37 protein-coding genes and 1 pseudogene (1 of these 38 running past the window's edge) are annotated in these 57671 nt (G+C 47.2%); 11 read left to right on the forward strand and 27 right to left on the reverse strand.

What is annotated here, in order from left to right; translation table 11 throughout:
* Positions 1-588, forward strand: a pseudogene (locus J2Z66_RS08075) (collagen-like protein); the annotation flags it as partial.
* Between the two features lie 359 nt (positions 589-947).
* Here J2Z66_RS08075 and J2Z66_RS08080 read toward each other — a convergent pair.
* The 17 genes from J2Z66_RS08080 to J2Z66_RS08160 form a co-directional block, all read right to left on the reverse strand.
* Positions 948-2084, reverse strand: a complete 1137-nt coding sequence (locus tag J2Z66_RS08080) for an ROK family protein (protein WP_209970885.1) — start codon at positions 2082-2084, stop codon at positions 948-950.
* A gap of 344 nt (positions 2085-2428) precedes the next feature.
* The gene (locus tag J2Z66_RS08085; protein ID WP_209970886.1) at positions 2429-6853 is read right to left on the reverse strand and encodes a DUF4838 domain-containing protein; all 4425 of its coding nucleotides are present in this window, start codon (positions 6851-6853) and stop codon (positions 2429-2431) included.
* Between the two features lie 514 nt (positions 6854-7367).
* Positions 7368-7736 carry a DoxX family protein gene (locus tag J2Z66_RS08090; protein WP_209970887.1) on the reverse strand — a complete coding sequence of 123 codons (369 nt, stop codon included), beginning with the start codon at positions 7734-7736 and terminating at the stop codon, positions 7368-7370.
* A 998-nt stretch (positions 7737-8734) separates the two neighbouring features.
* Positions 8735-9697 carry a GNAT family N-acetyltransferase gene (locus J2Z66_RS08095; RefSeq protein WP_209970888.1) on the reverse strand — a complete coding sequence of 321 codons (963 nt, stop codon included), beginning with the start codon at positions 9695-9697 and terminating at the stop codon, positions 8735-8737.
* Positions 9698-9740: 43 nt separating this feature from the next.
* Positions 9741-11042, reverse strand: coding sequence for a neutral/alkaline non-lysosomal ceramidase N-terminal domain-containing protein (locus J2Z66_RS08100; protein WP_281068810.1), 1302 nt, complete (start codon positions 11040-11042; stop codon positions 9741-9743).
* A gap of 176 nt (positions 11043-11218) precedes the next feature.
* Positions 11219-11974, reverse strand: coding sequence for an SDR family NAD(P)-dependent oxidoreductase (locus tag J2Z66_RS08105; protein WP_209970890.1), 756 nt, complete (start codon positions 11972-11974; stop codon positions 11219-11221).
* Positions 11974-13167: a glycine C-acetyltransferase gene (locus J2Z66_RS08110; protein WP_209970891.1), complete on the reverse strand. Its 1194-nt coding sequence runs from the start codon at positions 13165-13167 to the stop codon at positions 11974-11976. Before J2Z66_RS08110 ends, J2Z66_RS08105 begins: the two co-directional genes overlap by 1 nt.
* A gap of 54 nt (positions 13168-13221) precedes the next feature.
* Positions 13222-15303, reverse strand: a complete 2082-nt coding sequence (locus J2Z66_RS08115) for a right-handed parallel beta-helix repeat-containing protein (protein WP_209970892.1) — start codon at positions 15301-15303, stop codon at positions 13222-13224.
* Positions 15304-15353: 50 nt separating this feature from the next.
* Positions 15354-16238 carry a carbohydrate ABC transporter permease gene (locus tag J2Z66_RS08120; RefSeq protein WP_209970893.1) on the reverse strand — a complete coding sequence of 295 codons (885 nt, stop codon included), beginning with the start codon at positions 16236-16238 and terminating at the stop codon, positions 15354-15356.
* A 17-nt stretch (positions 16239-16255) separates the two neighbouring features.
* Positions 16256-17200 (reverse strand): ABC transporter permease, encoded by a 945-nt coding sequence (locus J2Z66_RS08125; RefSeq protein WP_376774369.1) that lies wholly within the window; start codon positions 17198-17200, stop codon positions 16256-16258.
* Positions 17176-18849 carry an extracellular solute-binding protein gene (locus J2Z66_RS08130; RefSeq protein ID WP_209970894.1) on the reverse strand — a complete coding sequence of 558 codons (1674 nt, stop codon included), beginning with the start codon at positions 18847-18849 and terminating at the stop codon, positions 17176-17178. Before J2Z66_RS08130 ends, J2Z66_RS08125 begins: the two co-directional genes overlap by 25 nt.
* Positions 18850-18945: 96 nt before the next feature.
* A complete protein-coding gene (locus J2Z66_RS08135) occupies positions 18946-19782 on the reverse strand; it encodes a response regulator transcription factor (protein WP_209970895.1) in 837 nt (278 codons plus the stop codon).
* Positions 19783-19785: 3 nt separating this feature from the next.
* A complete protein-coding gene (locus J2Z66_RS08140) occupies positions 19786-21558 on the reverse strand; it encodes a sensor histidine kinase (RefSeq protein ID WP_209970896.1) in 1773 nt (590 codons plus the stop codon).
* Between the two features lie 298 nt (positions 21559-21856).
* Positions 21857-22315 (reverse strand): RrF2 family transcriptional regulator, encoded by a 459-nt coding sequence (locus tag J2Z66_RS08145; RefSeq protein WP_209970897.1) that lies wholly within the window; start codon positions 22313-22315, stop codon positions 21857-21859.
* A gap of 98 nt (positions 22316-22413) precedes the next feature.
* On the reverse strand, positions 22414-22824 hold the full coding sequence (locus tag J2Z66_RS08150; RefSeq protein WP_209970898.1) for an SMI1/KNR4 family protein: 411 nt from the start codon (positions 22822-22824) through the stop codon (positions 22414-22416).
* Positions 22825-22906: 82 nt separating this feature from the next.
* Complete coding sequence (locus tag J2Z66_RS08155; RefSeq protein WP_209970899.1) at positions 22907-23221, reverse strand: hypothetical protein; 315 nt, start codon at positions 23219-23221, stop codon at positions 22907-22909.
* Between the two features lie 75 nt (positions 23222-23296).
* Entirely contained in the window at positions 23297-23599 is a 303-nt protein-coding gene (locus J2Z66_RS08160) for a Dabb family protein (RefSeq protein ID WP_245375392.1), read from the reverse strand.
* Between the two features lie 371 nt (positions 23600-23970).
* Here J2Z66_RS08160 and J2Z66_RS08165 point away from each other — a divergent pair, with 371 nt between their 5' ends.
* The 3 genes from J2Z66_RS08165 (at position 23971) to tnpC (ending at position 29495) form a co-directional block, all read left to right on the forward strand.
* Positions 23971-25092 (forward strand): hypothetical protein, encoded by a 1122-nt coding sequence (locus J2Z66_RS08165; RefSeq protein ID WP_209970900.1) that lies wholly within the window; start codon positions 23971-23973, stop codon positions 25090-25092.
* A gap of 348 nt (positions 25093-25440) precedes the next feature.
* Positions 25441-27087 carry a LamG domain-containing protein gene (locus tag J2Z66_RS08170; RefSeq protein ID WP_209970901.1) on the forward strand — a complete coding sequence of 549 codons (1647 nt, stop codon included), beginning with the start codon at positions 25441-25443 and terminating at the stop codon, positions 27085-27087.
* 908 nt (positions 27088-27995) lie between these two features.
* Positions 27996-29495: an IS66 family transposase gene (gene tnpC, locus J2Z66_RS08175; RefSeq protein ID WP_209970902.1), complete on the forward strand. Its 1500-nt coding sequence runs from the start codon at positions 27996-27998 to the stop codon at positions 29493-29495.
* A gap of 327 nt (positions 29496-29822) precedes the next feature.
* Here the strand turns inward: tnpC and fabF are convergent, their stop codons facing one another.
* Entirely contained in the window at positions 29823-31097 is a 1275-nt protein-coding gene (fabF, locus tag J2Z66_RS08180) for a beta-ketoacyl-ACP synthase II (RefSeq protein WP_209970903.1), read from the reverse strand.
* 127 nt (positions 31098-31224) lie between these two features.
* On the opposite strand from fabF, the gene J2Z66_RS08185 reads away from it, so the two are divergent.
* The 7 genes from J2Z66_RS08185 (at position 31225) to J2Z66_RS08215 (ending at position 40612) form a co-directional block, all read left to right on the forward strand.
* Positions 31225-32070: a helix-turn-helix transcriptional regulator gene (locus J2Z66_RS08185; RefSeq protein ID WP_209970904.1), complete on the forward strand. Its 846-nt coding sequence runs from the start codon at positions 31225-31227 to the stop codon at positions 32068-32070.
* Positions 32071-32327: 257 nt separating this feature from the next.
* Positions 32328-33923: an extracellular solute-binding protein gene (locus J2Z66_RS08190; protein ID WP_209970905.1), complete on the forward strand. Its 1596-nt coding sequence runs from the start codon at positions 32328-32330 to the stop codon at positions 33921-33923.
* Between the two features lie 30 nt (positions 33924-33953).
* Entirely contained in the window at positions 33954-34886 is a 933-nt protein-coding gene (locus J2Z66_RS08195) for an ABC transporter permease (RefSeq protein WP_245375393.1), read from the forward strand.
* Positions 34887-34901: 15 nt separating this feature from the next.
* Positions 34902-35792: a carbohydrate ABC transporter permease gene (locus tag J2Z66_RS08200; RefSeq protein WP_209970906.1), complete on the forward strand. Its 891-nt coding sequence runs from the start codon at positions 34902-34904 to the stop codon at positions 35790-35792.
* Positions 35793-35860: 68 nt separating this feature from the next.
* Complete coding sequence (locus J2Z66_RS08205; RefSeq protein WP_209970907.1) at positions 35861-36961, forward strand: sialidase family protein; 1101 nt, start codon at positions 35861-35863, stop codon at positions 36959-36961.
* Complete coding sequence (locus J2Z66_RS08210; RefSeq protein WP_209970908.1) at positions 36954-38000, forward strand: amidohydrolase family protein; 1047 nt, start codon at positions 36954-36956, stop codon at positions 37998-38000. The genes J2Z66_RS08205 and J2Z66_RS08210 overlap by 8 nt, the downstream gene beginning before the upstream one ends.
* 239 nt (positions 38001-38239) lie before the next feature.
* Positions 38240-40612: a helix-turn-helix domain-containing protein gene (locus tag J2Z66_RS08215; RefSeq protein WP_209970909.1), complete on the forward strand. Its 2373-nt coding sequence runs from the start codon at positions 38240-38242 to the stop codon at positions 40610-40612.
* Positions 40613-40690: 78 nt separating this feature from the next.
* Here J2Z66_RS08215 and J2Z66_RS08220 read toward each other — a convergent pair whose 3' ends face one another.
* The 9 genes from J2Z66_RS08220 to J2Z66_RS08260 all read right to left on the reverse strand — a co-directional run.
* Entirely contained in the window at positions 40691-46279 is a 5589-nt protein-coding gene (locus J2Z66_RS08220) for a LamG-like jellyroll fold domain-containing protein (RefSeq protein ID WP_209970910.1), read from the reverse strand.
* Between the two features lie 28 nt (positions 46280-46307).
* Positions 46308-47522: a sialidase family protein gene (locus tag J2Z66_RS08225; RefSeq protein ID WP_209970911.1), complete on the reverse strand. Its 1215-nt coding sequence runs from the start codon at positions 47520-47522 to the stop codon at positions 46308-46310.
* A gap of 33 nt (positions 47523-47555) precedes the next feature.
* Positions 47556-49094, reverse strand: a complete 1539-nt coding sequence (locus J2Z66_RS08230) for a glycoside hydrolase family protein (RefSeq protein ID WP_209970912.1) — start codon at positions 49092-49094, stop codon at positions 47556-47558.
* Between the two features lie 58 nt (positions 49095-49152).
* Positions 49153-50742 (reverse strand): hypothetical protein, encoded by a 1590-nt coding sequence (locus tag J2Z66_RS08235; protein WP_209970913.1) that lies wholly within the window; start codon positions 50740-50742, stop codon positions 49153-49155.
* An 89-nt stretch (positions 50743-50831) separates the two neighbouring features.
* A complete protein-coding gene (locus tag J2Z66_RS08240; protein ID WP_209970914.1) occupies positions 50832-52397 on the reverse strand; it encodes a type 2 periplasmic-binding domain-containing protein in 1566 nt (521 codons plus the stop codon).
* An 812-nt stretch (positions 52398-53209) separates the two neighbouring features.
* Positions 53210-54673 carry a hypothetical protein gene (locus J2Z66_RS08245; RefSeq protein WP_209970915.1) on the reverse strand — a complete coding sequence of 488 codons (1464 nt, stop codon included), beginning with the start codon at positions 54671-54673 and terminating at the stop codon, positions 53210-53212.
* A gap of 20 nt (positions 54674-54693) precedes the next feature.
* On the reverse strand, positions 54694-55149 hold the full coding sequence (locus J2Z66_RS08250; RefSeq protein ID WP_209970916.1) for a NanQ anomerase/TabA/YiaL family protein: 456 nt from the start codon (positions 55147-55149) through the stop codon (positions 54694-54696).
* Positions 55146-56849: an SGNH/GDSL hydrolase family protein gene (locus J2Z66_RS08255; protein WP_209970917.1), complete on the reverse strand. Its 1704-nt coding sequence runs from the start codon at positions 56847-56849 to the stop codon at positions 55146-55148. The genes J2Z66_RS08250 and J2Z66_RS08255 overlap by 4 nt, the downstream gene beginning before the upstream one ends.
* A gap of 61 nt (positions 56850-56910) precedes the next feature.
* Positions 56911-57671 carry the 3' portion of a D-2-hydroxyacid dehydrogenase gene (locus tag J2Z66_RS08260; protein ID WP_209970918.1) on the reverse strand. The gene runs 250 nt beyond the window's last position, so only the last 761 of its 1011 coding nucleotides appear in the window; its start codon lies beyond the right edge, outside the window; the stop codon is at positions 56911-56913.

Genomic DNA, 57671 nt, shown 5'->3' on the forward strand with positions numbered 1-57671 from the left:
GGCGCTGTTGGACCGGCGGGGCCAGCAGGAGCAACGGGCGCAACCGGCGGGGCCGGCGCTGTTGGACCGGCGGGACCGGCAGGAGCAACGGGCGCTACGGGCGTAGCTGGGGCTGTTGGACCGGCGGGTTCGACCGGCGCGACTGGAGCAACTGGAGGAGTATTAAGCTTTGCTGATTTTTTTGCGTTGATGCCTCCCGATAATGCAGCAACAGTTGGTGACGGTACTGACGTAAGTTTTCCACAAGACGGACCTATTGGCGGAACTGCTATTTTCCGTTCCGGTGCCAGTCCCACTACTTTTAATTTGTCTGTAATTGGCACTTATCAAGTCTTGTTCCAGGTGAGTGTAACTGAACCTGGCCAACTGATTTTGACCCTCAATGGTAATGACTTACCCTATACGGTGGCCGGGCGGGCAACAGGTACTTCTCAGATTATAGGAATGGCTCTAGTACAAACGACTTCCATCAATTCATTACTCACCGTACGAAATCCTGCGGGCAATACCCCTGCACTAACCATCACTCCTAGTGCTGGAGGAGAAAGAGCTGTTTCTGCACACCTAGTTATCATGCAAATCGCTTAGAGGTTACTAGAAAAGCATTCGATTCAGTATCCTTGCAGCGCCCGCCGCATTTTATGTAGTTCGTCCACTAGAAACGATTGCACAAGGCACAGCTATTCCAGATCAGCTACATTTCGGGCGCGGAAAACCATGTAGGGTATGAGTTAAGTATATACGACTATCCTCAACCTTGCAGCCGGACAAACTGATTTCTTGTCAGTTTGTCCGGAACAAAAGGATTTGGGACTGTATATCTCTTTAACACTGCGCCGCTTTAATAAGCTCACATATTTTGCGATATGATAACAAAAAAACTCCCCAAATCATTGATTTCGAGGAGTATTGACCAAGGGACAATATACTGTAAGTATTTAACAACATCAACCTTCTAAACTAAAAGAATTCCTGGCAAGCTCGAGAGCCCCCATAATGCCCTGCTTGTCGCCAAATGAATTGTACTCCAGCTGTAGCTTGACCGTTGCATAACGATTTGCCCTAAGCAAAATGGTGCGCTTTGTTTCCTCAAAAATAATCGGCAACTCATATACCGGACCGCCCACATAAATTGCCCTCGGGTTAAATAAATTGATAATGTTGCTCAAGGCAATTCCAATCGCCTTACCAACATCTATGCAGATATCCATGGCAATTTTATCATTGTGAAGCAGTGCCTCAGCAATGGATGGGAAAGTGCCGTCTCTTAACCTATAGCTCCCTTCAATTAACGGATAGTTGGCCTGGTTTTCCAAGCATCCGTAATTGCCGCAGAAGCATCTAATTCCCCCTTCATCTGCCGTCGTATGCCCCAACAAACCACCCACATTGTCTGCGCCTCTGACCAACTGGTCATTAATCACAATACCGGAAACGATACCAAAGCCGATGTGTATCACCATAAAATTGCCAATGTGCCTCGCCTTGCCCATCGATTTCTCAATCAGCGCCATGGTACGTCCGCTCTCATCCAAAAAAATCGGACAGCTGAACTGATTCTGAAGCCTGTTGATGATATCCAGTTCACCCCATTGACTGAGATTGGGTATATTTAATATCCTCTTCATTTCCTCATCAACAATGCCTGTAACACCAATGCCCACTGCATCTATGTCCGTGGATTGAACCCCGGATTCAGTCAAAAACAGCTCCATTTTTTCTATCAAGAGCTTCATGATATCCAGTTCAGGATCCAACTCACTCGTAAGATACTCCGTATAGTGTGTAATACTCAGGCCGTGATCTGCCAAGGCTAACCGGACTTTATGCCCCCCGATATCCATGCCCAAATACCTGAACTTCTGCGGGTTCAAATAGAGCAGCACTTCTTTCCTGCCCATCCCGCTCCCAATATGTTCTCCCTCAACCACATATTGCTGATCGATGAGTACTTTAGTTACTTTGGTGATGGTCGCCTGAGAGGCATCCGCCATTTCCGACAACATTTTCCTGGATACACCATCACTTTTCTGGATACATTTCATCACTTTTAGTTCCATGGGGTCCAACTTGTCCAGCTTCATCCTGACAGTTTCCTCTCAAATATAGAATGGAATAACGCACCCATATAAATTGAACTAAAGTTTGGCATAGCGAATAATGGATATCCCCTTTTTCAGATGAAGTCTGGCCAAGGTTCGCCCTACATTTCTTAGTTCAATTTACATAGTATAACAAAATAGCTTCATTAATTATATAATGAAGCTGGACATGAGATTTACACAATCACATGGAAAAAATGACCGGCAGCAACACTAGCAACACCCCATACACTACTCTACCTCGCATACACTAGGCAAAAAAATAGGAGCATGGCCAGTATCGCCGCCAATCATTCTTAGGGTCATCTGCTTATTATTAAGTGCTATTAATCTAACTTGTATAAAGCAATATCATCTATATAAATCACATCTTGTTCCCCTTGATTCCACACAGCTATTCCAAACATTATATTTCCTGGCAATCCGCCATTGTAGTTCTCAGTCAGTTCAAAAACAAACTCAATGCTTGCCCATCTGCCTTTCGTCTCGGAGAGCAGCTTCTTCTCGGAAATGACGCCCCCAAGTGTACCGCCGTCAGCATTGTACAGATTATGATAGAATTGGATCTCCCCGCGCGCTTCGGTATCTTCAGGCACATAATAGTAAGCAAGTGCGGCATATTTCCCAGGAGATATCGGCCTCATCTGATAAATACCGCCATTGGGCTTCACACTTTGTACCGCAATGCTGTTCGCGCCTGTACGGCTCACATCTTGAGAAAGAATAACTTGACTGCCTGCCCCTTCTCTCCAATATTCCCAGTTTGTCATACCATTCTCGAAAGAGGGATTATCGATTAAATTATGTTTGACACCAACAGCTAGCAAAATGGAGAATAAATCACGAACAAGCGATGTTTCCGTTGTTGCTACAATTTCTGCTATACGTTGTCTAACCGCTCCATCCTCCGGTTCATTCATCATCCAATTCTGTATAGCCGCAAATGCACCATTGGCGAGCCCGGTCCATACGGTTAAGCTAACAGGCTGTCTTAATACTGGATCCGTACTGAATTCAGTCAACAATTTTTGCCTAAGATCTGCCTTTTCCATCCTTAATACACTGCTCTCTACCAAAGCCAGTGCCTCGGCTTCATTTTGAGGCGTGACTACCACTCCCTCAGAAGGAAAGCTCAGGACGGAGGCTTCGTAATAATCAAAAGCGCGAAGCAAATACTGTGCCCGTTTTTTTTGCTGAGCCGTTTGGGCCTTGTTAACCACACTTTCAAGCAAGCTTTTCGTATACGTCAAATCCTCACTAGTGACATTTCTTAAATAACTGCTATCCAAGAAATCCATAAATGTATGTCTGCTTTCTTGCTCCGCCCAATTCTTGTACCAGGACGTATCGAAGATCCGCTCTGTCCAAAACTGTTCCCAAAAATCGTAGTACAGCTTCAAATCGCCTGCCGCTTCTTCACCAACAGCCCTTACGTACCATTCGTCCACCAGCTCGTCAACATCCAAATCCGGGTTCCACTGCAGCTTCGTCGAAACCCATGGTTTTGGACCTTCGCCAAAGTTTGGATATAATTCGGCTACATGAGCAACGACGCCATGCTCCTGCGCATACTTATAGTTCTCCGCCATTTTGTGGTTGTATATACGGGGTACTGCGTACACCGAGCCATATAAATATTCATACCAGCCTAATTGTCCCGCTGCCTGTTCCCACTCTAATGTATGCGAAGTTCCCGCATCACCCATAACCTCATCTATCCAGGTCATTCTATCATCGGTGATATATGGAATGATTCGCGGATTCAACTCCACATTTTCAGGCAGATCGTACACCCAGGCATAGGCAAGCAAACCAAAATACTTGTCCGGATATTCCGCCAGAACGCCCTCAACCACTTCATTCACCCATGGATAATATACATTGGACAAGTTAGGCAGCCCAAGTGAGTTTACTGCGCCTCCTATATAGTTAGGAGAACTCGGATTCATTTCACAAAAATTAACGCTATCATTGATTCCCAAAGAATAGGAAACTTCATCCGGATTATTCGCAAAGTAATTCTTAATGGTCGCGATCGCTGCCGCCGCCGTAGTGGAATTAAAACAAGGCTGCCAGTTGTAGGCATGAGTAGGCACGACATTACCCGGATAGTACTCCGGATGATCTTTAAATTTTTTCGTATCAAAAAGATTGCTCATATTGTGATGAAATTTGATTTTTTCGTGCATTCTGTTGTTCTTTGCCCACTGAACCCATTCTAGAGGACTTTCCATTCCAAAAAATTGTCTCGAAATCGTGGCGGGCTCTTCCTGTAGTGTTCCAAACGGAATCGATATATCCTCCAGGTGTGGTACATCTTCCCCGTCAGGTCCCGGCATGAGCCACCGGATACCCACATAACGTTCCAGAAACTCTGATACACCAAACTCTGTTCCCCAGCTTGTTGGTCCCACGATGGTCATGTTCCGTTCATCTTGGATGTCAATCACGTATCCATCGCCATCATTCATTCCTTGCAGAAGACCTTCTATCCTGACCTTATCCCCGGCTGAATAGGTTCCGACATAAATACGTACTTCTGCATCCGTTTGTTCCTTGGTCTGAATAGGCAGTGCAGCTCCAGTAGACTTCCGTACATATTCACTAAGCTTATTTGCAGCTTCTAATGTTTGTTGATTGGCGTCTCCAGTCACGATGATCGCTGCTGAGGTATGTCCCTTATCAACGATTACCAGCTTTGCAGCAACAACAACTGGAGCTGCTGTGACCGGCGCCATTTCCCTGTATGCAACGTGATAGACAACACTTTGTTCCAGCTCGGAAATGATGGGTACAATTCCAATGGAGAGCGTTGCTTTCTTAGATGCTGCATCCCATTGTACAAGAGTTGGCGTAACAGTTACAGCTGCACCGCCATTAATAAACCTCTGTACTGTGAAATCACCGATATTAGGGACGTCATTCGGGATCCCATTCATCGTCACCGTAATTTTCCCGTTCACAGCGGTTGCCGTTACAATGTTAATCGGCTCGGCAGCTACAACCAGCGGAGGCGCATCAACCATTACTTTATATGCTACCCGGTATACTACACTTTGCTCCTGCCCTGCAACTAAGGGCACAGGCACAACGGAAATTGTAGCCTTAAGGGCTGAAGCATCCCACAGTACGGAGACAAGAGATATCTTAACTGCAGGTCCGCCATTAATGGATTGTTCGATTTCAAAATCTTTGATTGTCGGAACTGCATTCGGAGCCTTGCTTAATATGACGGTGATTTCACCGTTAATGGCCGATGCTAAAACAATGTATGGCGGTCCTGTCGGGCTAGGAGTGCTTGGAGTGCTATTCCCGCCTGTTCCCGAGCCACTCCAGCCTTGAGTTCCCGTATTAGCCCCCTCTAACGAAAGCGGCTGCTTCTCGAACGTAGATCCTTTGGCCTGCTCTTTCAAAGAAGCCTTTTCGATCGTGCCTTGACCCAGCACCTTCGCAATGGACTCAAGCACCAGCAGGACGATCTTCGTGTCTTTCTCGATTTTCAGCCCTGTTCCTTTGGCCTGCGCGTGAATATTTAGCTTATCTATCATCCCTTGCAGCAGCTCGAGGGCTGTATTCGAAGCTTCCACATCTACTTGAGTAAAATTCCCTTTGAACTGCACCTTACTGCCAGTTGGCAATGTTCCCTCAATTTTAACACTCGTAAACCCTTTGGCAGACGGCACTGCTTCCTCAAGAATGACAGAAGAACGGACCGTCACAGCCCCAGTCGCCGTGCTTCCTTCCAGCACGATGCGTACTGTCCCCGTTTTCTTATCAATGATTACAGCTGCCAGCACAGAGTTGAGGATATGAATGCTATTGGCTCCTCCGCCTTGTACGGTCGTTGCACCTTGAACCGTCACATTGTCAAGCGAAGCATCCCCTTCACCGATACCTTCGCCTAGCAGTAAATCTCCGGTAATGATCATATTGCGCAGCGTAACCCCCGGCGCCGTAATGACCACATTTCCAGCTATAGTTTCTTGTTCCTTAGCATCAGCAGATCCATACACACCCGCTTTATCGAAGCTTTTGGATGCAGTCTTACTTCCCTTGACCCGTTCAAGTGCCCTGCCCAGAATCGTTACCGCTTCTGCACGTGTCATTGAGCCTAGCGGTTTGAAGCTTCCGTCCTCATATCCGCTTATAATATTATGCTCTGCAAGCTGCTGAACGGCAGCTTTACTCCATGAAGCAATCGCTGCTGCATCTGTAAAAGCCTTCACAGCATTAGCTGCTTGGACTGCTTGATCCGCGTTATCTGCGTGATCCTCAAAATAAACTGCCAGAACTTTACCGAGCATGACTGCAGCTTCCTGCCTGCTAATCTCGTTATGTACACGGATAGTTTGATTCTCATACCCACTGAGGTAGCCAGCTTTTACCGCAATGGACACATCCTCGTACTGCCAATCGGCTGCCGTCAAATCCGTAAAAGCAATCTCTGTTTTCTCCGTAAATCCGAAGGAGCGGTTCATTAAAGCAACCAGCTCGCCTCTGGCAATTTTCCGGTCAGGCTCAACCTGCCCGTTGGCATAGCCCTGCAGCAATCCTGCTTGCAGCCATTTGTTTAGCTCAGCCGCTGCCCAGTGCCCCTGAATATCTGAAGCTGTCTGACCCTCAGGCTTGGCGGCCTGCTGAACGGAATAATCTGAGGCAGCTCTACCGGTTGTTAAACCAAAGGAAGAGAAAATCACGCTAAAAATCAAAACAATCGTTAAGAATTTCGAAGGAAAAGAATTAAACTTCACGGCTTCATCCTCATTTCTTAATTTCATTTGTACAACTATAAGGCTTAAATGATAGCGCTTTCTTCATGGCTATTGGCATCCCTCCACAACCGTCTTATTTAAGTAGAAACATGTTGGTGTTAACCATACTGCCTCTTTTACAGCGTCCATGTACTTCTTGCAAATCACATTTAGAGCTATTCACTCATTTATATAATTTACAAATTTAATTATATATACAGAAAAATCATTTGTAAAGCTGTTATTTTTATAAATAAAATAAATAGTTCTAATTAAATGACTGAATATCGTGTTTTTTAGGTTATTTAATTCAATATAATTTATTGAATGAATTATATTGAAGGTTTTTGTTACTATTCCACAATTTCTAACATGAATTTTCTCAAATTAGACAATTCTTTCATCCTATACACTCCAATCAAAATAAAAAAAAGATCCACTGCGTTTTTCAACGGCAGTAGATCTTTTGTGTTAGCTCTAAAATTATTGTTCCTAATGTTCATTCATTATATTGTTAATTCGGAAATTGAGCCAGATCAGACCATCTGAGCAGCAGTACAACTACTGATAAAACAAAAAGTAAAATCGCCGGAAACGTATCCTTAAGCGAATCTTTAATCCGTACATGAACAAGAATAGCAACAAACATCGTTATAGCCAGGACAAGAGCAGCTGCTGCAGCCCAACTGTTCGTCCAAATCCCCACAATCATCCCGACAGCGGCAATTAGTTCAACCAGACCTGTAACAACTCGGAACCATTGGGGAAGACCCCATTTTTTGAACCCTTCAACATGCATCTTCGAACCAGTAATTTTCCCAAAGCCACCCATTATAAAAGCCAGACCCAGAAGAACTTGTAAAACTATAGATACAATATTCAATTCTCTTTCCCCTTTCCATGTAAATAATAACTGAGTCTAACAAAGTTACAGTATTCCTCGAAAAAATAATTGCAGTCCATCCAAGCATCGGTTTAACTGCAATCATCACAAGCACATTATATAATTGTTTAATTAGTTTGGCAAGAACAATTTCTTCAGTGTCTTCAGTTTTCCAATTCTTAATTTCTTAATTTTTTAATTTTTTAATTTCTTAATGACTCAACCTAATAATCAGTGCTTACAGTCAAGCTAACATTCGATGGAGGCTAAATGCTACGAAAATGCCAGTTTTATAGCGGCCCGGTACTTGTCATAGCTATTTTCATATCGCGAGGGTAACACGTGCACTAATGGTCACCGCAGTCCGTTAGAAGCGGAAATGCAGCGAAATGAGATTGTAACGGTCACGGATATCCCTTACAGGCTGAAAAGGGGCAATTGTGGGGAAGACCGCCCTTCTAATGGTCGCGGGTGTCCATTAGAATCGTGAATATGTAAAAATCAGTCTCTAAAGGTCAGCGGTGACCGTTAGAGACAGGTCCTTTCCGTATCTGGAAGATATCTTCCGTCGTTGTGATATACGGATTCTGCATCGGTCTATTCCTCTTTTGTTGTTGGGTAGGACTTTCAACCGTACAGGATTGGCAGACGTTTTTCCAGTTTTAGCTATCCATTCATTTGTCAAGCACTGATTGTGGTGTTGAGCCTTCTTAATTTCCATATTTCCATATTTCCATATTTCCATATTTCCATATTTCCATATTTCCAGAGGGATTGTATTATAAATATTCATTTATCAAGAGAATATAACCTACGCACTTCATTTTGGAGCAGTCTGGGTTATACCTGATTTACTTTTCTTAGTCCCAGTCGAACTGGGGTTTTCATATACAATAAAACAAAGCTGCCGGCCGGCAGCTTTAGATGATGGATCAAAGTTTGTATACGTCTTGAACTTACAAATTACAAATTATAAATTATAAATTACAAATTACAGATTATTCCGGCTGCTTTTCTTCCTTCTCCAGCAGCATTACATATTGTTCGTAGTTCAGCGTAAAGCCCGCTTCCTCCAGAGCCCGGATCACTTCGGGATTCGCCATGGATAAATTCTCTATTGTACGGATACAAGGCACATCGTATGGTCCGAACAAATCCGATAGCAGCAAACGGAATAATGCATCCCGGTCGTTTCGTTCGGGACTTACCTCGCATTGGCAGATCATAACAGACTGCAGCTGCCCGTCTGCTTTGCGGGAGCGTTGGAACAAGGCGTACGCAATAGCTTTGTCCTGAGCGTCATATACGATCAGCGATTCTCCACTCTTCAAATAATGCCACATGCATCCCCAAGCGACTTTATCGCGATAGAACGGCAATCGGGCGACATCCTCTGGAATGCCGTATTGAAGTCGAATTCCTTCGGGCTCATTCCCTCTTGAAAAAGTTAAGAAAGGCGCCGTCAGAGCTTCTTCGCGGGTCATACCGACTATACGGTCCGCGATGCGGAATCCGCCTTTCTCGTAAGCGGTAATAGCAGGCTTGTTTTTGGCCACGACTTCCAATACCGCTCGATCGACTTCCTCCTCCAAGATGACGCGCTGCGCTTCCTGCATCATCAGCTTGGCCAGACCGTAGCCGCGATATTCAGGGAATACACCGGTTCCTCCGTTCCATGCCAGCTTCTTGCCGTCGACCGTTTTGATCGCAATAAAGACAAACCCTACCGGCTTATCGTTCACATAGCCGACGATCGACAGTTCGGGATGAATCCCTTCCGTACCGAAGCCATCCAGCAGCCGATTAAGTGCTCCCGGTGCCGGAGTAGCCGCTGGCAGAAAGTTCGGATAATGCTTCCTCATCTCGTCATGATAACCTTCGAAACCCCGCTGCTTCAGCTCCAATGCCTGCTCGAACGTACACTGGTGCAACCTTCCCAACCGGATAACTGGATTGTCCATATGACCGTAACCCCCTTTTTCCATTTTAAGATTACAGTATGTATTAACGTCCAGCGTCGTAACGTCCGTTGTCGGCCTTCATTTCGCCAAGATGCTGCAGCGCACGCTCCACGAACAGATCACCGGTTTCCTCCTGCAGACGGTTGCTGGCTGTAATTCTCGGCTCGTAGCCGCCCAACCGGTACGATTCGCCTGTGCATACATAGGTTCCGACAATACCGTTGCACAACTCATTGATCAAGGTCAGCCCGTAAGGCGAGTCCCCCTTGATTTGCAGCCCGAATTCGACGAACATCTCAGCCGGCAGGCCGACGATGGCAAGATCCCCCATCGCAATCGTCTGAATTTCCGCCTCCGTTGTACCTTCCCCAAGTCTCACTGCTTCGAGCAGTTCGCGAGCAAACTCACTCTCCACGTGGCCTTCCGGCAAAAGAGTGAGATTGGCACGAGCCGTATCGATCTGCTCCTGCGTAGGTTGACGATAGCTGAGCGTAACGAACGAACTCCGTTCACCCACCTTCGCTTCGTCCGAAGTACGTATTTTTTCCCTCGTCTTCAGCACTTCCCCTGCCAAAATCCGCCCCATCTTCAAATAGTGGTGAGCGTAATCCTCGAACCATTCGCCGGTCACATCCCAATGGTTGATGTTTCCGCTCGCTCCCATCATGAAAAGGCTGACTACCTGCTCGCCAAGCGTTTTCTTCAGCACAGCGGACAGCTCTCCGGGAAAGTCGGCGCAATATTCCGTTCCCCCGACCGTATCCGTATGTACCGCATAGTTGGTAACAACGCCCATCGGGCGGCCTTCGGCATCGTCGATCCGGACAACGCCGACCTGAGGATCGATCGGTCCCGCAGGCCGGTCGATATCCGGATTGTGCAGCCCCGGATTCGTCAACAGCGTGCCGTCCTTCATAAAGAAACGCCTATGAAAAGCGATGTCCGCTTCATGCCCGGCCCCGAAGCCGATACGAGCTGCCCGGCGCGACCGGTATGCCAGGGTAACGGCGTCGGCCGCCCGGGTGGCAAGCCATTGCAGGTACACCTCGTCAGCTTTCAGAAATGTCGTAGTCGACACGGGAGGCCCGGTATGGGTATGCGTCGCGGACACCATAACCCGCTTGGGCGGGATGCCCGTCTGCCATCCGACCCTTTCCCGGATGCTTTCAACGACTTCTCTCGGCACAAGAATCGTGTCCAACACGACAAACGCGACAGTGCTTCCATCTTGATCGACGACAAGCGCCTTTGCATACAACCGGTCGATCACTCCCGTCGACTTTCGATCGATGAAATAACCGGGCATCGAGCTGTCCAATGACGGCGTAATGTCCAATTCGCTCATTCCACATAATAGCACAGGCTATTCACTCCTTATTATTAAGCTTCGATTCCCTTTAACGAGAAGTCATGACCGATCCTCTTGCTCATTCCGGTCAAAGCCCTCTTCAGTTTCCTTATCTATGTCTGTGATCTGTGTCTGTGATCTGTGTCTGTAATCTGTGTCTGAGAGCTTCCTGCCTAAATCATTAAATCGCCACCGTTTATATCGATCGATGCTCCCGTTATATAAGAGGAATCATCGCTTGCCAGAAACAAAACCAAGGAGGCAACTTCCTTGGTCGTTCCCAATCTTTGAATAGGGAAACTGTTTTCATAATAGGTGATCTGCTCGGGCTTGCATGTATTTCTTACCATCTCCGTATCGATCAATCCGGGGCATACTGCATTTACATGAATGTTGTATGGCGCCATTTCTTTGGCTGCATGACGGGTCAACCCGAGAACAGCGGCCTTGGATGTTGTATAATGCGCGCCTCCGAGCGTACTGACGCTTCTCCCTGCTGATGAAGATATATTGACGATTTTGCCCCCCTTCTTTTCCATCATAATAGGGAGTACAGCTTTTGTACATAAAAAAACGCTTCGTACATTGGCTTCCATCACAAGGTCCCATTCCTGCTCTTCGATATCAATAAAAGAGGTCGGACGCAAAACGCCGGCGTTATTAACCAGAATATCAACCGTCGAATAAGCGTTGCAAGCTTCATCGATCAGGGATGCAACATGCTCGCTCCTGCTTACGTCCGCCATCACCCAAACGGCTTTGCCTCCAGCCGCCGTAATTTCTGCTGCCGTTTCCTTCAATCTGTCTGCGTTCAGATCGTTCAATACGATGTTTGCGCCATGCTGTGCGAAAAATTTGGCTATTTCCTTCCCCATGCCCTGACCTGCCCCAGTAATGACGGCCGATTTGCCTTGCAGTTTTCTTTCCATTAATTTACCAACATCCCCATTTCTTTGGCTGTTTCCCGGAATGCATGGATGGCAAGGTCCAAATCGGCTATCGAATGTGAAGCCGAAACCTGGACCCTTATCCTGGCTTCTCCATTAGGAACGACCGGGTAGCAAAATCCGATCACATAAACCCCCTTCTCGAGCATCCGGCTAGCCATTTCCTGAGCAACTGACGCATCACCCAGCAAGATAGGAACAATAGGATGATTGCCATCCTTTATCTGAAAACCCGCTTTTACCATGCCGTCCCTGAAATACAAGGTATTGTTCATCAATCTGTCTCTGAAATCTGTGGAATCAGACAGAAGCTCCAAAACCTTAAGTGACGTACAAGCAATAGTCGGCGCAAGTGTATTGGAAAAGAGATAAGGCCTTGATCGCTGTCTTAGAAGAGCGATGATCTCTTTTCCTCCACTGGTGAATCCACCGCTAGCCCCGCCCAATGCTTTGCCAAGCGTTCCCGTTATCACATCAATTCTGCCGGAAACGCCGCAGTATTCGGGGGTTCCGCGTCCCGTACTGCCGATGAAGCCAACAGCATGGCTGTCATCCACCATCACCATGGCGTCATACTTGTCTGCAAGACCGCAGATGTCTTTCAAATTGGCTAACGTACCGTCCATAGAAAATACTCCATCTGTAGCAATCAACCTGAACCGTGCATGCCGGGCAGCTTTCAGCTTTTCCTCCAAATCGCGCATGTCATTGTGTTTATAGCGATATCGGCCTGCTTTGCACAAACGTATGCCGTCTATGATGCTTGCATGGTTCAGTTCGTCGCTAATAATCGCATCCTGCCCGGAAAGCAGCGTTTCAAATAGACCGCAATTGGCGTCGAAGCAAGAGGAGTAAAGAAGGGTGTCCTCTGTCCCGAGAAACGCCGTCAATTGATTTTCCAACTGTTTGTGAATGCTTTGGGTGCCACAAATAAAACGCACGGACGAAAGTCCGAAGCCCCAGGCTTCCAGGCTTGCCTTTGCGGCTAAGATCACTTCCGGATGATTGGAGAGTCCCAAATAGTTGTTCGCACACATATTAATAACACTTTCTTGCCCCCGTACGCTTATTCTTGCATCCTGTGGTCCAGTAATCACGCGTTCTTCTTTCCATAAACCACTCCTTTTCGTATGTTCAAGCTCGGTTCGAAAATATTCTCTTGCACTTTCCATCATCGTTCATTGCACCTTTCCAAAATGAAAATCGCGGACAGCCCAACCCATATGGGATTATTTACATTTTCCACCCTTGTCAGGACGATGCTGAGATGAGTTCCCGTGACCCGCTCCCGAATCATTCGGTTTACATGCACAGTTGCCTTTAAATGGCTTGCCATTAGGCAATTTATCCTTGCAACCAGCTGTAATCCCGACTAAATCCAGTAACGGTTGTTCGCCGTATGCAGGCAAAAATCCTTGGCTCACCCAATTCGTATCCAAATCGGTATAACCGTAAGTTATCGTATTGGCCAATCCGCTTAAGGCAGTCCTGTCCACGCTAATTTCCCTTACCGTTCTGCTGCCGTTAACAGCCGTGGAAACATGTACCGACCCCAGTAAAGTCCAATTCCAATCTGCGTTATTGCCGACATGCGCAAAGAGTGTTCCGTTCTCTATTAAATAATCATTCCCGGTTACCGACCAAATGGATGTACTAGTAAACCCTGTCGCAGCATTATGGTCACTATTGATCAGCAAATCAAAGTAGTCTCCCAGGTTAGTCCCTTCAATAAGAAAATAAATCTTTTCAGAATCCGATGCCGCCTTGATGCTTGTCGGGTTCTGGCCGACTGCAACCACCGATGCCGGGATGCTGCTCCAATCGGATGCATCTCCGTCAACTACAATGCTGACAGGTCCGGTTGGCGGGGTGGCCTGCTTTTCGTAAGCGCCTATATCGATCGTCCCAACTTTTCTCGTGTTCCCCACAATATCGACCGTACCCGCTTGAGCATTCGTTGTGCCCGAGTCACCGGCATTGATTGCGGGCGATCCCGTCATCAGCGAGAAATCATGATTGGCTGCATTCGTGAAGTTCGGATTTGCAGTCGATACGGAACCGGGACCCGGAGCATCTCCGCCGTACCACAAGTTATTGCCCGTAACCCCTACATCCCAACTTGTCGTATTGGCGCTGTTGATCGTGTTGGAAGCAAAAAGGTTATTTTTCCAAACGACAGTAGAGGAAACCATCGGACGAATGATGACGCCATAATCATTGTGATAGAACGTATTGTTGAAGGCGCTAATGTTGGAAACCGTGCTGCCGTCGGTGTTACTGTACCAGGTGCCCAGTGTCATGCCTACATTAGAATTTTCCACCACATTATTCCGGAACATGATGTCGTGAACATTTGGAAGTCCAGGTTCGCTTAGAGCTGATAAGCCTGTTCCGGCCTTGTTGATATGGTTGCGTTCAACAAGGTTGTTGTTGCCCCCATCGTTGTATATCGCAATCGCCGGGCTGTTGTACCAGTAACTCCCATCGGATCTTTTGACTGAAATGTACTCTAAATGATTGTTGCGTACCGTAACGTTGTTTGCTCCCCAGGCCATATCAATGGCAATGGCGTCCGTATCGTGAATATAGTTGTTCTCAATCGTGATATCTGTGGTTGTGGTATTAGCTATGGTTAGGGTCTCACCATAATTGGAATGGATGTCACCTATTTCATTACCGTACAATAGAACGTCATGGGAACCTTGGTCGATCCAGAAATTGAGCAGCGCGTTTGTGCCGTCCCACGCCCCATTATTTTGGATTTTCAGAATCTTGTTATATTTGAATTCAATATGATGCGAAGCGCCCGTGATATGCGCACCACGCTGCATGGCACCAAGAGAGTAATAATTTTGGAAGGCTAGTCCCTGGATACGAACATAGCTTTTGTTATTGATATTCAGATACGGCACTCCGTCAGTAATGGTGCCTAGCGACGTATAGTCAAGGATGACAGTCTCTCCGGTGTCACGGCCATTGCTGAAGCCATAATTCTGAAAAGTGATATAGCTGCCAGCGGTGCCCGACACGCCCAGATTCAATCTCTCGGTGTACGTTCCACCTCTGATATTGACCGTATCTCCGGCTGCAGCCGTGTTCATTGCTTTTTGTATCGTACGCCAAGGAGTCGACAAGGACATGCCATCATGGCTGTCATCCCCGTCCGTTGCCACATAGTAAGTAGTTCCACTAGAGAAATTTGAATGAGCATCTGCAGCAGGCAGGCCTTGATGAGTTAAGAGAAGCACGAGGAATACTGCCAGAATCATCTTTAAAGAAAATTTCTGACCTAACCATTTGTTAGTAAGCATAAATGATACCTCCAAATTTAGTATAGTAGTAACTCTGCACCCGTGATGGGTTACTCTTTGACGCTGCCAAGCACAATCCCGCTGACAAAATAGCGCTGCAAGAAAGGATACACGAACAGGATCGGGATGGTGGCGACGAAAATTTGCGCAGCTTTATTTGTTCTCGAAGAAACATCGCTCAATGCTTCAATCTGCCGATGGTCAAGTTTGCTCAAATCCTGCTTGATCACGATCGTCTGTAAAAAGCTTTGAAGCGGATAACGGTCAGGACTATTCATATAAATCAAACCATCAAACCAGCTGTTCCAATGGCCTACGACTGTAAAAACCGTAAGTGTGGCAAGGGAAGCCAAGGAAAGCGGTATATAGATGCGAAACAGAGATGCGAGATGTCCGGCTCCGTCGATTTTGGCGGCATCATCCAGTTCCTTCGGCAGACTGCGAAAGAAATTAAGCAGCAAAATAATATTGAAAACATTGACGGCTCCAGGGATCACCAGCGCCCAAATCGTATCAAGCAGGTGGGTCGATTTGACAATCATAAATAACGGAATCAACCCGCCGCTAAACATCGTCGATAGTACAAAAAACCAGGCATATACCGTTCTCGGCTTGAATTGCACCTGATCCCGCGACAACGGATAGGCAGCCAGCACCGCAAGGAGCATACTGATTGAGGTACCTAGAATAACGCGTTTTACGGAAATCCAGAAAGAAACAAAAAATGCTTTCTGCGATAGTACCATTTTATAGGAGGAAAGCGTGGAATCGACAGGGATAAGCCACACTTTCCCAGCGGTCACCGCATGTGAAGAACTCAGAGAAACGGCAAACACATGCAGCAGCGGAAACATACAAGCAAAGGCAAGCAGCGTCAGGAACACATAATTGCTTACAAGAAACAGCTTTCTGCCAGCAGACAAACGATAGTTCATGGTGGTCTCCTATGCAACTAAAAGATTCGATAATTAGCCAGCCGATAAGCCAGCACATATGAAACGGAAATTAAAATGAAAGATACGATTGAACGCATAAATCCAATGGCGGTTGCCAAACTATACTGTGCGTCAATAAGGCCGATCCGATAAACAAGCGTATCGATAATATCTCCGGTTTCATACACTTGCGGACTGTACAGATTGAAGATTTGGTCAAAGCCCGCATTCAGCACATTCCCCAAACTGAGCGTGACCATAAGCACGATAATAGGCGTAATGGCGGGCAGCGTAATCGACCAGGTTTGACGCCAACGTCCCGCGCCATCAACCTCCGCAGCCTCATACAGGTTCGGATTAATCCCTGCCAGAGACGCCAGGTATACAATCGTGCTAAATCCGAATTCCTTCCAGGTGTCCGAGATGACTATGACATAAGGGAACCAATTGTTGCTGCCAAGGAAAAAGATTGGCTTGATACCGAACAGCCCAAGAAATTGATTGACAACGCCCGAGGAAGGAGACAAAATATCGATCAGTATGCCGCCAAGAATAACCCAGGACAAAAAGTGCGGCAAATAAACCAGGGTCTGAAAAATGCGCTTGAACATGATCTTGCGCACTTCATTTAACAGAAGCGCCATAGTGACCGGGGCGATCAGTCCCAAAACAATTTTCATGGAAGCGATAAATATCGTATTATAGAGCACACGGCTGATATCGGGAAAGCTCAGCACATACTCGAAATTTTTCCAACCAACGAAAGGGGACCCGAGAATCCCTTTCGCCAGATTGTACTTTTGAAAAGCCATAATCAATCCGAACAATGTACCGTAATTATAAATAAGAACCAATACGACCGACGGGAGCAGCATCGCATGTAGAGTCCAGTTCTGATTCCACTTGCTTCGCTTGCTTTTCACCGCGTAATGCATCTTTATTTCTTGTTCGCTGTGTACCATTCATTCACTTCCCGCGTCATTTGGTCGCCGCCAAGCGATTCCCATTGCTTCACAAATTTATCGAACTCCTCAATCGGTGCCTCATTCATAATAATCTTTGAGTAAACCTCGAGCATCTTCGCTTCCAGCGTCCCCAGCTTCTCAACCATCGTTTCCGTTGGCGCGTCAGTATATTTATTGTATTGAAGCCGATTATCCCTAACGTATTGGTTCAGGATCGAGAGCGTGCCGTCTTCGGAGAACTCCATATGAGCCGATCCCCAGAATTCAGCATTGCCTTCCAAATATTTCTTTTCGTTCTGATACAGATTTAATTCAGAGTCATTCAGCTTGGACGTATCGCCTGTTTTCAACGCTTCCGGAATTTTCGTTCCCCAATCGGACAACATCGTCTGCGACGACGATAAGAACGGGTTTAACATCCAATAGTCAACTGTATCTTCATGATTGAAGCCAAAGTAATCTTTGCCGACCCCTTTCTGATCCTCCTGCATCAACACATATTGATTGAGCAGCTCGATAATTTCTTCCGGGTGCTTGGCCTTTTTAGAGATGACAAAGTAGCTGGCGACTGTCGCTTCCAATTGTGTCTTCGCAGGCTGATCATCCGCAGAAACGATTGGATAAACGCGCCAATTCTGCACAAGTTTATCCCCCTTAACAGCTGCCACTTTCAGCGGAAACGCTCCTGCATAGAACGGGCCATACATAATCCCCAGCTTATTGGCTGCCGCCGTTTCGGTCGTTTTCTCAAAATCCTTCACGCCGAACTCGGGATCGATTTCTCCGTTTTTGAACATCGTCTGCAATTGCTGCAGTCCTTGCCTCATTTCAGGCTGAATATTGCCGTATACGAGTTTACCGGAGCCGTCTTCAATCCACTGTCCCGGATAAGCATGATAAGCGTTGAAAAATGCTTTTAAGCCGAAGCTGAGCGAGAACAACGAATTGTCAACCCCGATACCGTAAGTATCCTTTACCCCGTTGTTGTCAGGATCGCCGTGTGCAAACGCTTCCGATATTTTCAAAACATCCTGATGTGTTTTGGGTTCCGGCAATCCAACCTTATCCAGCCAGTCTTTACGAACCCACAAATATTGGGCCGGAATTCTGGGGTCGGACGTTTGGGGAATCGCCATTAGCTTGCCAGCGAATTTGGCTGTATCCAGCTGATGACCGCCATCCGCTGTCAGGAACGCTTTCGTTTTGGCTGTCGCATGCTTCTCGAACAAATCTGTAATATTCATGACCAGATCGGCCTCAACCAGCTTGGACAGATCCTGAATACCTACGGCAAACAAATCGGGAATTTCCCCGGAAGCGATCGCCAGCTTTACTTTTTGATCATACTGCTGCCCATCCGCAACAAAAGCATTTTTCAAGGTAATGCCAAGATCTCTTTCATAAGCTTTATACACGGAGTTGTTGTCATAATTCTCTCCGTCGGCAAATTTGATCGAAGATTGCGAGGTTTTCGCAGTCGTGATCACGACTGGCCCTGATGAAGCTCCAGGCGACGGCTGAGAGGAGCCGGACGGACTTGATTTGGAGCCTGGCGAATCTTCATTTCCCTTTCCGCCTGAACATCCGGTAATGCCAAATACTGTTGCAAGTAATAGAATAGAAAGCTGTCTGCGAACTATCTTCAAATTCATTCCCCCTAATATCGATTTGCTTACAATATCAGTTTAGATCACTATGGACGCACTCTCAATATTCATCGATTTACGTTTATATGCAATGGTTTACATTGATCGATTGATCTGCTCGCGATACTCCTGAGGCGATAAGCCCGTTTGCGTTTTAAAAAAACGAATAAACGACATGGCCGATAAATAGCCCAGGGAAGAAGCGACCTCCTGGACTTTCATATTCGTATGCAGCAGCTTCGCTTTAGCCTGTTCCAGCTTGGCGCGGTTGATATATTCGTACACACCTTCGCCAGTCAGCTGTTTGTAAAGCCTTGACAAATAGGTACGATTCAAATTCACATAATCCGCAATTTCCGATAAGGAGAAATATCGATTCATATTGGCTTCAACATATTTGTGCACTAGCTGGACAACATGATTACCCGGCTCCCCCGGATCGCTAACGATATCCGAGATGCCGCTGCCGGTAATGAATTCGTCAGCGCCTTTGCCAGATACCATTAGCATCCGCAATTGTTCTTTCGTCCGTTCAAGTATGTTACGCTCATCATCTTCTCTCTCCAGAACGGACACGGCACGCTCCGCTGCGGCGAATACTTTTTCGTTGCCGTCAGCTTTAAGCACGTAGTCAAATGCGCCGAGCGTCAACGCTTTTTGCACATACTCAAACTCGTCATATCCAGAGAGAAATATCACTTTGCATCGCGGCCACTGCGGGCGAATGGCCTCCAGCATCTGGATGCCGTCCATGCCCGGCATTTTGATGTCCGATATCACGATATCCGTTTTCCCGCTCAGCGCTTGCAGCGCTTCCTCGCCTGAGTATGCCTTGCGCACATCGAATTGAACAGGCTTATACCGTTCCATCAATTGTGCCAAGCTGTCTACAATGATCGGCAAATCGTCCACAATCAGTACTTGCCAAGCCATTTTTCAGCACTCCTTCTCTCTTTGGATAATAATCTCGACACATAAACCGCCCCACCCGCTGCGCGAGAAACGCAAGCCGCAAGGCTCGCCGTAACGAATCCTCAAGCGCCGATGCACATTGATAAGTCCGCTTAATTCCATCGGATCCGCGTAGTCGTCGCTTGTTTCTTTCTGTAATCGCTGCAGCAGACGGTCGTCCAGCTTTTCTCCATTATCCTGAACTACAATGACACATAGATCGCCGTCAACCTTGAACTGCACGGACAGCTTGCCTCCAGTTACTTTATGTTCAAAGGCATATTTGAACGCGTTCTCGATTACTGGCTGTATGATGATTCGCGGAACAACGGGATTGCCTGCTTGCTCGAGCAGTTCACCGAATTCCACTTGCAGACGGTGCCCGTAACAAATTTTTTGAATCTCTGTATATGCCTTCGCTTGCTCGAGCTCTCTGGACAGAACGACTTCTTCCTTCGAATCACGGGTAATATACCGAAAAAATTCGCCCAAATATTTGGCAAAACGCAGCGCGTTTGCATTATCGTTCAACTCGATTAATTGATACAGCACGAAGAGACTGTTATACAGAAAATGAGGATTAATTTGCGATTGAAGCCGTTTGAGCTCGGATTGCTGGCTGCGGATTCTTTGTTCATACACTTCCTCAATCAGATTGCGAAGTTCGTTCACCATTAAATTAAAACGATTGTATAAATAGCCGAATTCATTATTCACTGAATGATTCACGTCTATAACCGCATGGATTTCCCCTCTTTCCACCTGGCGAAAAGCAGATACCAGTTTAAGCAGCGGCCGATGAATAAACCGGTAGATCGACAAAGAGAACAGCAAAACAATGACGAACGAAAGAGCCAAGATGGACCAGAACCAGAGAAGGTATACCTTTGTTGGTCCCAGCACTTGTTCATTCGGAACGTAGGTGATGAGCATGACCCCAAGCTCATCCGATTTCGCAGCGGAAACAAAGTATGTATTTGAGCCCACTTCCCAGTTACCATTGATGACATCCGCTTCCTCTGCTAGCCTTAACTTGCGTTGCAGCGCGAGCTTGCTGTCAGCATCGGACATTTGCCAGACCGCTTCATTCCCCGACAGGACCAACCCTGTTTCAAGACTAATAAGCAGCGACTGGCTGTCCGGATATATGTGCAAATCGGAGATCATCTTTTCAATTGTCGGTTTATTCATCTTGACCACCAGCAAAAAAGACGGCTCCTTGTTCGATCCGAGGCTGATTCGCGGATGCGTAAGCGTCAAATATAGCCCGTTGTCCCAATAGTTGAACGGACCGACCATTTGCCCCTCCGACCGAAGCCCTTTCCACAAAGCCATATCGACTCGCAGTTCGAAGGTTTTAGACACGACACTTCCTTTAATCGAGGGAATCATAGCGATTGTTTCAGCAATAAATGGACTGGATTCCTTTAATAAATAAAGCCTTCTTTGCAAATCCAAGACGGCCTGACTGCGTTGGAAGGGCGTCAAGCCCTCCGAGATTGTACTTAACTGCAGCAAATCTTCGTCAACGGCATACTCCATTTGAAACCGCATAATCCGGTTCACTTCTGTTTCGAATGCTTGCATCTGCTGGGAAATTCTATTTTCCAATGATGATGTTAAATACCCCCTTAATCTGTCCTCTTCCTGTACGACAAAAATTAATGTTATGCAGTAGAGCGGCACCAGTAAAATCAGGAACGTAATAAAAATCTTACGGAAAATGGATGAACTCCCTACCCGGATATTTACCTTCAAATCCTTCTATCCTCCCATCCGTTGATGACAACCTGCACACTGGTCCCTACGCTTCCCTCACTACCAACCGAAAGCGCATTCAATTTTTACAGGCTATCATGATCAATGCAATATATGGTAATTATTGGAAATTACACACAAAATAGGGGCACCTGGACATTCGCTAAATTGTAATTCGCGAAAATTCGGTTCCTGAAGCGTTTTCATTGTAAATCACCTATAATTTTGAAGAAACACCTCGGGTAAGGTGTCCTCCACTATCATTAGGCTGATTTTCTTGATTTTCTTGGTTTTCCTGTTACTCGGTTTCCTGATTCATCTTCCCCAGTAAATAGGCGATTGTATATTGTTTAAGCGATTCGGTCACCTTCTGGTCCGCCTCGTCCATAATGTCTAGCAAAGCTTGGTCGAGAATTTCCGCTCCGTCTCCGTCTCCCGCTTCTGCTCCACAGTCCAATTTATCTCCTGTATCCGCAGCATCCGATTTAACAGCCACATACACATCGGCCAGCGTTATTTCTTCAGCTTTGAGTCTTAATGTGTATCCTCCGTCCCGCCCTTCACGTGCCTCCACAATTCCAGCATTCGCGAGCAAGGCTAGTACCCTTCTAAGAAAAGTAGCATGCGAATTTACTTGGCAGGCAATATTCGAGCTGGATAACAGGCTGTCGCCGCTTTTGGCCAGCCATACGAGCGCATGAACGGCGATGCTGAATTTAGGGGGGCCAATTTGCTGGTTCCGATTGGATGCACTCATGTTTGTTTCCTCCTTGAAATATCTGTACCTCTAATGTACCTCAAAGGTTACGGATGAACAAGTTTGCTGCAGCATTTGAGGCTCCTCACACTTCCCGGTTAATCCGTTAGCAAAGCTTCAAAACTCTCCGCAACAATATGGGTCCCGCCAAAATCATGATCAAAGGTTACGACCTTGCCGTCCGGCTTGATCATAATCGGATTACCAGCTAAATCGATCGAAATCACATAGCTATCCTCCGTGCCCGGCCATCCCCCATTTCTGAACTCTAGAGTCAGATCAGTAACCGTTCGTGCTTCCAGCATCGTACTGTTTTTGAACGCATATATGCTAAGTTTATAATACGAACCGCCAAATCGTTTGATAAAATCAACATAGACCGAATCAAATGTTACCTGCAGGGTTTGCTCTGCCTGGGCAATTTCCTCATCCGTAGCAGGCTCCCCCCTAAAAATCCCGTCAAGCTCGGATAATTCCCTCTCGATTTTCTCGATTATTTCTAGTTTCATGATGGGCTGCTCCTGAATACATAATATTTAAAAAACTCTTTTTCCTTCGGCCGCAAGAACGAACTTCCCTACTTCAACTTCCCTACTTCATGGCAAAGTACATGGCCTGATTAATCGTGCGAGATACACGTTCTTCTGTCAATACCGGAAAAGCACTAAGCAACTTCGCCGAAAAATGTTCAAAAGAAGCCTCCTCACTAGTCTCGCAGACGATCCGATAAGCCGCTTTCTCTATTTGTTCACAGACGGAAAGCCACTTCTTTATCTCTGCGTCTGACATGGCAGGAAACCGGGAACGGATTCTAGTCTCCTCCGGTATTTTTCTCTCTGGTCCGAACTGCTGCACAATTTCCAATATGGCGTTTATATCTGCGGACGATTCTTCATTTTTGCTCATGCCATTAGGAACCTCCCGTGCCTAACTTCCACCAACTATAATTCAAACGGATACTTACTCGATAACCTATCCTGATCACACGAATGGATAATCGACTACAATGACGTCTTCCAATAAACCATCCAGTGACCGGACGAATTCCTGATGCACAGGATGCGGACCATATTGATCCAAAGCTGCTTTATCCGCGAAAGTCACCCGAAGCCCCAAGGTGTAGCCCTTATCCTGGCCAATCTCCTCAGTAACATTGATGCCTGCTGTCAAGTCAATAATGCCGGGAATAGCCCCCTTGAATGCCTTCATTTTCTGTAAAAGCTCGTTCGTCTTCTCGGACGTTATGCTGTCATTGAACTTGAAACAAACCAGATGTTCAACCATTATGATCATTCCTTTTCATTGGGGTACTTTGGACTATCCATCTTCAGTCAGTTTATCCCATTATAAGTCATCCGTACAGCAGCTAATTCGCGGCGGTTAAAGTTATTTTAAAGTCATAAAACTGTATTGACTTCCCGTTTGCGTTTGCTATATGATTTGGGTGAAATACCGTAAAACAAGCATGGTCAGTAATGATGAAGGAGGGTACGTAGATGAGAATTGATCTAACTTCCTATGCCCGACTGCATGCGGGATTCTGCTCTTGTTCATGGGTGTGAGCCGATAACTTGAATCGTTCACTATCATGAATGCGTTTAACTATGCCTTCTAATAGAAGAGGGCCAAAACGAAAAAAGAGGAGCCAGATACCGATGAAAACGAAAAAGCGCGTAGCCGCAATTATTACCGAATATTGGGACATTTCTCATGCTGATGTTATTATCACAAAAATGCTTGAGGGCTTTAACTTAGATGGATATACGTATACTTCGACCTTGGAAATTGCCTCTATGTATATTGACAAGTTTCCAGATAACGATATTGGCAGAGAACTAGCGGCCAAGCACCAGGTTCCGCTCTATGCGGCCATCGCCGAGGCTCTGAAATGCGGAGGCGACACCTTCGAACTGGATGGCATCATTCTGATCGGAGAGCATGGCGATTATCCAGAAAATGAGCGCAGACAAATCTTGTATCCGCGGCGGGCGTTTTTTGAGGCTTGTCTGAACGTTATGATCGAGGCAGGGCGCTTTGTGCCTGTATACACCGATAAAGGCTACGCCATTTTGGAAGAAGATATTAAATGGATGTACGAGCAAATCAAGAAATACAATATTCCTTTTATGTCCAGCTCCGTGATCCCCTACTGCAAGCAGACCTTTGACGTTCAGCCTCAGCCTGCAGGGGCCCCGATCACTAAAATGTTTGGCTTTTCCTACGACGGACCGGGTGAAGCACCAGAGCGTTATATGTACCATTCGCTGGAGATGCTGCAGTCGGTAGCCGAGTACCGTGCCGGGGGAGAGAGCGGCATTGCCCGTGTAAGAGCTATCGAAGGCAAGGAAGCCGTTAAGCAGGCGCTTGAAACGAAATGGCACCCTTTATATATGAAGCTGGGCAGCTTCTTGAACTTCCCGGATATGGATCAGCTCGCCGACAAGCAAATTCACCCTTACCTGTTGGAGATTGATTATTCGGACGGCTTGGAGGCGGGCATCTTTTTTGCCGATCAAATTGTCTGGGATTTCGGCGTGGTGGTTCAGCTTGACGAGCATTCGGAGCCGCGCTGCAGGGGCTTCTGGCCGCAGCCTGGCAAGCCTTACAGCCACTTCGGCACCTTGGTGTTGGAAATCGAGAAGTTTATTCATACCGGCCGGCCGCCGTTCCCGGTTGAACGCTCATATTTGACGACAGGGACGCTAGCCTCCTTTATTGAAGCCTTGTATGAGAAGCGCGAAGTGGAAACTCCACATTTGCAGCAGGTGATCTATTAGTTTTTATTTAAATGTGAATAACCCTTTCCGCTCTCTCCTACGACAGCGGCGGATCGGGATCATTCATAACATAAAAGCTGTTTTATGAACATGAATTATTATTGACTTTTCGCCGCATTTTGCTATATGATTTGGGTGGAAATACCTCAAGATCAGCATGGCCATTACGAGTGAAGGAGGGTATTTAGATGAGAATCTATGTAACTTCATATGCCCGACTGCATGCGGGATTCTGTTCTAGTTCGTGGTTTTGAATGTTACTGAGACAAGGGTGCAAGCTTTGCAGCATGGCAACCTTATCCCGGCAGCATTACAAAAAAATACGAATTGGAAGAGGCGTATACACTTATGTTAGTAGCTCATTGGTCATTTGATGGTAATAGTCAGGATGCAGGCGGCAAGCACAACGGCGATCTGCACAATGTTCAGTTTGTAGAAGGTGTGGACGGGCGTGCGAATGGAGCCGCTTATTTTAATGGAACGAGCAGTGTGATCAAAGTACGCGATCATGAAGATTTTCATTTTGCAGATGGGGATTTCAGTTTTGCTGCATGGGTCAAGCAAGAAAAGCATGCGCATCCTTCAGGCGATCTGATCAGTAAATTTGACGAACACTTAAGAAAAGGCTTCCATCTAACCGTAGGAGGCAACAGCTCCGGATACAGCTCTGTAAGTGATTCAAGAACTGTTCTATTTGGAATTGACAATGCGGTAGAAGGAAAATTCATAGATTGCGGAAAGCCACGTGAAGATAATACGCTGATTGCGGGGCTAGTTGTATATAAAGGTCAACTGTACGCGAGCATGGCTGATGCTTTAACGAATGAGGATGCTTGCAAGGTGTACCGTTACGAAGGAGAAGGACGCTGGACCGATGTGGGCCGGGTAGGTAAAGATCCGCGCACACGTTCTGTACAGGCCATGATTGTCCATGATGGAGAGTTGTATGTGGGTACGGGTGTGTGGGACTGGACCAAAATGTACGCAGCGCTGTGTGGACCGACCCGATTGTTCCGCTATGTGAAAGACAATGAGTGGGAAGATTGCGGCATGTTCGGCAAAGGGCAGACGACGATCAGCCTGGCTTCCTATCAAGGCAAAATCTATACAGGCGACGATCGCGGACAATGCTTCAGCTATGACGGCAAAGGCAAGTGGGAATTTTGCGGTCAAATCGGCGTAGGCGGACATGATGATCGCCTTGATTCCATGACCGTATGGCGCGACAGATTGTATGGCTGTACCCACAGCGATGTATGGTTGTATGAAGGCGGACGTACCTGGAAACGGATCAGCCAACAGCCACTGATGCAAAATCAGCTTCACAAAATCCATGTGCATCGCGGCGAGCTGTTGGTAGGCACATGGCCGGACGGCAAAATTATTCGCTATCTGGGCGGAGAAGACTGGGAAGATCTTGGTGAAACAGGCATTGATTCCGATTATAAAATTAATGAAGTGAATGACCTGATGGTCTACAATGGCAAGCTGTATGCAGGCGTAATTCCGAAATCACAAGTATTCCGCTATGACGGCATTTATAATTGGAAAGAGATGGCGCAGCTGGTCGATAACAAGGACTGGGATGTCTACGATATTGAAACATGGTGCCGCATCCCTTGCTTTGCCACCTATAACGGGCTGTTGTATTCAGGGACTTCCACCTGCCATGGCCGTGCTTCTGCTGAACCGGACGAGAATGTCGGCAAGGTATTCTCCTTTGAAGCAGGCAAATGTGTGTCCAATGACGATGATATCGGAACAGAGTGGACCCATATTGCAGCTGTGCGCGAGCAGAATGTATTGCGGTTATACATCAACGGCGAGCTTGTGTCGGAGAAGTCCGATCTGGGCGAGAATGACTTCAACTTGTCTAATGACCTTCCTCTGCTGATTGGTGCAGGCGAGCATCATTATTATAAGGGAGCCATTGACGATTTGCGGCTTTATAATTCAGCGCTTAGCCAAGAGGACATTCAGGCGATCCTGAAATAAATTAAATAAATCGTTTCTGAAATAAGTTTAGGATTTGTAAAAGAGGGCTGGACGGCAAAGTAATTATTGCTGTTCGGCCCTTTTTGGGCTTGAACGCATCAAAACCTGCTGAAATAATGCAGAAGTGCATTATTTTTCGCTCAAAATCGGGTTAAAGCCAAGAATTCCTGCAATTGTGCAGGAATTATGAACTTTTACTTCCAAAAAAGGATAGGAAGACGAATTTTCCTGTATATTTGCATCAATTCCTTTTATCGGATTAGAAAAGGCCCAAAAAGATGCATATTTGCAGTTTTTTGCTTGTGTCGCTGCTCTTGTTGTTGCTCGGGCCGTTGCTCATGCTGTTGCTCATGCTGTTGCTCATGCTGTTGCTCATGCTGTTGCTCGTACTTTGGAAGCTCTATTGCAGCAGTTTGAACGAGGCAGGACGTGGACATGAGGTCAGCTATTCCCCCCGAAATGAGGCTTGTTCTAAGAAAAAAGCCTTGTGGCGTCCTTTGATAAGCGTGTTCGTGGCTTTGGTGCGTTACGGTGGGAATGGCTGTGGGCTCCAGGCGCTGTTAAAGATTTGTTCCCTTTGAGTGGAATAAATGAGGTGGTAGGAACAAATCTTTAAAGGCGGACGCTGCCGCTCTTCCGCCCACACCCCTTCCCACTTCTCAGCTACAATCGCACGAACACCACGCTCAAACGGACAGCCAGCAAGGGTTTTTCTCTTAGCGCAGCCGAGAAGGATTTGCTACTTTAACGATGTTTTTCATCGTTAAAAGCATCAGCTCCTCTCCACATCCTTACTTTAACGATGAAAAACAGTTACTACTTAGGTACCTTAAAGATATTTTTGGTGAAATAAAAGGATTCAGGGTACGTCATGTGAAATAAGTTAATCAACAAATCTACAAGGAGGCATGAATGCGATGCAATTTACCCCGGAACAGGTGCTACAAATCAGTAAAGGAGATTCTGAAATTGCCGCATTCATCCAAACGTTACTCACGAGAGTAGACCAATTAAGCGAGTTGGTCGAATCGCAAGCTAAAACCATTGAAACACAGAATAAACAAATCAAACGGCTCCAGCATCGCGTACATGAGTTGGAAAGACAACTTGGCCAAAATAGTAACAATAGCAGTAAGCCCCCTTCAAGCGATGGTGCGCGTAAGCCTACCAATCTTCGCGTTCCCGGAGGCAAAAAGGGGGCACCGCTGGGCCATGAGGGACATACGTTGGAGTTCAGCCTAGCGCCCGACGAAGTGGTGACACACACCCTTTCGAGCTGTTCCCACTGCAAAGCCGGGTTAGATACGGTCCCTGTTTTAAGGTTAGAAAAACGTCAGGTTTTCGAACTGCCGCTCCCCCGTCTGGTTGTGACGGAGCACCTCTCACAAGTCAAGCGCTGCCCCGCCTGCCAAAGCAGGCAGCGGGCCTCTTTTCCTGTTGGTGTGAATGCCCCTGTCCAGTATGGAGATAGCTTTGCTGCCTGGACAACGTATTTGAATGTCTACCAGTTGCTGCCTTTGGAACGCATTGGACGGCTTTTTGCTGACCTCACTGGTCGTTGCCCCAGTCAGGCGACGCTGCTCGCGCAGGTTTCGCAAATGACGCAGGCGGTGAGCACTAACATTCTTCCGATCATCCGGGAGTGCCTACGCAGCCAGCCGATCATCCATCGGGATGAAACGGGAATCCGCCTGGAGGGAAAACGACACTGGATGCAAAGTGCCTCTGATGCTAGCTGGACCTTAATGGGGGTTTTTAAAAAGCGCGGAGGCCTGACTGTGGAGCAGGAATTAGGCATCTTGCCCTCGTATCAGGGAAAAGTCGTACATGACTGTTACTCAGCGTATTTTAGAAAGGAATTCACGTTTATCCACGTCTTATGCAATGTCCATTTTATGCGCGAGTGCAAAGGAATTGTTGAGCATGACAAGCACGTATGGGCGCAGGGCATGAAAGAGTTACTGAGCCAAAGCTGGATACGCGTTAAAGCCGCCCGGGCCGCCGGTGTCCCGCTTGCTGACGAAGTCATTGCTGAAATCGAGCATAGCTATGATGAGTGGCTACGACAAGGAGCGCTTGAATGGGCTCAAGATCCAGTGCCTGAAAAAACCGGGCCAAAGGGACGTAAATGCAAAAGCAAAGCTGCGAATCTAGGGCATCGCATGCAAATCTACAAAGCGGCCATCCTCCGCTTTCTTCGAGATGCCGAAGTTCCCTTTGATAATAATCAAGCTGAGCGCGATATACGCATGGCCAAGGTCAAACAAAAAATTTCAGGCACGTTTCGCACCATCCAAGGCGGGGAACAATTTGCTACCCTACGTGGGTTTATTTCGACGCTCCTTAAACAAAAACTTCCTCTTCTTTCCTCTTTGACTTCTGCTTTTCGCGGACAATTTTCCTTTTAGCCTACCTGAGTAGTAACTGAAAAACATCGTTAAAATCCCTTTTAACCCTCCTGAGAGGCCATCCGTCCTCTTTTAACGATGAAAAACATCGTTAACGTGACGGATTGACCTGAAACACTTGTTTTAACGATGAAAATCATCGTTAAGTGGAGTACACGCTCATTCGGCGGAGGCCGGCTACCAAAGTAAGATAATAGTACCAACTAATGCCCAATTCCACGTCTTATCGTTTTAATACTTTAAGACTTTAACACTATAAAGTGATTAAATCTTTCTATTATGTCTAAAAAATGCGGACATGACAGCCCTTATTTGTCCCAATTTGGGTTAAGAAGTGGGAAATTGGGACAATGAAACAGAACCCGGTCCCTTATAGGTTCTAAGAACAATCACTGCATTGTGTCCCCCGAAACCAAAGGAATTCGACATGCCTATTTGCAGATTGGCTGAACGTGCTTTGTTCGGAACGTAATCCAAATCACATACAGGGTCTTTCTCTTCTTGATTTATAGTTGGTGGAATGATGCCTTCATTCAAGCTTTTCACTAATGCGATAGCTTCCACACCACCTGCCGCACCCAGCATATGTCCGGTCATCGACTTGTTCGCAGTGACAGGAATTCGATAAGCGTCTTCTCCAAAAAGCTTTTTGATAGCTATCGTCTCCGACTTGTCCCCTACTTCCGTGCTGGTAGCATGTGCGCTAATAACGTCCACCTCTTCAGGGCGAATATCTGCTTCAAGCAGCGCCGATTTCATGGCCTGATAAGCGCCAATGCCTTCTGGATGCGTGGCTACCATATGATAAGCATCTGAGCTGGCTCCATACCCGATTACTTCTGCATATATTCTTGCATTTCTACGTAATGCATGCGATAGAGACTCGACAATGACAATGCCTGCCCCTTCTCCCATAACGAATCCATCTCTACCTGCATCAAAAGGTCTGCTTGCCCTCACCGGCTCGTCATTGCGGGTCGATAAAGCTGTCGCATTGCCGAAGCTGGCAAGTGAAATATCTGTAATAGCCGCTTCCGCGCCCCCGGCAATAATAACATCGGCGCCGCCATAGCGTATTAGCCGGAAGGCTTCACCTATCGCTGTGTTTCCTATTGAACACGCAGTTACCGGCGAAAGCGTTGGGCCTAACGCTCCGAATTTAATACTGATCATCGCCGCGGCCATATTGGCTATCATCATAGGAACTAGAGACGGGCTCACCCTATCAGGACCACGGTCACGCAGTAAAGCCGCCTGTTCAAGCAGCGTCTGGAGCCCTCCGATTCCTGATCCGACGTAAACGCCGAGGCGTTCCCGGTCCATATCCTCAAGGGACAGTCCGGAATCTGCTAAAGCCTGCTCAGCGGCAGCCAAAGCAAACTGGCTGAAACGATCCATGCGCCGCGCTTCTTTACGGCCGAAATGTCCCTCAGCATCGAAATCCCGAACTATACCGCCTATTTTTGTTTTATGTTTAGCGATATCGAAGGTGTTGATGTGTGAAATCCCCGATTCCCCCCGAATCAAACGGCTCCAAAATGTGTCTACATCATTTCCAAGCGGCGACATTACGCCCATTCCAGTAATAACGACCTTTTCCATCTTGTACCTCCGCTAAATTAAATTTCTTATGAGGTTATCTTGTCACTTTATTTATCCTATTACAAGTTGTAGTTTATTATAGTATAATTACTACCATAATAACTCACACAATAAGGTGGGAAAATGGATGAATCATCAAACGAGACTTCAAGCTTTATCGACCTTTTTAAAGGCACAACGGGCCAAAGTGCAACCGCAGTCTGTAGGCTTGCCCGCAGGCACCCGCCGAAGAACTCCTGGTTTAAGAAGAGAAGAAGTCGCACAATTAGCCGGAGTCAGCGCTACCTGGTATACCTGGCTAGAGCAAGGCCGCGATATTAAAGTATCGGCATCCGTACTCGATTGTATATCTACAGCTTTGCAAATGTCAGTTGACGAGCGCAAATACCTCTATGCCTTGGCACAGGAAACTGGGGCGGGGAGTGGCCTGATTCACGCAGAAGAGCTGCCGAAGATCAGCCCTCCATTACAAAGAATTTTGCTGGAGCTGAGACACTGTCCTACCCTGATATCAGACCGGCGCTGCCAAATTGTCGGCTGGAATCAGGCGGCCTCCCAAGTGTTTCTCGATTTCGAACAAATCCCGCCCGAGCAGCGGAATATGATCCGCCTGTTGTTTATCCGCAAGGAGTTTCAGCGGCTGGCTGTCAACTGGGGACAATTCGTCAGAGCGTATCTGGCCATATTCCGCGCTTATTATGGTCAATACGTGGAAGACAGCTGGTATGATACCTTTCTGGAGGAAATGCAAAATATTCATCCCGACTTTAAAACGCTGTGGCAGCAGAGCGAGGTCAGCACGGCCCCCGATGTATTGCTCGAATTCCGCCATGCCAAAGCAGGCAAGATGCTGTTCCATCTCACCTCTCTGCAGGTTCACGGCAAAGACGATTTGCGCTTGAGCATTTATACGCCCTCCCCGGACTCGACTACAGAATCCAAGCTGAAGCAGCTGTTGGAGTCCGCTCAATAGCCTTCTTTGGCCTTCTTTGGCCTTCTTTTCTCTTCTATCAGCCCTCTATCGGCCCTCAATTCGCCTGCTTTAGCAGCCAAACTTTTATAGCACTTTTTGCTAAACATCACGAAAAAATTGATATTTACCCGAAAACAAAACATTATCCTTTTGATATATCCTGTTCCGCGATAAGCTGGAGGTATCAGTTACTGGAACAGCAGCTGACTGAACATTTCCGGCGCCGGAATTGAAATTTCAAACAGGGAGGTCAATCGATGCTTAGCATTTTCAGTAAGAAGATGTTCAAAAGCAGCATTAAAAATGTCATGCTCATTTCACTAAGTGTACTGATGGTTGCGGCACTTGCTGCTTGCTCATCTACAGGGACATCAGGCAAGCCGGAGACAACGGATGCTAAAGACGGGTCTGGCACAACGAAACCGGGTGAAGCAGAGAAAGTTTATGTATACGCCAATTCAGGCAATCTGAATCATGCTTCGACGTTAAGCAAACAGGAAGACTATGAGGCAGTCCGGCAGGAAATCATTCGGCAATCCGGTTTTGAAATCGTTCCCATTATCCCTCCGAAATCCCAGGAAGGCGAGAAGCTGAACCTGCTGCTTGCTTCCAATGAGAAGCTGGATATTTTCATGGGCGACTACAAAGCCTTCAAGGATAAAGGGGCGATTCAGCCGCTGAACGAGCTGCTTGATAAGTACGGACAAAACTTAAAGAAGGCTTGGCCTAAGGAATGGGAAGATTCCTGGAAGGCCGTGACGGATAAGGACGGCAATATTTGGGCGATCCCGATCGGACCTGGGCCGGTCGTTCTGAAAGCAAATTTATTCAGGGCAGATTGGCTGGAAAAATTAGATTTACAACTGCCGAAAACATTCGATGAATTCGAGCATGTTCTGAAAGAGTTCAAAGAGAAAGACCCGGCAGGTTCGGGACAGACCATACCGCTTATCACCAATATGACAGGCCTGAATTTGGCGCTGGCCGCCGGCTTTATGGATGTTGGTTACGGAAACTGGCTCGATAAGGATGGTACAATCAAACCCCCTGAGCTGCATCCGGGGTACCGGGAATTCGTGGCCAAAATGGCTGACTGGTATAAGAAGGGCTATATTTATAAAGAAACTTTTACATTAAATACGGAAAGATACCGGGAATTGATCAAAAAGAACCGGGTCGCTGCAGCATCCATTCATTTTACAACGGTGACCAATGTCCAGTATGAGCTGCAAAAAATCGTACCTGAAGCCAGGTATGAGGTGGCTGCCGATTTAAAAGGCCCGCAAGGAGACGTACCCACAAGCTCCGGGCAAAGCACATGGGGTTATGTGATCAACAAGAAGGCTCCAAATCCTGAGGCGACCATGAAATATTTGGATTGGCTGAACTCCAATATTGACCATTTCCTCTTGTCCTTTTATGGCGTCAAAGATAAGCATTGGAGATATGTGGACGAAGGCAAGCATATTGTGGAAAGAATAAACGAGGATTACGTTGGCGAATTCCTTACAGGCAATACGTATGTGCAGACCGTAGGCTTCCTGCCTAATGATCCTGCCGGCAAACCGGAGTTCGATTACATGGGCAAATACGGGGAAAAATTGGACTGGGGAGTCAAGAAGCCGTTTACGGTCGATGTGGATTACCTGTACGATCATACGGAAATATCGAATAAGCTGCCCAATCAGGAAGACATTAACCGGATGATCAGCGAGGAAATTACCAAGTTCATCATGGGAGCGAGAGCGATGAGCGAATATGATAAATTTATTCAGGAGCTGTATGCAGCCGGCTTGGATAAATGGATTGAAGTATACACCGACCAGTACAACAAGGCGATGGCGGGTAAGTAAGAAGTCGGGATAGGAAGGGAGACCCTCTACTTGAATGTACCCATAACCAGACGAAAGTCTTTTAAGCTGATCAAAAGAAATAAGCTCTATTATGCCCTGATTGCCCCTGGTCTTGTTTATTTTCTGCTCTTTCATTATGTTCCGCTTTACGGAATTGTTATCGCTTTCAAGGATGTATCGCCGTTTGACGGGTTTACCGGTATTTTCGCTAGCGAATGGGTCGGGCTGAAGCATTTCCGCAATTTCGTCCAGTCCTATTATTTCTGGGATATTATGAAAAACACGGTGATGATCAGCCTGTACCGGATGCTGTTCGGCTTCCCCGCTCCCATCCTGCTGGCGCTGCTGCTGAATGAAGTGCGGAAGAAGTTTTTCCAGCGGTTTGTACAAACGATCTCCTATTTGCCGCACTTCATCTCCATGGTCGTCCTAGCCGGTCTGCTGACTACACTGCTGACCACGGACGGCGGTATCGTGAATGTCGTGCTGCAGAAGCTGGGGCTGGAGCCGGTGTTCTTCTTGGGAGACGCAAGCTACTTCCGTTCCGTCCTGGTAGCATCCGGCGTATGGAAAGAGGTCGGCTGGGGGACCATCATTTATTTGGCGGCTATCGCCGGGATTGACCCGCAGCTGTATGAAGCCGCAGTTGTCGATGGGGCCGGCCGTTTCAGACAAATATGGCATATTACGCTGCCAGGCATTTTGTTTATTATCGTCATCCTGTTTATTCTTTCTATAGGCGGACTGCTTGAAGCAGGCTTTGAACAAATTTTCCTGTTGTATTCACCATCTGTCTACAAGGTTGCCGATATTATCGATACGTATGTGTACAGGAAGGGACTTGTCGAACTGCAGTATTCCTTTGCAGCGGCGGTCGGATTGTTCAAAGCAGTCATTGCCTTCGTACTGCTGCTGGGGGCCAACTATGGAGCCAAAAAACTGGAACAAGACGGCATCTGGTAAAAGGGGGATACGCACATGAAACCATATCGTCGCTCATTGGGAGACAGCTTATTTCAAATAAGCAATTATACGCTGCTTACGCTGATCTCCCTCTCCTTTGTGCTGCCGTTCGTTATTATGCTCTCCTCCTCGCTGGTCAGCGAAAGCGAGCTGATTCAGCGGGGTAACTTTATCCTGATTCCGAGGCAGCTCAACCTTGCCGCCTATGAGGCGCTGCTGGGCAAGGGCTCCCTCATCTATAACGCCTACGGCATTACAATCTTGCGGGTCATCGTGGGTACCCTGTTCAACCTGATCTTTACAGCTATGATGGCCTATGGCTTATCTCGCCGCGAGCTGCCTGGCCGTAAAGGCCTGATGCTGCTGGTGCTGATCACGATGCTGATCGGGGGAGGACTTATTCCCAACTATCTGCTGATGAAAAGCCTGCATCTGATCGACTCGTTCTGGGTAATGATCCTGCCCGGATTAATCAGTGCATGGAACCTAATAATTATGCGCAATTTTTTCATGCAGCTGCCGGATGGGTTAGAGGAATCCGCAACGATCGACGGCGCTTCTCCACTCGCTATTCTGCTGCGGATCGTCATTCCGCTCAGCATGCCGACCATCGCCACCATCGGCCTGTTCTATGCCGTCGGGCATTGGAACGCCTGGTTTGATGCGGCGATTTATATCAACGATATTCATCTGCGGCCCTTGCAGCTGTTTCTCAGGCAAATCGTGCTCTCCCTAACTTCGGAGGAATTGCAGAGACAGACGGTTGTCAGCATGTCGGATAGACCAACAGCTCAGAGTCTGAAGTCTGCAGCGATCATTGTGACTACAGTGCCGATTCTGTGCGTGTATCCTTTTCTGCAGAAACATTTCGTTAAGGGCGTACTGACAGGTTCTATTAAGGGTTAACAAGTTAAGGGATAACAACTTATTAAATCTATATGATTAAAAAAGGTTAAAAAAGGGAGAGATCATCAATGGAGCAATTAGGCAAAGTCGTATTGGATTTGCGTCCGGGGGCTGGTAACCCGCGCAACAGCGAGGGCGCGTTCCTGGATTTGACGGATGGCCGGATCTTATTCGTTTACAGCCGTTTTACCGGAGACTCGCCGGATGATAACGCTGAAGCTTGCATCGCCACGAGATTTTCGTCCGACCAAGGAGCTACATGGAGTGACGATGAGATTATTGCCACGCCTGGGGAGCACGAAGCGATCAATGTCATGAGTGTGTCCCTGCTCCGGATGGCTAACGGAGATGCCGGATTATTCTATCTAATCCGCAAAGGCTGGCATGATCAGCGCTTGCATCTGCGGCGTTCAACTGACGAAGGCCGTACCTGGGGAGAGCCGGTTTGCTGCGTAACAGGCCCCGGCAACTACGATACGCACAATGACCGGATTATCCGGCTCTCCAGCGGCAGGCTGATCAATCCCACATCGTATCATAAGATGATCGGCGAGGGAACGAATGACTGGGCCTCGTTAGATATGAAAGGCACTGTGTATTTCTTCCTGTCCGATGACGATGGGGCCACTTGGCGTCAGGCGGCCACTTCTGGAGCGATTCCAGGTTTCAGATCGGCAAGCGGCCTGCATGAGCCTGGTGTCGTAGAGCTGACGAATGGTGTGCTCTGGTCCTGGAGCAGAACCGATATGGGTAGGCAGTACGAGATGTTCTCGTGGGACGGGGGCGAAACATGGACGACCCCCGCGCCTTCTCCCTTCACTTCCCCCTTATCTCCACTCTCCATGAAGCGAATCCCGCAAAATGGCGAGCTGATGGCAGTATGGAATCCGGTGCCGCAATATCAGACCCGCAAGCTGGAGAGACATTCATGGGGACGAACACCGCTAGTTGGGGCTTTCAGCCCTGATGAGGGGAAGACATGGGAACGCTTTTTCGCGGTGGAGCGTGAAGAGGACCGCGGGGGCTGCTGCTATACGGCCATTCATTTTACGGGAGATGTGCTGCTGCTTGGCTATTGTGCGGGAGAACCGGAAGACGGCACCTGCCTGACCCGGCTCAAAATTCGCAGAATTGAACTGGCAGAGCTGTTAGCAGTAAGCAATGTGTAAGCTGCCGAATACGCCGGATTTAAATGAATGTGTTAATCAGCATTGGAAGATGAATGAGTATGACAAGCAAATGGCGCAGGAGCTGGGGGCTTACCTGCCCCCACTACCCCGGCGAATTTTCGATATCCATGCGCATGTCTACAACCTCACACATCTGAATCTAGCCGATGAGAGCGGTTATTTGTACGAGGGTCCACAGGAGGCATCCATTCAAGCTTGGAGGGAGCATGTGGGAGGATTATTCACGGACCGTCTGCTGCGCGGCGGAATGTTTTTTCCTACACCGGCACCCCTGATGGATATGCGCAGTGCAAATGAATATATCGTCAACCAGTTGGCGAATGAAACCTCCTGCAGGGGACTTGTCATGATAACGCCCGACGATGAGCCGGAACGGATCAGGACCTACCTGGATTGCCCTCAAATCGCCGGTTTTAAGCCGTACCCGATTTTTAGTAAAGAAAAGCCGGTTATGCAATCGTCCATTTCGGGCTTCTGTCCAGATTGGATGTGGGAAATCGCCAATGAACGCAAGTACGTGGTCATGCTTCACCTGGTCAAGGATAAAGCCGTCGCCGATCCGGACAATATCCGGGAAATTCGTGAAATCTGCACCAAATACCCGGATATGAAGCTCATTTTGGCTCATACCGCGAGATGTTTCCATGCCTTTCATGCAGAGCCCGGGATCAGCGCTCTGAGGGGCCTGGATAATGTATACTTTGACACGTCAGCCGTATGCGAGCCGGAGGCGATGAAGGTCGTCCTGCGTTATTTCGGTCCAAGCAAGCTGATGTGGGGAAGTGATTTCCCTGATTCCCATATTCGGGGGAAGTCTGTTACGGTGGGGGACGGGTTCGTATGGCTAATGGCCCCGGAGTTCTGCAGCTGGGACAAGGCACAGATGGCACATCCGGTACTGCTTGGCCTCGAATCCTTGCGGGCGGTCATACACGCGGCGGACGACTGCGGTTTGAATGCTGAGGAGCTTGACGACATCTTCTATGGCAATGCGGAGAAGCTGCTTGGAATTGGGTGACCCGGTGGGGTGAGACAGATATGAAGACAGGAGCTTCCTACGGGGGAAGTTCCTGTTTGCATAACAGCAATACCAAGAAGTGCCAGGTAATACCGGGCAGATTGGGATCAAACGGGGGAATAGGAGCGGTATTGTCAAAAAATTAATTTGAGCATATGGACTATCCAGTAAACTTGTTGTAAGGTTGCAGATATAATCGGCACCAGCTGTATGTTTGGCATGAAAGGGGCGAAGGGCGAATGATCGCAAAAATGGTAAACGTCCGCAAAACCAGACAGTTTTATTTTAAATTGATCAGCTATACCCTATTTCTTTCCCTGCTGCCTATTTTAATCATAAGCATTTTTCTGTATTTCAATGTGAAAACCTCACTCAAAACTGAGCTGCACAACGCCAACTCCAACTATTTGTATCAAACGGCCAATGCGCTGGAAATTATTATTAGCCAAATCAGCAATAACTTTGAGCAGTTTACACTGGACAGCACGATGCGGGACTTCGAGAAATTCCCCAGGGGAAGCTATTATGAGGAACTGGACCAGGATATCAGCGATGTAGACCTGCCTGTTCTGGAACGATATATTAATACGAAAGCTAAAGTCAGATGGAATTTGGATAATTTGAAGGCATCGAACGATTTTATTCATTCGGTTTTTCTGATCGACCGGGTGAAGGGTATTACGCTGACTTCCGTTGGCTCCAGTCTTCTGGAAGAAGAAGTGAATGCCCAGAAGTGGACAGAGCTGCCCGCAGGCATGATGGAGTTCCCCTACTTTCAGGAAACCCGGGTTATTGAACAAACGAGGGGCGAGACCAGACAAATACTCCCGGTCATTTACAAATCGCCCAATATCGAGAGCTATATCATCGTGAACCTGGATGCAGAGCTGATCTATTCAAAAATTGTTAAGAAATTGGAAAACCACAAAGACCAAACTTTCTTTATTTTATCCAAAAACAATGCCCTGCTGCTGCACGATGGTCAGACAGAATTGAATGTAACGGTTGCCCGGCAGCTGGAGATGATGAGGCAGGTTGACCAGAATGCAACGTCCTCTATCATCGATTACAATGAAAAAAAAATGCTCGTTACCTATCAGGTATCCAAGCTGCTGGATTGGACGTTCGTCAGGGCCGTTGGCCTGGATGGCTTGTACCAAAGCATTTTACATATCAAAGGCTTGATCCTGTTCTCGTCGTTTATGCTTGTTCTGGGGATGGGGCTGTTGGCCTTGTTGGCCAGCCGCAATATGTATGGACCCGTATTCCGTTTGCTTGCTTATGTGAAAAGTGTCGATCAGGGGGACGGAGAAGCAACACCCCGGGCCACGAAGCCCATAGACGAGTTCAAAATGATCCAAAACCGCTTTGCCAGGTCCATTGAGGACAGAGCCGGTCTATCGCAGCGGCTGCAGGAAAGTCTGCCGGCCTACAAAGAGAAATTCCTCATTACACTGATCAAAAGCAATCTGTACAGCAGAGAAGAAATGATCGAGCGAATCGAATCGCTGGGTCTGAGCTTCCGGCTCGAGGATTTAATGTTAATGAACGTTTATTATGAAGACCGGAAAAGGGAAAGTTTGGATTTCTACAGCAGAAACCTCATAAAGCTGCAGCTAGTGGATATTTTGGAGAAAGAGCTGGCAGTCAGGCATTGCGGTTTTGTTGTGGACATGGCGGAGGACTTGTTTACTGTCGTGATCAACAGCAGGCAGGCGGATATGCTGGATGTCTATGCGCTGGCCGACAATATGAAGCTTGAAGCGAACAAAGCGCTGGAGCTTTGCTGCACGATTGGCATAGGCCGGCACTGCCCGGATGTAACCTATCTGCGTCAAGCCTTTGACGATGCCGGGGAAGCGCTCGCACACCGCAGTCATGGCGGAACAGGCGAGGTCATCTATATTGAGGATGTGCGTCTGGAAAGCAAGCCGGTATTTATATACCCACAGGAAAAAGAAGCTGCACTCAACAGCTATGTCAAAAATGGGGAAGCTGATCAGGCTAAGCTGGTGTTCACAGCGTTCGTCCAAGAGGTGAGAGCCCAGCAGGAAAAGGTGCCTTACCATCAGCTGCAGCATGCTTTCGTCCAGCTCTGGGTGAGGCTTATGGAAACAGTAAGCAATCTGCAGCTGGATTTGTCCAGCATACTCGGACTTAAAAATAATCTGGTAATGGTTCTATTGCAAAAAAGGGATTTAGAAGAGATGATCCACTGGTCCGAAGAAATGATCGTGGTTATAGCCGCCCGAATTGAAGAGGCGTTTCGTGAGAAGAAAGGGAGCTACATCCACGAAGTAATAAAGCTAGTGGAGGAAAACAGCGGCAGTGAGCTGTCCCTCTCCTATGCAGCCGATCAACTGGGTATCACTCCCGCTTATTTGAGCCGCATTTTCAAAGAAAAGATGGGGATGAACTTCCTCGAATTTCTCACAAATGCCAGAGTCGAGAAGAGTAAGAAGCTGCTGAAGGAAACAGACTGGAAGATCAAAGAAATCAGTTCGCTAACCGGCTACAGCAATGTCAATTATTTTATTCGCATATTCAAAGAGATGACAGGCATGACGCCGCGGGAATACAGAAATATGTATAAAAGCGAGCTGACTTCCTGAAGGCATTTCATTGCCGATACATGCAGCGCTGTTTCTTGCGCTGCATGTAATGGCGGACGATTTCAAACTATCTACCATCTACCCGATCACAGGTGGATTAAAACTTATAAATATATTAGACGGTGCAAAATTATTGTAAATATGGATCTGCCCTGCAGATATCCCACCGAGCTGAACATTTCCAGAGATATTGCTTTGGAAATTCACCTCATTTAAAGCACCTAGGAAACTCCCGATATTTACTGCACCACCAATTCCATTAAAATCGATGGACCCAGAGGACAGCATACAATTACCAACTGTAAACCCGTCATTGGAAATTTGACCTTGCATAAGGATATTTCCTTTCCCATAATAGGTGCCTTGAATGGATACTTTATTTAGGGTTGAGAATTGTGATTTCCCAGTTACATATAAAGATTTGCCAATTAGAAACGATGTGTAATTTCCGCTGCTTGGCATAAAATCCGCTGTACTGCTCACATTCCCAGAGACGGACAAGGAGTTGAAGCCCTTAAAGCTAATCCCTTTCCCAATGAGGTCCCCTTTAATAACACCTGCTGCAATATTACTTCCCTTAAATGCAATACTGCCCTGCGAGCTCAAGGTTTCGTCGATCGTAAATGTACCAACACTTGAGTTAAAAGTAATGTCCCCTGCTGCAATCACCTTCCCGTGTATCGTTAAACCATCAATATAGCCGTTAAAAGTAAGGGGCCCATTGCATACGATGTCTCCATAAATGACCAATTTGGTTGTGGCGCCAATCTGGCAGGAGCTCCCCCCATAAAGTACCGTTGTTCCAATTGTCGAAGCATCGCCTATTGTCATCTCGCCATATGCATTAGCAATCGTCAAAGCTCCTGCATACAGCTGTTTGGATAACGCCATGTTACTGCTGCTTTGAGCAACCGATTTGTTACCTGCTGTTACCGGTCCGGGAGGAGTAACAACGGCAAGCGGCAGGGGCTGGGCAGCAAATTGTTGGTCAAAATAACGGTTGAAATCCGCTGCAAAAGTAGGATTTATAGTATAACCGCCAGCAGGAGCGGATATTTCTGCAGTTCCCGATCCCAAACCTCCAGTAACTATCTGATTCTGAAAAATAGCTGGGGCAGCTGGCTCTTCATCTTCTTGATCCACGCCCTTATTTTCGATAATCCGCACTAATTCTTCTGCTTGCATCGCCCGATCATAAATTCTGACATCATCAATCAAGCCCCAGTATGAAGTTGCTGGCAAGCCCGGGGACTGACCGAAATAATGATCCCCATCTTCTCCGCTTACGTATTCAAAAGCTGGATCACTGGCAACCATGATACCGTTGATAAACAGCTTAATACCTTCTAGCTCCTTGTATATAACGGCTGTATGATACCAGGTATCGGATGAGATCGTTCCGCCACTAATGTCTACCCATTCTGAGGTTGAGGATTTCATCTTGACCTTGAGCTCATGGTTCTCAAATTCCATTTCCAGCCCGTTGCCATCCGAATAGATGGTTTGCCGTTTAGCTGTGTTCTCAGGTTTAATCCACGCACCAATCGTAAAGCCACTGCCTTCATCCAGCTTCAAATTCGTATCAACCTTAATGTAATGATCGGGTCCATCCATGAATAAGGAGTGACTGCCAACTTTTCCTGCTAAAAAGGAAGGTACCTGCCCCATCCCATCACCATTGTTTGCCACCATGGTGCCATGTCTTTGATGGACTGATGAATCGTAAGCGGTCATGCCGGCAGCCTCATCGAACGTAAGATGCACCGCTAATCCCTCGGTAATTTCGGTCTTTCCTGTTGGCACCAGACTCACATTATCGATCCATGCCGTCCCACTGTTGTACGGCATATTGGCAGAGATGTTCACCTTGCCGCTTTGAGCATAGGAAGGCGTAGTAAAGGTGATACTCTGCCGCTTCCACGCCGTCGTTCCATAGACATTCTCCGTCTCATGAGTTATCGCTACCGGTACATCCTGCTCATAATTGAAAATGATACCCGTCCCTTTAATGCCATTTGTTTTCACCCAGCCGCTGAGCTCATATTCCGTATCAGGCTGAAGTTGAACAGCTTGTGTCAGTAAAACCCCATTCATGGCAGCGCTGATCTGCATCGAATGTCCACCCGTATGATACACAGCAGTGGTAACGGAAGCAGCGTTCTCATTCACCCAAGCGGCAGCCTCTTCATGCTCATCCGTCTCTTCAAAAGAAGGGTTGGCAAGCAAGTTATCTTCGCCAAGCACCATGACAGAAATCGGAAGAGAAGTACTTGAGGCACCCTGATTATCGGTTGCAACAGCCGTGATGGAGTAACTGCCCGCTTTCACATTGTGCCATTCGAAGCTGTATGGCTCTGCGGATACTACACCTACTTTTGTTCCGTTCGCATAAAATTCCACCTGCTCTACGCCGCCCACATCTGCAGCAGCTGCCTCCAAAACAACATGTAAATCCCCTGGACTAGCATCTTTCACAAGCACCGCACCATCAGCAGGCATCATTATTTCTACAGAAGGCTCAGGATTGCTTTGTACAGGAATGACCTCAAACATTTGGCCGTCTCCAGGCTCAAATTCGATTCCGGTGGACCCAATTTCATATAACTCCCCGGTTTCCATATTTTTAAGCTGACCTGTAAAATAAGCAGATTCCAGCGTGATTGTCTGAGGACCCCCGCAGTCCATGTTCACAGCGACCACATATGTTTTCTGCCCATCCTTGCTGACCAGCGTGCTGATGTAGGGCGCTACATTTCCTGTAGCTGAAGCAGTAAAACGATCTTTATCTTTCTTCGCTTCTAGCAGTGTAGGTCGAAGTGGAGTGACTCGTTCCGTAAGACTTTTTATTTCATTCAATGAAGTAGGATTGTCTCTTATCCCAAACAAACCTGAAGGTATTGAAGTATATAGAAACCAGAAAATCCCCGTTGCCCCTTCACCGATAGAAAGCCAATTCTGCACACGTAATTCCGCAGGCGTTGGTATTCGATTATCGAACCGTGAGCCCATTCCAGGTTGGCCAAACGCTTGCAATATGACCCACAAGGGCTTATCCTCCGGCTTATTTTCAGATACTTTGCGCAAATAACTGACAAAATCCCATATTGGATATCCATATCCATTCATATTAAAGTTGCCTACTCTGTTCGCTCTTGCGTTCGGATAAACATCGATCAACAGCGCATCCATATCCGTTGCTGCAAACATCGGCCCGACTCGGTCGAGACCAATAAGCGGAGTTGTTATTTTCAAATCGGTTGGCTGTTCATGAAAAGCCTGGGTGAGCAAAGCATGCTTCTGCAGCACATTCAATTCAGGCTCATCTGATAAATTGATCGCTTTAACACTCGGATGATCCTTCAAGCCATTAATTATGGATTGGGCAACCGTCCTTGCAGCTTCTATATTGTTCGGCTCATTATCGTTGTACATCCATGGGACAATATCATAAGCAGCATTTAAATAAACATTCAGCCCGTAAGTATCTGTCACCTCAAACATCGAGCGATCACGGTTGACGCCCCCATTAGCCAGCATAATGGAATCAAAGCCTAATGCGTACAGCTCGGAAATGATCGTTTTAAATGCCTTTTTGCTTCCTCCAATGGGATTCGCATCCTCAAATACGCCTAAGGGGAACTCGCTTTCCACTGGTTTAACAATATCATCCGGATATTCAGGGGGAACTGGATCTGCCTGCCCCTTTACCTGGAAGTTTTTGAATGCTGCTTCGTTGGGCGTTTGGGCATTGACCATAAAACCGGCATACTCAATATCCGGCGTAAACCCTTGAATTCCACCAATATTAGTGGCATTAAGGATTGGATCCTCATTCACCCACACAGAGACCGTCTTCGTTTCGGCATTGTATTCCAATCGAAGATGAGTGTACACATCTGGATCAAAAGAGGCTAGAGACCCGGCAGCAAGCAAATTTTGAGTGCCATTGACCCAGATGTTGTAGTAGCCGTCTTCACGTATAAACATCCAGATTTGTCCGCCTCCCCAGAAAGCCGAAGGTTCTTTACTAAAGCCGACAGCGGACCAGCCCTCCATCCCGAACGGCTTGATGTCCACTTCCAAGCTTGATACGGTTCCTGCCGGAACATAAGGCACAAAAGCTGTTCTCGTCCCCGAATAGGCGCTCGTCACATACCCCTCATTGCCACTGCCGGCAAAAACAAACGCGTAGCTAGCTTCCCAGGTGCGTTCCCCGACCTCTGTCTTAGTATCGTTCAATTCACTCCCAGCAGTTCGATTCACTCCATCCACAGCAAAAGAATCAGAGATTGTCAGCGGCAGCGGATCTTCAATCGGTACAGCAGGACCTTTCACCTGAAAATTTTTGAACGCAGTCTCATTTGGAGTTTGAGCACTGACCATAAAACCGGCATACTTGATATCCGGCGTAAATCCTTGAATTGCCCCAATGTTGGAAGCGTTAACAATTGAATCTTCATTTACCCACACAGAAACTGTCTGCATGACAGCATCATGTTCCAATCGAAGATGGGTATATTCGTCTGGATCAAAAGAAGCTATAAACCCGTTCGCAAGCAAATTCTGAGTGCCGTTGACCCAGATGTTGTAATATCCGTCTTCACGGAGAAACATCCAGATCTGTCCGCTTCCCCAAAACGCTGAAGCTTCTTTACTGAACCCGACAGCCGACCAGCCCCCCATCCCGAACGGCTTGATGTCTACTTCTATACTGGACATGGTTCCCGCTGGAACATACGGCACAAAAGCTGTTTTTGTCCCCGAAGAGGTACTCGTCACGTAGCCCCCACTGCCACTTCCTGCAAAAATAAACTCACTGTTTGCCTCCCAAGTGCGGTCCCCGACCTCTGTCACAGTCCCGCTCAATGCCTCACCAGCTATTCGGTTCACACCATCCAGCGTAAAAGAATCGGAAATGGTCAGCGGCAGCGGATTTTCGACCGGTGGGGCTTCTTCTTTCACCTGAAAATTTTTAAAAGCAGCTTCGTTGGGCGTTTGTTCACTCGCCATAAAACCGGCAAACTGGATGTCCGGCGTAAACCCTGCAATCCCACCAATATTGGAAGCATTGACAATGGAATCATCATTTACCCACACAGAGACCGTCTGCATATCTGCATTGTAGTCCAATCGAAGATGGGTGTATACATCTGGATCAAACGAAGGGATCGACCCGGCAGCAAGTAAATTTTGTGTACCGTTGACCCAGATGTTGTAGTATCCGTCTTCACGGAGAAACATCCAGATTTGTCCGCCTCCCCAGAATGCAGATGCTTCTTTGCCGAACCCGACTGCCGCCCAGCCCCCCATTCCGAACGGTTTCATGTCCATTTCTATACTGGCCAGGCTTGCTGCCGGAACATAAGGCACAAAAGCTGTTCTCGTTCCCGAATAGGCGCTCGTCACATACCCCTCATTGCCACTGCCCGCAAAAACAAACGCGCTGCTTGCCTCCCAGGTTTTTTCCCCGACTTCCGTCATCGTGTCATTCAGTTCACTTCCAGTTATTCGGTTCACTCCATCCACTGTAAAAGAATCAGAAATAATAAGGGACATGTTCGTGGGCACTAATTCACTTGCTTTCACAATTGCAGGGCTATACGGGTAGACCGGAAATACAGCAGCAATAATAAGGATGGCTAAAAAGATTGAAAAATATCGCTTCATTACGATTTCACACCTTCCTGATTTTTTATTATGACAAGGTCCCGCCTTGCCGTACACGAACCCATTCAATTCCCGTATGATCCGAATGTGTACCCGCATAATAAAAGACGAGCACATCTCCATTATTCAAGACGGACGTTACAGGAAGACCTACGGAAAACTTCCCCATTTCTGCCCAAGCGTCCTGCATGGACGTTCGGTTTACATGCTCCTGCGCTTGTTCCGGTTCATATAAAATGACTTCACTATCATCAGGCCACGCCACTCCGTTATCGTCACTGATTCGCAGTTTAATGGTTGGAGCTGCAGTACGATCGACATACACCATGGCAATCCTGCCATCCGGCAACGCTGCAGGCGGAGCCGGTTGTCCCGGCACACCGATATCCCGATAATCCGACCAGGTATATCCATCATCGGTAGACGTCCTTGCATGTACGTTCAAATAGGCTGCCGTGACGGTATCATAGGTCCAAAACAAATTGAGTAACGTCCCATCCGCTAATACTCCAGGACGCTGATCCCAATAAAAGATCCGGTTGGCCGGATCGCTGCTGACGATAACATGCTCCGGCCAGCTGCTGCCCCCATCTTTGGAAAACAACAGCACTGAAGAGTGCCGCCATGCCTCCAGATCGTCATAATGCTTGTTTAATTCGAACTGGCAAGCCAAAGCGCCACTGGTCAATCGTAAAATTGGGCCGGTAAGCGGCACAGGAACAGAAAAAGGAGAAGTATCCATGAGCTCGGGCTCTGTCCAATGTTCCCCCCTGTCGCTCGATCTGGAAAGCATAATTTTCGTATCCAGCAAACCTTCCGTTTCCTCATTAAAAAAAGGCAGCTCTGGATCGGAATGATCCACCCAACAAAGTACGGCGATACATTCCTGCTCTCCAAGTGCAGTAAGATAAGCGCAGCGCAGCAGCCCCGGCTTGCCTCCAACTAGCGGGGGAGCAAAAGGACGAATCGGTTCGCTCCAGGAAAGCCCCTCATCGTCCGACCAGGTTAACAAGACATGCTGGCCGCTTGTTGCCACCTTCCTCGGCGCAGCACGGAAGGTGCAAATCCAGCGCCCGCCAGGCAAGACGCAAATCCCGGGGGATCCGCAGCTCTGCTGCGCAGAATTTTCCGCGCCCTTATACACGATGCCCTTTGCGGCAATTTTCACTATAATACCTCCATCCAGTTCAAGCTGCAGGAGAGCAACCTCCGGTTGAACCCCTGCACATACTTGTTCGTACATGCTTCTTCATGCATGTTTGTTCTTTTTAATTGCTCATCTTTTCTTTAGGTATACCGCATACAGCTTAGGATCTTGATCATCCGTTTTTTCCAAATGAATACGGATTCGAACCGTCTCTCCGGCCAATTGGCGCAAAGAAGCGTGATTCCATTTCACTACACAATCGAGCCCATTTGCGGTTTCCACATATCCGCTGCTTGCATGGGCAAACTGTGGATGCAGTTGAAACCTTTCGTCCGATATTTCCACCCGCATTCCTTGCGCGCCGTCCGCATTCAAGATGATATCGAAATCTTCATCAGGCCATACAAGCGGGACAGACCAGAGCGATCCTTTCGTTTCATTCGGATACAGCCCTACCGCTCCCCAGCGGTCCCGTGGTAAAGTAGCCAAGGCAATTTCCGCGTATTCCTTTTGAGCTTCCGTACCGCTATTCAGCCAGCGACCGTGATAAATAAGAGTTTCATCCCCAACGTTAATAATCCCGTTCGCCTGGCACAGCACTACAGTGTAAGACTTTTTCACATCTGGTGCTATGGGGGAATCCTCTGTACTCATGTATACGAATTCCTTGATCGGCTCATGAAAACGGACCCCGTCATTGCTAATTACCAAGCCAAAATCACCCGAGATTTTCCCGAACTCTTCATGGTTATACCAAATACAATACAAGCCAACTGCCGTGGTGCTGTATAGAATGGGGGCTGTCCCCAGATGAACCTGCGTATATTCTTTTTCAACGCCACGTTTCTCCCGCTCAAGGGGTTCGGGCAAGGTAAACGACTCTGCAGTTTCCTCCAGCCAGTTTTCAAAATCCGTAGACATATACACATACCCTTGCCTGCCGCCAAGGCTTCCGCCTTCTCCCCGATTCCAGTGACTGTTCTTGTGGCCATTGATCATGTATACACCACGATACTTGTAGAAAGAAGCATGCTCGACAAACTCAAGAATCGGGTTTCTTGGCCCAACAGTCCAATCAATTCCGTTAGGACTTGTAGCCGTCCTCATCGTCCCCCAGTGATTCGTAGGTTCCGTATGCAGAAAGTATTGGTACACCATCTTATACCTGCGCTGTGGATCAGGATCCTCCTCATCCTTAATGATGGTTGGACAATGAACGATGGCATCCGGTAAATAAATAGCATTGTTATTGCTGCTGCCTTTATACTTCAATTTCCCTAGATTGGGCTTAACCCAGTTGATTCCATCGTCACTTTCGGCGTAACAGATAGGTCCCATGGCGATCTCACTATATCGCTTCTTCGCTTCTGCAAGCTCTTCTGCCTCCAGATCAGGGTTATAATCCACAGTCATACCCAGGTACCACATTCGATATTTCCCTTCATCATAAAGCACCGTACCGTAAAAATGTGACGCCAGCGAGTCCGGAGCATCCGGATTATCACTTGGCCGGATAACCGGCTGCCCGTGAACGTTAGGCTTCGAGTAGTACACACACAGATTTTTTCTAAGTGGAAATAAACCGCCGTCGATTGGAAATAAGACTGGATTGTCATCCACCTTAGTTCCTATTGTGGGGAAGTAAAATGTTGAAGGCTTGGTAGACATTTGAATCCTCTTTTCTATATAATATGTGTATTAGATATATGGATGGACAAGTCCGTGCTCATGATTTTTTGGTCTTTTTCAAATATAAAGCATAAATTCTTGGTTCCGAATTATTCGTCCTTTCAAGATGAAGCCGTAGTCGGATAGACTGACCTGCTAATTTCCGCAATGACCCTTGGGGCCATGTTACAGGGCATTCAAACCCATTATCCAACTCCAGGAAACCGCTGTTCGCTCCGGAAAACTGAGGAATTAAATGAAATTTCTCGTCACTGATTTCAACACGCATTCCCTGTGCTCCCTCTGCATTAAGGAGGAGCTCCCAGTCTTCATCGGGCACAATCATCGTCACCGACCAAAGTGAACCTTTCGCTTCTTCGGGATAGAGCCCCAAGGCTCCCCAACGATCTCGCGGTATGGAGGCAAAGGCAATTTCACCATAGTAGCCGGTTTTCTCCTCATAAGGAAACGTTCCTACATTACGCCAACGCCCATGATAAATCCGGGTTTCATCCCCAACGTTTAGAAATCCATTGGACTGCAACAATACAGTTGGGAAATGTTTATTTGCTATAGGGGTGACAGGTGAATCTTCCTTCCCCAAATAAATATGCCCCTTATAAGGCTCATGGAATCGGATACCGTCATTGCTGACGACAATACCTAAATCACCGGAAATCTTGGAAAAATCCTCATTATTGTGCCACATGCAGTAGAGTCCAATAGCGGTCGTATTATACACAGCAGCAGCAGTTCCCAAATGCATCTGATCATAAGACTTGTAGACCCCACGCTGCTTCGGATCATGAGGTTCAGGCAGTGCAAACGACTCTGCCGATTCCTCCAGCCAATTCTCAAAATCACTTGAGATAAATACATACCCTTGTCTGCCGCTGTGACTCCCTCCTTCTCCTCTGTTCCAATGACTGTTCTTATGTGTATTGACAATATATAAATCATTAAATTTATAAAAAGCCGCATGCTCCACAAACTCAAATACTTTTTCTCTCGGTCCTGCGACCCAATCGATTCCATTTGGACTGGTTGCTGTACGCATAGTACCCCAGCCTTGGGCATGATCTGTATGCAAGAAATATTGATATACCATCTTGTACCGCCGGTTCGGATCTGGATCGTCTTCATCTTTAATGATCGTAGGACAATGCACAATAGCATCCGGTAAATTCAAGGCGTTATTGTCCATACTCCCTTTAAACTGCAGTTGTCTCAGATTAGGCTTCACCCAATGAATGCCATCCTCACTCTCGGCATAACAAATGGGTCCCATGACAACGACATCTAGATTACTTGCTTTAGCAGCATTCAAATCTTCAATGGGCATATCCGGGTTCAACCCCAGGCTTAGTCCGCAATACCATATTCTATATTTCCCCTCATCGAAGAGCACCGTACCGTAAAACATAGCTGCTGATGCATCCGGAGCATTGACCTGTTCACTTGGACGAATGACGGGTTCATGATGAACCTTTGGTTTCGTATAGTACAGACATAAATTCTTTCTAAATGGCAGTAATCCATTGTCGATGGCAAATAATACGGCATTGTCGTTTACGTGCTTTCCAATGCCGGGAAAATAAAATGCGGATTGCTCTGTCTTGGGCATATGGATCCTCTTTTCATCCTTCATCCTCTAATCATCCTCGTAAATCAACCATTCATGGTAATAAAGTGGAAATGACTACAAATGACTACAATTGACTACAAGACTATAAATGACTACTTGAGACGTTCTGCAATGAGAGCTCCCTTTTCCTCTATGACCTTGTTCATGCCGATTTTTTTCCACGTCTCCAAAAACTCATCCCAATAACTGACTGGCTTGGCCCCGGTAATAATCGCGATTCTCGCTTCATCAGCAGCCGAATTCACATCATTCATAACATCGGCGCTCTTCAGCGTTCCGTCGGCAACTCTCGCTTTCAACTCGTTTGAAATGTAACGCGGATTGATTTTATTAGCTGCTATGTCATCCATGATGTTATAGTACCATTGCAAATAAGGCGCTTCGGCCGTATCTTGTCTTTCCAAATAGTTGTAAACGTCAAGCATCTCGAAAGTACCTCCAACGAATTTGGTACCCGCATCAGGAAGCGCCTTAGTGATCCCCTTTTCTTTGTCGACATAATCCCAATGAACACCCGGGATACCAAATCGGCTAACGATCATATTTTCAAGGTCTTCGCATAACCAATCCAGAAACTTGATAACGCCAATGGCATTTTTTGAATTCACGCTGATGCTTACTACGTTGGAAGGAGATGCAACCTGCATATAGCCATGATCGAATTTCCCTTTGAGCGGTTGTATAGTTGCAAACTCAGCGTCAGGGTATTTCTCGGAAAAAGGTTCCGCACGGAAAGCTCCCGAATACCAGCCCATGTTCGCTCCAATCTTATTAGCATCGATCAATTGAGGATGAACCTGAAAGTAGTTGCCGATAAAATTTTCCGGGTGGATAATGCCCTTTTTAAACCACGAGTTAAGTGTCGCCAGCATTGTTTTATATTCCGGATGCATTTCGGGCGGCAAGTACTTGCCTTCCTCGTTCTTCCACCAGGAGTACCCCTCTGGAAGAAAAGCTCCTGCTAAACTCCAATCGAATCTTTCATGTGTAGTAAGCCCCTTTACTAGAAGCGGACTTGTTTTGTAGGCCTCCTTGAATTTCAGCATGACACTTTCAAATTCCTCAATTGTCGTTGGAACAGCCAGGTTTTGTTCCTTCAACCAGTCCTTGCGGATTTGAACAGTATGCGGCATTGGAAAGGATTCGACGGGAATGCCGTGTATCTCCCCTTTTTCATCTGTCACCCAGCTCCAGAGCTCCGGATTAATACGTTTTTTCAAATTTGGTCCATACTCATCGATAAGTTTACTTAAAGGCATTAAGGAACCGCTCGCCAAATCGCTATAATACATATTAAGCGGCCGTGTTTGCGCATCCACCTCTTCACCCGAAGCGATCATTAATGCAAACTTATCCACGGATCCATCGGTCCACAATGGTTCCAGCTTGACTCCGGACTTCTCCTTGATATAGTCGATAACCAAGTCATTGTCCGTATTCTTGCTGTACCCTTGTCCGATAATGACCTTAATGGCGCCAAAGTCTTTCGGTCCTTCAGTAGTCGGCTGTGCTGTCTGTTTGTCTGGTTGGTTTTCATTCGGCGATGAGGTCGCACCTGGAGTGTTTTTGTTTTCAGGGGTATTACTGCTGCAACCGATTACAACCATCATGAACCCAATCAGCAGTGACCCTACTAACTTACCTTTCAATTTCCACACATCTTTTCCCCCTATCATGATTTTTACACCGAGTACTGCTCTTCCCTGTGTATAAATGAAGTATATTGTTTGAAAAGTCCGTGCTCCATGAACTATTTTGTTATTTCATAACATGCTCTGTTCCACGTTGAGAAAAACACCTTGTGACGTCCTTTGAGGGGCGTATTCGAGACTTAGGTGCGTTGCGGAGGGAATGGCTGTGGGCTCCAGCCGCTGTTAAAGATTTGTTCCCTTGAATGGAATATAGATGAGGAGGTAGGAACAAATCTTTAAAGGCGACCGCTACCGCTCTTCCGCCCACAGCCACTTCCTCTTCTCAGCTACAATCGCACGAATCGCTCGAACACCAAGCTCAAACGAACAGCCCGCAAAGGTTTTTCTTTTGATTAAAAGGATTTCCTGGCGGGCGCAGGCGCTGGGAATGAAGAGGGCGCCCAGCTAAGAAGAAGGAGCTGCTGCTTTAACGATGTTTTTCATCGCTAAAAGCACCAGACGAATCCAGATCCTTACTTTAACGATGAAAAACATCGTTAAAGTCCATTTAACCACCCCAGAGAGGCCATCCGTTCACTTTTAACGATGAAAATCATCATTAACGTGACGGATTGACTTCAAAAGCTTGCTTTAGCGATGAAAAACATCGTTAAAAAAGTGAAAAAGCTAGGGGGCACGGAAAAATGACTGCGGTGGTGTTGATGGTGACGGTGACGATAGTAGTGATGATAGTAGTGACGGTAGTAGTGACGATGCTGCGATAACGATATACTTGACTACTTATTCGACATGCGTGGCCTCTGACCTTCACCTCTACGCTAGGGTGCAGCCACAGTACGTAAGGCATATAAATTCGCATCCCTGAGCACAAAGCGCATTTTTACCGGTTTGCCTTGCAGAGTAGATATGTCATTCCCATCTTTCCATTGAACGACTCCGTCAAGCTCATCTCCATAGAGAATGACCATGTCGGCGAGGGTGTAACCGGGAAGGGGAGAACCCCACTCATCCTGCAGTTCAACTTGAATCGAACCTGCTGCCGAAGTGGCGTAGTTAAGAACAAGCTGGCTGCCTATAAAAATGAGCGGGCGTGTGGTGAATTCGCCGCTGCTGGCGCCGGCATACACCGATGCGAAGCCATGCCTTCTCACTGAGATGCGCCGCAAACGGTTACAGTTCCAGCTGTAATGCTCGGATACATAGAGGGAAAACTCCTCCGGGTTCAACTGCACGATGCCCGTTGCCACCATGTTGCTGCGCTGCGTCCAATTCTGAGGATCGAGCCCCGGACGGCACCATGCCTCCTGAAAAGAGCAATCCCAATGAATCCCATCCCGGCTTGTCCTGAATACTGTATCAGAAATCCCATCATACGGATGGGCGTTGATCTTCTTTCTCTCCTCAAAGAAACGATTCGGAAAAGACAAATACATATGCTCTGCTCCTGGACACAGCGCAGTTGCATTCGTATACAAATGCTCCACGGGAATATGATCGGCGTATACATTCGGCTGAAACCCTGTCCATTCTATGAAATCTTTAGAAACTGAGCTTTGAATCGAACGGACACCGTTGTCTGAAAAATAGCGGGAATAACAACGATAGGAGCCGATTCCAGGATCCCAGAAGGCAATATTCTGCGAGTCAAAAGCCCCTTTCGTCATGATCGGCTCTTGCCGCATTCTCTTCCAGTTCATTCCGTCTTCCGACGAGAACGCGTATAACACTCCGTTATTCTGAAATGCATTCTCTGCCGTTCCCGCTACAGTTCCTCCACCCAAAGCTTTATAAAGGCCATCTGTTGAACATGGATTGAAATCCTTGAAAGGCGAGAAATTATGCGCCTCTACGCCCCTCCAAGTGATATTATTTGCCCATGATCCCTCGAACTCATACAGTCCCAAATCTGGACGGGTAAAATGAATGCCATCTAAGCTTTCACCATAGCAATTAACCTGCAGTTCACTGGCATCGTCCGCAGGACAATAGCCGCGATAGTACAGGCGGATTTTCCCGCTCTCCTGCAGCACCGAATAATATCCGCTTTCCGGCCCCTCCCAGGACTGGTCAAGTACCAGAACAATTTCCTTCTTTATCGGCGGAGTCATGACCAGCGAAACTCCCCGCTTGGCCTCAATCAACCATTCATCCACGAACATCTCGATCCGCGAACCTATGTGAACAGCTTGTTTGTCTTGTTTGTCCACCAGTTCGCCTTCCAATTCGTCATCCAGTTCGTCTTCCCGTTTGTCCACCATCGACCTGTTCGACCTAATTGCCATACAAATTGCCACCTCCAAATTCAAGCTGATTCAATCAGTACCTTAACCACAACTTTCTTAAATGGTTTTCCCTCCACGGCGCTAAGTCCAGGCATATGGACGTCTTCAGGATAAAAGATGGCAAATGAGCCTTCCTGCAGCTCGAAAAAACTCCCATTTCCTTTTAGCAGCAAGTAATCCTCCTCCTGATCGTAAGGCTGAGTGACAGCCATTTGGGATAAATGAGCATACCCTAAACGCTCCGCTCCCTCAAAAATATAGTGCACATCGATGTATCTCTGGTGAGCTTCCCAGTATTCCAAGCTATTGGCGGGATTATCATTGTGTTGAACGAGCGCATATACGCTATTACCATCTATATCGTATCGGCCCGGCTCCCTGGAATAAGCATCTTTTTTCAAAAAATCCAAAGCTGTTGCCAGTCTTTCACCTAGTTCGGTGTACAACCCAGCGTTAGCAATATGATCAAGTATCATGCTTCTCTCACTCCTTCTAACCACTGTATAAAAGCGCTCGCCATCAATTGATCCCACTGTGTGCCTTCGATTGCAGAGCTGGAATAAGGATGATTGATCATATTTTCTTTCAATTCGGTCAGGAAATATATGCCCCATTGATCTAGCTGGCAAAAATGGTCGTACATCCCGATAAAAACGGCTTGATGGTCGCGTGCAACCTGGCGGTGAAGCTCGTATACCCGTTCAAAGTCCCGGGGGTTGTAGCAAGGAATATACATCGGATTGCCACCGTTTCCGGCCATGATGACGATTACTGCTTCCGGATAATGCAGCTTCACATATTCAACAATGCCAGTCATCGCTTCGTTTATTTTTCCACTTTCACTGCCCGTATCATTAATCAAATATTCTACAAACACGAAATCGAAATGAGTGACTAACGATTGCATCCGCTGGGTGTGCGAGTAACCATAGACAGATGAATATCCGCCATCCGAAGCGTTGGTTGTGAAAATCTTTTTGCCTGGATATAGACGGTGCAAGTGCTTGGCGATAAGAAGCGGCCAGTCCCCTCCGTTAGTCGTACTTTCACCAATAAAACACATCTGAATTTCTTGCTTCTGATCAAGCGCAGGCAGCCACTCTGGATGTACCGCGTTATTGGCTTCAATTGTGATGTTTTTGAGCGATTCCTGTCTGCTTCCGGTTGTAAAGCGCAAATCCATAATATGAGGAGGCGTCGTATTTACCGTAACCCGGTTTAATTGCGGGTAATCCTCAAGCAGCTGCTGCCAGGGAAGGCGTACATTCCAATATACCGGCTTCCCGTCTCCCCTCAGGCATGGAACATCCAACTCTCCGTTCTCCAGCACGGTCTGCGTAATACTATCTCGCTTCGTACTATCCCGTTTCGGACCACAGTCGGCTGACGCGTCAGCAAGAGCGTATTCACATAACTCAGAATGGATGACTACCTCAAGATCATTGGACTTCTGCCTGGAAATGGCATAGCTTCTAGGCTGATAATCAAGATGGCGGCTTTGCAAATCGAATGCAGCCAAGCCTGCTGTCTTGCCATCACTTGGATTCGATTCAATTTGCAGCGTACATGTCCGCTCATAAACCGCATCTGCCCCCCAAGAGACGAATATCGAAGCGAGGGCAAGACCGTCACCAGGTAGCTCAGGAGGGTCAGGCAGCAGCAGACCTGTTTCTTCCATTCTTCGCCAATCGCCTTCTATCAGCCTGATTTTGCCACTTCCGTCCACATAAACAAGATGATAGCGGCATGTGTAAATATCATAGTCGAGCAGGACCGGATCGCCTGTTTTCAACTTGCCGCCCGGCTTCACCTTAATTGAACCCCAGTAATCGTCACTGACGTAATCCTGATCCTTTGTGTATATAAGCTTACGGTCCACCGAATACACCTTAAGCGTTCCCGGCACCCGCATTTGATACAGCTTGAAATTGGAGCCCCGCCTTCCACTGCCGTCCCATCCGCAAGGGGAAACAGACCCTTCACTTTCCAGCGTATAATACTGATCGTGTAACGATAAACGCGGCGACGCCGGAAGCGGCAGCGATGCTATTCCTTCCGTAGTAACGATCTTTCCGTCAACCTCGATACACCCGGGTGCCACGGTTACGGCCATGCTGGCCGGATTTGTTGCTGCTACCTTTAGCCCATCAATCCACTTTACTACCACCGCACTCATCCCTTTCATCATCCTTATAGTTCGATAGTTCAATTGTTCAATATTTCAACAGTTCATAAGTTCAATCGCCCTGCAATTGACGTTCCGAAAGCTCGTTTAACAACGGCTCGTCATTCATAAATCTTTGTATATTTTCCCCAAAAATACCCCATATCCGTTCGAGGAAATGTGTGCTTTCTGAAGAACCGGATATGTGCGGCGTCATAATCACATTCGGAAACTCCCACAAGGGATGATCCTCTGGCATCGGATAGTAATAATGGGTATCCAGTGCCGCCCCCGCAATCCACTGCCCGGATAACGCTTGTAGTAACGCCTGCTCATTAATAATGGGGCCACGAGCCGGGTTTAGCACAAATGCGGTTGCAGGCAGCGCTTGCAGCTCTTCTTTCCCGATCATACCTTCTGTATGCTTCGTTAAGGGCACGGCGATAATCAAATAGTCCAAATTCCGTAAAAATTCCTTTTCCTGCCCTGTAGTAAAAACGCTGTCAGGCAGTACACCAAGCGGATCTCCCGTTCCTGGAACGCGATAAATATGGTTGCGTTCCTTGATCCCTTCCCTAACGAAAACCTGCACATGGACCCCCAGCGCTTTGAGCAGACGCGTGGTCTCCCTTCCGATGCCTCCATAGCCCCATATGCCGACCCTTGTTCCCCTGATCTCCGTTTGAAAACGGGCGGAACGATCCCACACCTTATTTTCCTGATTCCGGTACATCCCCTTCATATTGCGGGCTAATTGGATCATCATGGAGACGTTCCACTCTGAAATCGGAACATCAAATACGCCTTGGGCGTTGCTGGCACGGACTCCTTGCT

This window comes from Paenibacillus eucommiae (genome assembly GCF_017874215.1).
GTDB classification, from domain to species: Bacteria; Bacillota; Bacilli; order Paenibacillales; family NBRC-103111; genus Paenibacillus_AI; species Paenibacillus_AI eucommiae.

Coding starts and splice junctions, on each gene's coding strand:
- J2Z66_RS08080 (WP_209970885.1), bottom strand. CDS start 2,084: ATGAAGCTGGACAAGTTGGACCCCATGGAACTAAAAGTGATGAAATGT.
- J2Z66_RS08095 (WP_209970888.1), bottom strand. CDS start 9,697: ATGGACAATCCAGTTATCCGGTTGGGAAGGTTGCACCAGTGTACGTTC.
- J2Z66_RS08100 (WP_281068810.1), bottom strand. CDS start 11,042: ATGAGCGAATTGGACATTACGCCGTCATTGGACAGCTCGATGCCCGGT.
- J2Z66_RS08105 (WP_209970890.1), bottom strand. CDS start 11,974: ATGGAAAGAAAACTGCAAGGCAAATCGGCCGTCATTACTGGGGCAGGT.
- J2Z66_RS08110 (WP_209970891.1), bottom strand. CDS start 13,167: ATGATGGAAAGTGCAAGAGAATATTTTCGAACCGAGCTTGAACATACG.
- J2Z66_RS08115 (WP_209970892.1), bottom strand. CDS start 15,303: ATGCTTACTAACAAATGGTTAGGTCAGAAATTTTCTTTAAAGATGATT.
- J2Z66_RS08120 (WP_209970893.1), bottom strand. CDS start 16,238: ATGAACTATCGTTTGTCTGCTGGCAGAAAGCTGTTTCTTGTAAGCAAT.
- J2Z66_RS08125 (WP_376774369.1), bottom strand. CDS start 17,200: ATGGTACACAGCGAACAAGAAATAAAGATGCATTACGCGGTGAAAAGC.
- J2Z66_RS08135 (WP_209970895.1), bottom strand. CDS start 19,782: ATGGCTTGGCAAGTACTGATTGTGGACGATTTGCCGATCATTGTAGAC.
- J2Z66_RS08145 (WP_209970897.1), bottom strand. CDS start 22,315: ATGAGTGCATCCAATCGGAACCAGCAAATTGGCCCCCCTAAATTCAGC.
- J2Z66_RS08150 (WP_209970898.1), bottom strand. CDS start 22,824: ATGAAACTAGAAATAATCGAGAAAATCGAGAGGGAATTATCCGAGCTT.
- J2Z66_RS08155 (WP_209970899.1), bottom strand. CDS start 23,221: ATGAGCAAAAATGAAGAATCGTCCGCAGATATAAACGCCATATTGGAA.
- J2Z66_RS08160 (WP_245375392.1), bottom strand. CDS start 23,599: ATGGTTGAACATCTGGTTTGTTTCAAGTTCAATGACAGCATAACGTCC.
- J2Z66_RS08165 (WP_209970900.1), top strand. CDS start 23,971: ATGAAAACGAAAAAGCGCGTAGCCGCAATTATTACCGAATATTGGGAC.
- J2Z66_RS08170 (WP_209970901.1), top strand. CDS start 25,441: ATGTTAGTAGCTCATTGGTCATTTGATGGTAATAGTCAGGATGCAGGC.
- tnpC (WP_209970902.1), top strand. CDS start 27,996: ATGAATGCGATGCAATTTACCCCGGAACAGGTGCTACAAATCAGTAAA.
- fabF (WP_209970903.1), bottom strand. CDS start 31,097: ATGGAAAAGGTCGTTATTACTGGAATGGGCGTAATGTCGCCGCTTGGA.
- J2Z66_RS08185 (WP_209970904.1), top strand. CDS start 31,225: ATGAATCATCAAACGAGACTTCAAGCTTTATCGACCTTTTTAAAGGCA.
- J2Z66_RS08190 (WP_209970905.1), top strand. CDS start 32,328: ATGCTTAGCATTTTCAGTAAGAAGATGTTCAAAAGCAGCATTAAAAAT.
- J2Z66_RS08200 (WP_209970906.1), top strand. CDS start 34,902: ATGAAACCATATCGTCGCTCATTGGGAGACAGCTTATTTCAAATAAGC.
- J2Z66_RS08205 (WP_209970907.1), top strand. CDS start 35,861: ATGGAGCAATTAGGCAAAGTCGTATTGGATTTGCGTCCGGGGGCTGGT.
- J2Z66_RS08210 (WP_209970908.1), top strand. CDS start 36,954: ATGTGTAAGCTGCCGAATACGCCGGATTTAAATGAATGTGTTAATCAG.
- J2Z66_RS08215 (WP_209970909.1), top strand. CDS start 38,240: ATGATCGCAAAAATGGTAAACGTCCGCAAAACCAGACAGTTTTATTTT.
- J2Z66_RS08220 (WP_209970910.1), bottom strand. CDS start 46,279: ATGAAGCGATATTTTTCAATCTTTTTAGCCATCCTTATTATTGCTGCT.
- J2Z66_RS08225 (WP_209970911.1), bottom strand. CDS start 47,522: ATGTACGAACAAGTATGTGCAGGGGTTCAACCGGAGGTTGCTCTCCTG.
- J2Z66_RS08230 (WP_209970912.1), bottom strand. CDS start 49,094: ATGTCTACCAAGCCTTCAACATTTTACTTCCCCACAATAGGAACTAAG.
- J2Z66_RS08235 (WP_209970913.1), bottom strand. CDS start 50,742: ATGAAGGATGAAAAGAGGATCCATATGCCCAAGACAGAGCAATCCGCA.
- J2Z66_RS08245 (WP_209970915.1), bottom strand. CDS start 54,673: ATGGCAATTAGGTCGAACAGGTCGATGGTGGACAAACGGGAAGACGAA.
- J2Z66_RS08250 (WP_209970916.1), bottom strand. CDS start 55,149: ATGATACTTGATCATATTGCTAACGCTGGGTTGTACACCGAACTAGGT.
- J2Z66_RS08255 (WP_209970917.1), bottom strand. CDS start 56,849: ATGAGTGCGGTGGTAGTAAAGTGGATTGATGGGCTAAAGGTAGCAGCA.